This is a genomic window from Nocardia xishanensis NBRC 101358 (assembly GCF_001613365.1).
GTDB classification, from domain to species: Bacteria; Actinomycetota; Actinomycetes; order Mycobacteriales; family Mycobacteriaceae; genus Nocardia; species Nocardia xishanensis.
Window position 1 is genome coordinate 1 of sequence record NZ_BDCF01000052.1, and the last position, 55290, is coordinate 55290.

Genomic DNA, 55290 nt, shown 5'->3' on the forward strand with positions numbered 1-55290 from the left:
GTGCTCGGGCAGGGGCGCGGCCAGCAGCGCGAGCGCGGTGGCCAGGCACGCGAATACCGCGAATGCCGTCAGCCGTACCCGCGAGGACATGGGATCGAGCGTACCGGGTGCGGGCGGCGCGGCATCAGGATCCGTCGCCGAGATCCCACAGTTCGGCGCGGTGCAGCGCGGCGGGCGTCAGCCCGAAGGTCCGGCGGCAGGTGCGGGTGAGCTGGGTGCTGTCGTCGAAACCCGAGGCGTGCGCGGCGGCGGCGAGGTCGTCGCCGGAGCGGAACCGGTTGACCGCCAAGCGCAGTCGCAGCCACAGGATGTACGGGCGCAACGGCATCCCGACCTGTTCGGCGAACAGGTGCGAGAGCCGGGCGGGGGAGAGCCCGACCCGCTTGGCCACGTCGGCGCCGCGCATCGAATGGTCCGGCACCAGACTCGGCAGCAGCCGCAGCGCCTCGGTTACCGCGCCGTGCCGGTGCGATCCGTTGGCGGCCATCGGCGCGCAGCGCAATTCGCGCACGATCGCAGCCACCTGCTCGGCGATCGGCGCCGTGGCGAGCGTCGCGGGCATGACCTGCTGGTCGTCGGCCCAGCCGCCCGCGTGTGCGCGGCGATCGGCGGTGGCGCCCGCCGCGGTCTCGGGATCGAGGTAGAGCGCGGCGCCCTCGGCGGCGGTCTCGATCCGGTGCGGCGCGTCGGCGGGCACGATGATCCTGGTGCCGCGATGCCGCACACCGCCCGCGTCCATCACCGTGATCGGCGTGCGCGCGGCGAGCACCTGGACGGTGTGGTGGGCGTGCAATGCGGTGGGGCGGATCGCGCCGCCGAATGCGAGAATTCCGGGTCGCAGTAAAGCCGTTGCCCGCCAGTGGGATTCGTCGGGCGTGCGGGCCTCGCCCGGACTCGAGGGTGTCGCGGACACCCCGTCGGTGACCAGAGCCTTCTCCATCGGACGCTCCCGGCAGTGACGCAATGGCCCGGGTTTCGGACCCACCGCCGAGACTATCCGGGTCACCCCGTGGCGGTGAGCGTTTCGGTCAGTTGACCCAGGAATTCACCCAAGATCGGTCGCGCGGACACGGGCCGGGAACCGGACCGGGAATCACGGTGCGAAGGACGCTGATTCGAGGCGGCGGGCCAGCCGCGCCGCGGACAGCGTCATGGCGTCGGCGGGGCGGTGCGGATCCAGCCCGGTGAGGTCGTGCACGCGGGAGAGCCGGTAGGTCACGGTGTTGCGGTGCACCATGAGCAGCCGCGCGGTGGCCAGCTGATTGAAGCCGGTGTCCACGAACGTCTCCAGCGTCTCGGCGAGCATCGGCTGGGCGTCCAGCGGGGCGAGCAGCGCGGCCAGGCCTGGTCGCGCGGCATCGCTCACCGCCACCGTGTACTCGAAGTGCAAATCCGTTCGGCGACAGATGATCTCGCGCCGGGAAAGACAGCGACCCAGCTCGGCGAGTACCCGCGCCTCGGCGGCCATCGCGGGAATCACGGCCCTGGCGGACGCGGCCCCGACGCCCACCCAGTACGGCGGGACCCGGCCGGGTGCGTGCGCGGGCAGGCGCGCGGTGAGCCCCGCGAGCGCGGCCGTGCCGTCGTCGCCCCGCGCCATCGGGACCAGCGCGGTCCAACCGCCGGTGTCCAGTCGCAAGAACACGCCGGGGATGGCTTCGACGCGGTGCCGCAGGGCCGCGGCGGGGCCGCCGTTGCTTCCGCACAGGCGGAACACCGCGACCAGGAACGCGTCGGCCACCGGGATGACCGGGCCGTTGGCCCACTCCACTGGATCACGTCCGGTCAGCAGCGCATCGGCGATGCCGCGGCGGCGTTCGAGCAACTCCCACCGCGGATCGTGCGACCGCTGCCCGGCCGCGGTGGCGATGCGGGCACTGACCAGCGTGACGTACTCGAGCAGCGCGGGCGAGGCCTCCAGCAGCAGACTCTCGTCGCCGACCGAATCGCGCAGCCGGTGCCAGAGGAAGACGGCACCGAGCCGATACCGTTCCAGCACATCGGCCAGCGGGGTGCCGTCGCGCAGCCGGTCCATCGCCAGCTCGACCAGCTCCCTGGTGTCGGCTTCGGAGGGCTCGGCGCCGCGGCGCAGATACTCGAAGAACAGGTCGACGTTGAGCTTCGCGCCGCGGGCGAAATCGGTTTCCACCAACGAGTGCGGCAGTTGCGCGTACGGCGGCAGGTTGCCGGTGAGCTCGACGCCCTTCGGTGGTCCCATGATGCCCGAGGTGTAGACGATGGTGAGCAGGTCGTCGGGACGTACCGCTCGCCACGTCGCTTCGAAAATCGAAGCTCGCATGGGCCGTGCATGATTCGGTAACCTTCTGCTCGCGTGTGCGTCCAAGCTCAGCGCATCGCGAACCCCCTCCACCAGGGGCAAAGAACAAGACTGTGCCGCGGCGGTTTGTGCACCGGACCAAACGGCCGCCTGCCCGGCATCCCCCGGAGCATCCACCCGTGGATGGTCCAAGACCGGGTCACGAGCTGTCGGCCGGGCGCGTTACCGCACGTCGGGACGGTGCAGCTCCCTTGCCAGCGTGAGGAGTTCGGGCAGGTGGGCGCCGTCCGTCGCGGCGTGCTCCAGCGCGTCCTCGAACGGGAAGGCGCGGACCTCGAGGATCTGTTCGGCGTCGGCGGGGTTGCCGGGGGAGCGGTCGAGGACGACGTCGGCGGCGCACCACAGCCACGCCTTGTGCGGGTGCGGCTGCCAGGGCCGGTATGGTTCCGGCGCGTCGCTGGTCGCGTGATGCGCGCCCAGCCACCGCACCGGGCCGACCGGGCGGGCACCCGCCTCTTCGCGCAGCTCGCGGCGCAGGCACCGATCGACGGATTCGCCCGCCTCGCGGGTGCCGCCCGGCAGGAGCCAGACGTCGCGGTCGTCGCGGCACAGCACGATCCGCTCGCCGACGAAGCAGACGGCGTGCACGTTCGTCACCAGCTCGTCAGGTGGCAGTTCGGTGGAGAAGCGGACGTCGAGGCCGCCCCATTCCCAGCGCGCGGGGGTGTGCAGCAGCGGATAGCGCTCGGCGAGACTCACTTGCCCGACGGTAGTTCAGGAAGGCGGAACAGCAGGACCTCCGGATCGAGGTTCTCCTCCTCGACGCGGAAAGCGTTGCGGAACAACTCCTGATCGCGATCGTTGCGCCGGATCACGGTGCCGATCTCGGGGTTGACCCTGCACGCGGCCGCGCAGCGCAACCAGTCGCGGGCGAAGGCGGCGTCCTGGAAGGTGGGGAAGCTGAAGCGCGGCCCCATCGCCCAGCACATGCTGAGCGCGGCGAGTTGCGCGTCGGCGGGCCAGGAGTCGAAGGCGGCGAACGGCATGACCACCGAGCCGCTGCGGTGTCGCACCATGCGGCCGCGCAGCAGGGTCTCCAGCTCGTCGAGCCGGGCGAAGACGGTGCGGTCGATGTCCTCGTCGGTCAACCGAAGCGCGGTGACGTCCGCGAACGCGCGATTGCCGCCCGCGACGAGGTCCATCCGGCTCTTCACGGCGTCCCAGGCCGCGTTGATCTCCAGGTCGGTGGCGGCCGAGCCGTCCGGGCGGCGCCACGGCAGCCTGCGGGTCGCGATGAGCGAGGCGGCTCGCTCGGCCGGAGTCGGAGCGGCGCGCACTCGTGCGGTGTCGTCGAGCTTGTTGCCGACACCGGTGCTCACGAACCCCTCGGAATCCAGGTACATCCAAGGCACCCGGCCTTCCAAGGGCACATTGAACGCCAGCCACACGCGGCGCACCGCGGCCTTCATGGACGATTCCCCTCGTCGTTGGTGCGGAAAGGTTTCGTTTCAGCATGGGACGGGGCTGGGCGGTCAACACGAGTAGCGGGCTACTCGTGTTGACCGCCCTGGTTCGGTGCAAGGGCGCGGACCGGGGGCGGTTTCAGCGCTCGCGGGTCAGTGCCCGGTAGCAAGTGTGCCACGCCCACTCGACCGGGCCGCGCTCGAATCGCCGCAGCCACGCATGGGCGCCCGCCGTGATGATCAGCACGACCACCAGGTAGATCGCGATCGTGAACGGGACACGCGCCTCGGGCGAGACGCGCGCGGCCAGGCCGAGCCCCCAGCCGTAGCACAGCGCCGAGGCGACCAGGTTCTGCAGGATGTAGCAAGACAGCGCGGTGCGGCCGATCTCGGTGAGCCGACGGCCCGCGAAACCCAGCCGCGGGCGGCGCAGAAAGAACTCGGCGACCACCGCGAGGATGCCCAAGGCGACGAACGGCGCGGTGCCGTACCGGGTGAACAGCACCAGATCGCCGCCGACGAACACGCCGGCGACGACATCGATCGGTGCGGCGATCGCGCCGATCAGCATGAGGCGTCGACGGATTCGCGCGCCCTCCGGTGCGAACACGCCCGCCCGGTACAGGCGCGCTCCCGCGAGGAACAGCGCCACCGACATGGCGAACACGAAGACGGCCTCGACGCGGAACGCGAGCGCGTTCTCCAGGCGGAAGACCACCAGATCCCAGAACGAGCCGTCCGCATAGGGATTGGGGTCGAGCGGCTCGCGCGCGGCCGAATCCCGCTGCGGGGCAAAAGCCATCGCGAGCGCGATGAGCGTCAGCATGGCGAGGTGGACGCTCGCCGCGATCACGAGCCAGCGGCGTTGCGCGCGCTCACCGGTGGCGAGCACGAACGCGACAACCAATCCGGTCACCGCGTAACCCATCAGCACGTCGAACTCGGCGACGAGCACGAAGTTGAGCACGCCGTCCAGAAAGAGCAGCCCGGCCCGCCACGGATAGCCGCCCGGCCACGGGCGTCCGCGGCGCACCGCCGAGGCCTGTTGGATGGCGAGGCCGATACCGAACATGATCGTCAGCAGGCCGAGGAACTTGCCTTGGGCCAGCTGTTGCAGCACCCGCTCGGTCCACATCCAGCCGCCGTCGGTCGCGGCGCCGAGTTCGGCGATGTAGCCGACCAGACCCTCGGGGTTGGTCAGGATCCAGATATTGGTGCCGAGCGTGCCGAGGATCGCGATGCCGCGCAGCACGTCGAGCGCTACGAGCCGCGCGGGGCGCTCGTCCGCAATGCGGGGCGGCTGGACGGTGCCCGCCCCGGTTTCGGCGATGGATTCGGTCATGTGTCGACTATCCGGCCCGCGCACCGGGGCCGCGATCCTCCGGAAGTACCACCCTGGGTATGACATTGGCCGGTGTCGCCTAGGCTCGAGGTATGCAGCGCATTATCGGTATCGAGGTCGAATACGGCATTTCCACCCCCGCCGAGCCGTCGGCCAACCCGATCCTCACCTCCACCCAGGCGGTCCTCGCGTACGCGGCCGCGGAAGGCGTGCCGCGGGCCAAGCGCACGCGCTGGGATTACGAGGTGGAGTCGCCGCTGCGCGACGCGCGCGGTTTCGACCTGAGCCGGATGAACGGACCGGCGCCGGTGATCGACGCCGACGAGGTCGGCGCGGCCAACATGATCCTCACCAACGGCGCCCGCCTGTACGTCGATCACGCGCACCCCGAGTACTCCGCGCCCGAGGTCACCGACCCGCTGGACGCGGTGATCTGGGACAAGGCGGGCGAACGGGTGATGGAGGCCGCCGCGCGGCACGCCTCGAGCGTGCCGGGAGCGCCCCGGCTGCAGCTGTACAAGAACAACGTCGACGGCAAGGGCGCCTCGTACGGCACCCACGAGAACTACCTGATGAACCGGGACACCCCGTTCAACCAGATCATCGTCGGGCTGACGCCGTTCTTCGTCTCCCGGCAGGTGATCTGCGGTTCCGGCCGGGTCGGCATCGGCCAGTCCGGCGACCACGCCGGATTCCAGCTGTCCCAGCGTTCCGACTACATCGAGGTCGAGGTCGGCCTGGAGACCACGCTGAAGCGCGGCATCATCAACACCCGCGACGAGCCGCACGCCGACGCCGACAAGTACCGCAGGCTGCACGTCATCATCGGTGACGCCAACCTCGCCGAGATGTCGACCTACTTGAAGGTCGGCACCACCGCGCTGGTGCTCGACCTCATCGAGGCGGGCGAGGACCTCTCCGACCTGCAGCTGGCCCGCCCGGTCACGGCCGTGCACCAGATCAGCCACGACCCGAGCCTGCGCGCCACCGTGGCCCTGGCCGACGGCCGTGAGCTGACGGGCCTGGCCCTGCAGCGGCTCTACCATGAGCGAGTCGCCAAGTTCATGGACCGCGAGGGCAACGACGACGCTCGCGTCCAGGACATCCTCGACAACTGGGCGATGGTGCTCGACCTGCTCGAGCGCGACCCGATGGAATGCGCGAACCTGCTCGACTGGCCTGCCAAACTGCGCCTGCTCGAAGGCATGCGCCAGCGCGAGGGCCTGAGCTGGGCCGCGCCGAAACTGCACCTGATGGACCTGCAGTATTCCGACGTACGCTTGGACAAGGGCCTGTACAACCGCCTGGTGGCGCGTGGCTCGATGAAGCGGCTCGTCTCCGAACAGCAGGTGCTCGACGCGATGACCAAGCCGCCCACCGATACCCGCGCCTACTTCCGCGGCGAGTGCCTGCGCCGCTTCGGCGCGGATATCGCGGCCGCGAGCTGGGATTCGGTGATCTTCGATCTCGGCGGCGACTCGCTCGTGCGCATTCCGACCCTGGAACCGCGCCGCGGCACCAAATCGCATGTCGGCAAGCTGCTCGACGGCGTGGACACCGCCGCCCAGCTGGTCCAGCAGCTCACCACGTAGCGGCGTCCGTCCGCGCGGGCCCGGTCGCGAATCGGGCGCTGTCCGCGCGGCGAATTGGGCACAGATCCGACATCGTGTCGGCTCGGCTGGGTAGTGTTGTTGTACGAGCACGCACATTGCTCATGATCGGAACCGTGCTCATACCTTTGGCTCCGGTCATGATGAGGACAGAGGAGGTCGGCTGCCATGGCACAAGAGCAGACCAAGCGCACCGGGGGCGGCGACGAGGACGAGGGTCCCGACGGCGTCGATGCCGCCGGTCAGGAGCGCCGCGAGAAGCTGGCGGAGGACACCGACGACCTGCTCGACGAGATCGATGACGTGCTCGAGGAGAACGCGGAGGACTTCGTCCGCGCCTATGTGCAGAAGGGCGGCCAGTGACAGCAGGTGACCCCATGCGTCTCCACCCGGGGTACGCCCTCTCCTCGTTCACCGAACACCTGCGCGCACACGCACCGGAACTGTTGCCGGGCAACAGGTTCGCTGCGATCGACGGCGCCACCGGAAACTCCGGTGGCGCTGTCGCGAAGGACGTCGCGCCGCACGGCACCACCATCGTCGCGGTCACCTACCGCGGCGGCGTGCTGATCGCAGGCGACCGCCGCGCCACCCAGGGAAACCTGGTGGCGAGCAGGGACATGGAGAAGGTGTACATCACCGACACCTACTCGGCGGCCGGCATCGCGGGCACCGCGGGTATGGCCGTCGAGATGGTTCGCCTCTTCGCGGTGGAGCTGGAGTACTACGAGAAGATCGAGGGTGTTCCGCTCACCTTCGACGGCAAGGCCAACAAGCTGTCGAAGATGGTGCGCGACAACCTCCCCGCCGCGCTGCAGGGCCTGGCCGTCGTGCCGGTGCTCGTCGGCTTCGACCAACAGGTCACCGATCCCGACCGGGTCGGTCGCATCGTGTCCTACGACGTGGTCGGCGGTCGCAGCGAGGAGCGATTCGGTTACACCGCAGTCGGTTCCGGTTCGATGTTCGCCAAGACGTCGCTGAAGAAGTTGTACGCCAAGGGAATCGACGCGAACCGGGCGATGCGCATCGCGGTCGAGGCGCTGTTCGACGCCTCGGACGACGACACCGCGACCGGTGGACCGGATCTCGCTCGCGGCATCTACCCGACGATCGTCACGATCGACGAGGACGGTGCGGTGGAGGTCCCTGAGGAGCGCATCGAGGAGATCGCCCGCGGCATCGTCGCCGACCGCGCGGCGGCGGAGGAAGGGAGCGCCAACGCATGACACTGCCGTACTACGCGTCGGCCGAGCAGATCATGCGCGACAAGACCGAGCTCGCGCGCAAAGGCATCGCTCGTGGTCGCAGTGTCATCGTTCTGGCGTACGACAAGGGAGTGCTGTTCGTCGCGGAGAACCCCTCCGCGACGCTGCACAAGGTGAGTGAGCTGTACGACCGCATCGGGTTCGCGGCCGTCGGCAAATACAACGAGTTCGAGAATCTGCGCCGCGGCGGCATCCTGCAGGCCGACCTGCGCGGTTACCAGTTCGACCGGCGGGACGTGACCGGCAGGGCGCTGGCCAACGCCTACGCGCAGACTCTCGGCACGATCTTCACCGACCAGCTCAAGCCGTACGAGGTGGAGATCTGCGTGGCCGAGGTGGGGTATCCGGAGCAGACGCCGCAGTCGGTGCTGTACCGGATCACCTTCGACGGCTCGATCGTGGACGAGCGCGAGTTCGTGGTGATGGGCGGCACGACCGAGCCCATCGTCTCCGCGCTGAAGGGGTCCTACCGGCCGGGGCTGGACCTGGCGGGTGCGATCGGCGTCGCGGTCAAAGCGTTGCAGGCCGGGATTCCCGAGGGCGCCGACAAGGACAAGCGGGTGCTCGGCGTGAGCTCGCTCGAGGTGGCCACGCTCGAGCAGGCGCGGCCGCGCAGGGCGTTCCGCAGGATCTCCGACGGCGCGCTGGAGAAGCTGCTGCAGGCGGGCAAGCCGGGGGCGAAGACCACCGTGGTCGAGCTTCCCGAGGAGTCGCCGGACTCGGAGTAGTCGAAGACGAAGGCCCGCGCCAGGACCGCCTCGAGGCGATCCTGGCGCGGGCCTTTCGCGTGCGTGCCGGGCGAACCTTCTGCACGCCGGTAGCTGGTGCGCGCGTCGGAAGATCTGTCGCGAGAAGTCGATGTGGCCGATGATTCTGTTCGCTTCCATACGCTCGGCGCACGGGTTTCCACTCTGCCCCGCGGGTCGAAATCCGCGTCTGACCGGCCGAGTGCACCGGGCATACGGTGCCGAATCGTTGTGAACCCGTATGCGTCCGTGTTGTCCGCAGCGCCACGCGAGTGCATGACATGGCTGTAATGTCGATGGTGTGCAGCGACGAATCATGGGGATCGAGACCGAGTTCGGTGTGACATGCACCTTCCACGGTCACCGTCGGCTGTCCCCCGACGAGGTAGCCCGGTACCTTTTCCGCCGGGTCGTGTCCTGGGGCCGTAGCTCTAACGTGTTCCTTCGCAACGGCGCTCGGCTGTATCTCGACGTCGGTTCGCATCCGGAGTACGCCACGGCCGAATGCGACAGTCTGCATCAGTTGGTCACCCATGACAGGGCGGGCGAGCGGGTGCTCGAGGAGTTGCTGATCGATGCCGAGCAACGCTTGGCCGAAGAAGGCATCGGCGGCGACATCTATCTGTTCAAGAACAACACCGACTCGGCGGGCAACTCCTACGGCTGTCACGAGAATTTCCTCGTGGTGCGCGCCGGCGAGTTCTCCCGGATCTCCGACGTGCTGCTGCCGTTCCTGGTGACCAGGCAGCTGATCTGCGGAGCGGGCAAGGTGCTGCAGACCCCGAAGGCGGCCACCTTCTGCCTGTCGCAGCGCGCCGAGCACATCTGGGAGGGCGTCTCCTCGGCGACCACCCGATCGCGCCCGATCATCAACACCCGCGACGAGCCGCACGCCGACGCCGAGAAGTACCGGCGCCTGCACGTGATCGTCGGCGACTCGAACATGTCCGAGACCACCACCATGCTGAAGGTCGGTACGGCCGCGCTGGTGCTGGAGATGATCGAGGCGGGCGTCTCGTTCCGCGACTTCGCGCTGGACAATCCCATCCGCGCCATCCGCGAGGTCAGCCACGATCTCACCGGACGCCGTCCGGTGCGACTGGCGGGCGGCAGGCAGGCCAGTGCCCTCGACATCCAGCGCGAGTACTACGCCCGTGCCGTCGAGCACCTACGCAACCGGGACCGCGATCCGCAGATCGACCAGGTCGTCGACCTGTGGGGCCGCACACTGGACGCGGTGGAGGCGCAGGACTTCGCCAAGGTCGACACCGAGATCGACTGGGTGATCAAGCGCAAGCTGTTCCAGCGCTACCAGGACCGCTACAACATGGAGCTCTCCGATCCCAAGATCGCCCAGCTCGATCTGGCCTACCACGACATCAAGCGCGGCCGCGGCGTCTTCGACCTGCTGCAGCGCAAGGGTCTGGCCAAGCGCATCACCGAGGACGAGGCGGTGGACGCGGCGGTCGACACCCCGCCGCAGACCACGCGCGCCAAGCTGCGCGGCGATTTCATCACCGCCGCCCAGGAGGCGGGCCGCGACTTCACCGTCGACTGGGTGCACCTCAAGCTGAACGACCAGGCGCAGCGGACCGTGCTGTGCAAGGATCCGTTCCGCTCGGTCGACGAGCGCGTCGACCGGCTGATCGCCTCGATGTAGCCGAAAACGCTGGTCCTCGACCTCAGGGTCGGGGACCAGCGGCTCGAAATCCCTCGACACCTCGGCGTCGAAGCGGCGTCGCCGCGCCCAGCCTGCCTAGGGTGGGACGCATGACCGACACGGATGTGCTCGACGAGCTGCTCGATCTCGAAGGCCGCGGCTGGGACGCGCTGTGTGCGAGCTCGGGCGCGGACTTCTACGGCGCCCTCATGACCGACGATGCCCTGATGGTCCTCGCCAACGGCATGGTGCTCGACCGCTCGGCCGTCGTCGACTCCCTGCGCCACGCGCCCCCGTGGCGCACCTACGAGATCCAGGACCCGCGACTGGTACACGTCGGCCCCGACGCCGCGGCCCTGGTCTATGTCGCCGTCGCCTACCGCGAAGGCACCACCCCCGCATTCCGCGGCGTGATGTCGAGCGTCTACCTCCGCACCCCCGACGGCTGGCGCCTGACCTGCTACCAACAAACCCGCTTCCCGGAGGAGTAGTCCGCGCTGATACGGCGTCCGGGGCTCGGCCGTCCCGGCAGGCTCAGCTTCCGGCGAGGTAGCGCTCGACCGACTCCACCTTGGCGGTCATCGCGTCGGTGACGCCGGGGCGGATATCGGCCTTCAGGACGAGGCTGCAGCGAGGGGCGATGGCGAGGACGGCCTCGGTGGCGTCCTTCACGACGCGCATCACCTCGTCCCACTCGCCCTCGAGCGTGGTGAACATGGCGTCGGTGCGGTTGGGCAGTCCGCTGGCCCGGACGATCCGCACCGCTTCGGCCACGGCGGGGCCGACGTCGACGCCCGTGCCGAGCGGAGTCACTGAGAAGGCAACGATCACCGCATCATTGTCCACGGGCGTCGGCGATCGCGCGGCCGCGAAACGCGCGCCGCCGCGCGGTGACGACGAGGTGGCGATTACCCTCTATCGGGTGGCGATATCCAAGGTCGAGCGGCTGATGAATCTGGTCATCGCGCTGCTGTCGACCCGGCAGTTCTTGAGCGCGGAGCGGATCAGGGAGAGCGTCGCGGGCTACGAGGACTCGGCCAGCGACGAGGCGTTCAGCCGCATGTTCGAACGGGACAAGAACGAGCTGCGCGACCTGGGCATTCCGCTGGAAGTCGGACCGGTGAACCGGTATTCGACGCTGGAGGGATACCGGATCAATCGCGACGCCTACGAGCTACCCGACATCGATCTGAGCGACGAGGAGGCCGCGGCGGTCGCGGTCGCGGTACAGATGTGGGAGTCGCCCGAGCTGGCGGCCGCCGCCGAAGGCGCCCTGTTGAAGCTGCGCGCCGCGGGCATCCACGTCGAAACCGACGCGGCCGTGGCGTCCGTGCCGGCCGTGCCCGCCCGCACCCGCGGATCGGAGCCGGTGCTCGGCAAGCTGCTCGCGGCCGTCGACGCCGGGCAGGCCGTTCGCTTCGAGCACCGCGGCGCGGTCAACGCGCCGTATCTGATGCGCGACGTGGAGCCGTGGGGCGTGGTGACCCATCACGGTCGCTGGTACCTGGTCGGCCACGACCGCGACCGGGACGCGGTGCGCAGCTTCCGCCTCTCCCGCATCGGCGACGACGTGACGCCGTACGGCCCCGTCAACGCGGTACACAAACCGGACGACGTCGACCTGCGCGCGATCGTCGCGCGGGTGACCAGCAGCGCGCCGGTCAGCGGCTCGGCCACGGTGTGGGTCGCCGACGGACGCGGCCAGGAGATCCGCAGGCTCGGCCAGGTGATCGAGGAACGCACCGTCGGCGGACGCGGCGGCATGGTGGTCGAGGTGCCCGTCCGCTCGCGCGACTGGCTGGCCAGGCTCATCACCGGCCTCGGACCGGACGCCCTCGTGCTCGCCCCGGACGATCTGCGCGCCGACGTGGTCGCCCGGCTGCGCTCGGTGTTCGATACGACGGAGGTGCGGGCGTGACCACCAGCCGGCTCTCGGTGCGGCTTTCCCGGCTGCTCAACATGATTCCGTACTTCATCGCCAACCCCGGCATCAGCGCGGCGGACGCCGCCGCCGACCTGGGCGTGACCACCAAGCAGCTGATGAGCGACTTGAACCAGCTGTGGATGTGCGGCCTGCCCGGCTACGGCCCCGGCGATCTCATCGACCTCTCGTTCTCGGAGGAGAGCATCGAGGTCACCTTCTCCGCCGGTATCGACCGGCCGCTGCGGCTGACCTCCACCGAGGCCACCGCGCTGCTGGTGGCGCTGCGATCGATCGTGGAGATGCCGGGCATGGTCGACCCGACCGCGGCGCATGCGGCCATCGCCAAGATCGAATCGGCCATATCGGGCGGCGTGCGCAGGGCCGCCGACGACGCTCCCGCGACGCCGGTGGAGGCGCCCGGCGTGGCGACCGTGCGCTCGGCGCTCGCCCGTCAGCACGCGCTGCGCATCATCTACTACTCGGCCAGCCGCGATGTGGTCTCCGAGCGGGTCGTCGATCCGATCCGGACCGTGCTCGTCGACGACAACAGCTATCTGCAGGGGTGGTGCCGGGAGGCCGAGGGCGTGCGGCTGTTCCGCTTCGACCGGATCGAGGCCGCCACCGAACTCGCCGAGGCCGCCCGCCCGCCGAGCCACGCCGCCACCGAGGCGGCCGCCTCGCTCGACCTGTTCCAGGACGACCCCGCGGTCCCGCTGGCGCGGCTGCGCATCCGTGGCGACTACGGCTGGGTGCTCGACCAGTACCCGATGCACCGGCTGGCCGTGCACCCGGACGGTAGCTTGGAGGCGACCATGCGCTTCGCCACCTTGGACTGGATGGCGCGCCTGCTGCTCGGCTTCGGCTCGGGCGTGACCGTGCTCGGCCCGCCGGAGCTGATCGCCGCCGTGCGCGAGCGATCCAACGCGGCCCTCGCCGCCTACCGGGACGCCGGACTAGAGGAATTGGAGTGAGGTGACCGAGCTCGGCAACTCGCCGCGGCGAGTCATGGTGCTCGGCGCGGGCAGCATCGGCGTCTTCGTCGGCGGGAAACTGGCGGCGGCCGGTGCGGACGTCACGTTCGTCGGCAGGCAGTGGTTGCTCGACGAGGTCGGCGCCTCGGGCCTGCGCCTGACCGACCTCGAGGGCGGTGAGGTGCTCGTCGCACCGGACCGGCTCACGCTCGCGACCGGTCCGGAGGACGTCGGCTCGGCCGATCTGGTGCTGGTCGCGGTGAAATCGGGGGCGACCGCGGGCGCGGTGCGCGAGCTGGCGGGCAAGATCCGGCCGGGCACCGTGGTGCTGAGCTTGCAGAACGGCATCGGCAACGACACGGTGATCCGGGAGATCCTGCCCACCTGCGTGGTGCTGGCGGGCATGGTGATGTTCAACGTCGTGCACCATCCGGAGGGTCGTTTCCATCGCGGCACCGAGGGCGGGCTCGCGGTGCAGGACGATCCGGCGCTGGCCGAGTACGTCGAGGTTTTCGAACGGGCCGGGCTGCCGCTGCGCCGCTACCCGGATCTGCGGCCCGTGCAGTGGGCCAAGCTGCTGCTCAACCTGAACAACCCGATCAACGCCCTGTCCGGACGCCCGCTGCGCGAGGAGCTGGCCGACCGCGACTACCGCCGATGCCTGGCGCTGGCGCAGCGCGAGGCGCTGGCCGCGATGAGCAAGGCGCGCATTCGCCCGGCCCGGCTCACCCCGCTGCCGCCGGAGCTGATGACCCGGCTGCTCACCGTGCCCGACGGAGTGTTCCGGCGGGTCGCGGGGCAGGTGCTCGCCATCGATCCGGTGGCCCGATCGTCGATGGCCGACGACCTCGCCGCCGGACGCAAGACCGAAATCACTTGGCTCTGCGGCGAAATCGTCGGGCTGGGCGCGATGGTCGGCTCGCCGACCCCGGTGAACGAGCGGCTCATCGAGCTCATCGTCGCGGCCGAGCAGGGCGACGGGCGAAGCTGGACGGGGCCGGAGTTGCTCGCGCAACTGCGCGCCGCCGCCGAGGCCGAGCCGCCCCGATAGCGGCGTCCTAGCCGACCGTATAGCAAAAGTCGAGGTTGAACGCCCGGTGAACGAGCGAACTGGGGAAGTTCGGGCATCAGGTGGTCCGGTAGCATCGGAGCTACCACAGTCTTGGGAGGTAACAGATGTCAGGCACGTTCAGCTGGTCGCACCTGCTGATCATCGCGCTGCTGTTCGTGGTGTTGTTCGGCGCGAAGCGGCTGCCGGACGCTGCGCGCGGCCTCGGGCGATCCTTGCGCATCTTCAAGAGCGAGGTCAGCCAGATGCAGAACGAAGCGACCCCCGCCGCAGGCACCGCGCCCGCACAGCAACCCGCGCAGCAGCTGCCGCCCGCGCAGCCCGTGAACCAGCCGACTACGCCGCACACCGAGACGAAGTCGGCCTGAGTCGAATGCTCCCGCAGGGGTGAGCCGGACTCACCCCGATCAGTGCTGTTCGGCGGTCCGTGAAGGCTTCGGTCCCTGAACCCACGGGACGCGATACCGCCGCGCCAGGCGCGGCACTCGAGCACAGGGGCAATCCACAGATATGCGAATTCCGTTCGATCCCCGGCGCAGCAGGCGCAGGACGAATCCCGACGGCACCATGTCGTTGGTCGAGCACCTGCAGGAACTGCGCAGCCGGTTGCTGAAGTCGCTGTTCGCGGTACTGCTGACCACCGTGCTCGGCTTCCTCTGGTACGCGCATTCGTTCCTCGGCATCGAGAGCCTCGGCGAGATCCTGCGCGGACCCTACTGTTCGCTGCCGCCCGAGGCCAGGGCCTCGCTGACCGCCGACGGGGCATGCCGTCTGCTGGCGACCGCGCCGTTCGAGCAGTTCATGCTCCGGTTGAAGGTCGGTTTCACCGCGGGCGTCGTGCTCGCCGCGCCGATCTGGCTCTACCAGATCTGGGCGTTCATCACGCCCGGCCTGTACGCGAAGGAACGCAAGGTCGCGGTCGGCTTCGTCACCTCGGGCACCGCGCTGTTCGCGGTGGGCGCCGTGCTCGCCTATGTCGTGGTGGCGCACGCGTTGAGCTTCCTGCTCACCATCGGCGACAACGTGCAGATCACCGCGTTGAGCGGTTCGCAATACTTCGGCTTCATCATCAATCTGCTGATCATCTTCGGCTTCAGCTTCGAGACCCCGTTGCTGATCATCGGGTTGAACCTGGTCGGCGTGCTGACCTACGAGCGGCTCAAGGCGTGGCGGCGCGGCATCATCTTCGGCCTGTTCGTCTTCGCCGCCGTGGTCACCCCGCAGGACCCGTTCTCGATGCTGGCGCTCGCCGGCGCGCTGACGGTGCTGTTCGAGGTGGCGGTGCAGATCGCCAGGATCAACGACAAGCGCACGGCACGCAGGGAGGCGCTGGCCGCGCTGGCCGACGACGAGGCCTCGCCGATCGCCGCGCCTGAGCCGATCGCGGGGGCGGAGTCGATCATGGATCCGGCGGCAAAATCCACGCGACCGGTGTCGGACTACTCCGATACTCTCTGAACGGTGACAGATCACCGGTCCCGCACCAGCGAGCTGGACAGTTTCTCCGCCGAGCTGAAATTCACTCTCGATCCCTTCCAGCGTGACGCCTGTCGTGCCCTCGAAGACGGTCACGGCGTGCTGGTGTGCGCGCCGACCGGCGCGGGCAAGACCGTGGTCGGCGAGTTCGCGGTCCACTTGGCGCTGGCCTCCGGCGGCAAATGCTTCTACACCACACCGATCAAGGCGCTGTCGAACCAGAAGTTCGCCGATCTCACCGAGCGGTACGGACGCGACAGCGTCGGCCTGCTCACCGGCGATCAGTCGATCAACCCCGACGCGCCCGTCGTGGTGATGACGACCGAGGTGCTGCGCAACATGCTCTACGCGTCCTCGGAGGCGCTGCGCGGGCTGTCGTACGTGGTGATGGACGAGGTGCACTACCTGGCCGACCGGTTCCGCGGCGCCGTGTGGGAAGAGGTCATCCTGCACCTGCCCTCGGACGTCCGGCTGGTCAGCCTGTCGGCCACGGTCAGTAATGCCGAGGAGTTCGGCGCCTGGATGGAGACCGTGCGCGGCGACACCACCGTGGTGGTCGACGAGACGCGGCCGGTGCCGCTGTGGCAGCACGTGATGGTCGGCAAGCGGATGTTCGACCTGTTCGACACCAAGTCCAGCGACCAGAAGGTGCTAGTCGACGAGGACCTCGTCCGCTACATCCGGCATCGCGAGTCCGCGGACCGGATGAACAACTGGGGCGTGCCGCGCGGTCGTGGCGGCATGCGCCGCGACTTCCGTCCGCTGCCCCGTCCCGAGGTGCTGGCCCGCCTCGACGAAGAGGGACTGCTGCCCGCGATCACCTTCATCTTCAGCCGCGCTGGATGCGACGGCGCGCTGGCCCAGTGCCTGCGGTCGCGGCTCGACCTGAGCAGGGAGGGCGAGACCGCCGAGATCGACGCGATCATCGAGAAGCACACCGGCGATCTGCCGAAGTCCGATCTCGAGGTGCTCGGTTACTGGGAGTGGCGCGAGGCGCTGCACCGCGGGCTGGCCGCTCATCACGCGGGCATGCTGCCCGCGTTCCGGCACACGGTGGAAGACCTGTTCGTCCGCGGGCTCGTGCGCGCGGTCTTCGCCACCGAGACGCTCGCCCTCGGCATCAACATGCCCGCGCGCACCGTGGTGCTGGAGCGACTGGTCAAGTTCAACGGTGAGACGCACGCCGAGCTCACCCCGGGCGAGTACACGCAGCTGACCGGTCGTGCGGGCCGCCGCGGCATCGATATCGAGGGCCACGCGGTGGTGCTCTGGCAGCCGGAGGTCGACACCAGCGCGGTGGCGGGCCTGGCGTCCACCCGCACCTATCCGCTGCGCAGCTCGTTCCGGCCCGGCTACAACATGTCGATCAACCTGATCGATCGGATGGGCGCCGCGGAATCGCGCGCCCTGCTGGAGCGGTCCTTCGCGCAGTTCCAGGCCGACCGTTCGGTCGTCGGACTGGTGCGCGGCATCGAACGCAACGAGGGCGCGCTGCGCAAGCTGCGCGGCCAGCTCGGCGACGCGGAAGGCGGCTTCCTGGAATACATTTCGCTGCGCGAGCGGATCAAGCAGCGGGAGCGTCAGCTGGCCCAGCAGAGCCGCACCGACCGGCGCGGGGCGGCGGTGAGCGCGCTGACGGCGCTGCGTCGCGGCGACGTGGTGGCGATTCCGTCCGGCCGCCGCGCCGGACTCGCGGTGATCCTGGAACCGGATACGACGCCCAACGATCCGCGACCGCTGGTGCTCACCGCGGACAAGTGGGCGGGCAGGGTATCGGTGGCCGACTTCCCGGTGCCCGCGGAGCCGCTGGGTCACATGCGGCTGCCCCGGCGCGTCGACCATCGCACCGCTCGCGCCCGCAGCGATCTCGCGTCCGCGCTGCGTAGCACCGGCATCAGCGCGCCGGGCCGCGCGCGCCGCGGCAAGCGGTCCGAGGCCGCTGACGACCGCGAACTGGCCACCCTGCGCAGGAGCTTGCGCGCGCATCCGGCGCACACCCGGCCGGACCGCGAGCAGATGAGCCGGATCGGTGAGCGCTACAACCGGCTGCTTCGCGAGACCGAGAGCATGCGCCAGAAGGTTGCCGCCACGACCAACTCGCTGGCCCGCACCTTCGACCGCATCGTGGGGCTCTTGGAGGAACGCGGTTTCGTGCACGACGGCGAGGTCACCGCGGACGGGCGCAGGCTGGCCCGCATCTACGCCGAGAGCGATTTGCTGGTCGCCGAATGCCTGCGACACGGCCTCTGGCGCGGCCTCGGCCCCGCCGAACTGGCAGGCGTCGTGTCCGCTCTGGTCTACGAATCCCGCCAGGAGGGCAGCATTCTCGGCGCCGCCGGTCCCACGGCGCCGATCCGGCGCGCGGTCGCCTCGACCATCGGCGTGTGGAGCGAACTGCGCTCCGACGAGGCGCGGCACAAGCTGCCGCCGACCAGGGAGCCCGATCTCGGATTCGTCACCGGCGTCTACAAATGGGCGCGCGGCGACGGATTGGCCGAGTCGTTGCTGGCCAGCGGCGATCAGGGTGCGCCGCTGTCGGCGGGCGATTTCGTCCGGTGGTGCAGGCAGGTGATCGACCTGCTCGATCAGATCCACAGCACGGCCGACGATCCGGAGATCGCTGGGACCGCGGCGAAGGCGGTCCGGGCCATCAGGCGGGGTGTCGTGGCGGTGGACGCCGCGTAGCGGATTCGGTTGTGATTTGATTTCTTTCGCGTACCGACCGTGGCGGAGGAGTCGTGTTCAGCACTGACGAGTCGCCGGCGGGGGGCTACCGTGTGAGTAACTATGCGAGTGGAGGCAACCAGATGAGCGGCCCGTACGGACCGAACGACCCCGGGGAGGGACGCAACGATCCCACCCAGCAGTGGGGCGGACAGCAGGCGCCCGGTGGCGCCGGACCGACCCAGCACTGGGGTGGCCAGCAGACTCCGTCGCAGGCTCAGCCCACCCAGCATTGGGGTGACCAGAACCAGCCCCAGCAGCAGTGGGGCCAGACCCCCGGCCAGCCGCAGCCGCAGTGGGGGCAGCCGCAGCAACCTCAGCAGCCGCAGCAGCAGCAGTGGGGCCAGACTCCGGGCCAGCCGCAGCCGCAGTGGGGGCAGCCGCAGCCGCAGGATTGGGGCCAGCAACAGCAGCCGCAGCAGCAGTGGGGTCAGCAGCCCCAGCAGCAGTGGAGCCAAGGCCAGCAGCAGCCGCAGCAGAGCGGAGGCGGTGGTAAGAAGGGCCTGATCATCGGCCTGGCCGCGCTCGGCGTGCTGGTGATCGGCGCCGTGGTCGCCCTGGTGGTGGTGCTGACCTCCAAGGACAAACTGGACCAGGCCGCCGTTCAGGACGGCGTCAAGAAGGTGCTCACGGATTCCTATGGCATCCAGGACGTCACCGACGTCTCCTGCCCCTCGGGCCAGGAGGTGAAGGTGGACGCCACCTTCGAGTGCACCCTGAAGGTCAGCGGCGAGCAGAAGAAGGTCAACATCAAGATCACCAGGGACGACGGCACTTACGAGGTCGGTCGACCGAACTGAGTGTGATCCGGTCCGGGTAGCCCGTGCTGCGGCGCGGGCGTCCGGAGGGGGTAGGGAACCAGCGAGCCCACGAACGGGTTCGGCGGCGCACCGCGATCGTGGTGTCGGCGTAGTCGTTCGTGGGCTCGTCGCGTTTCACTGACACATCGCCGGGTCGCCACAGAAGGCGCGTGTATGCGTGGGATGTGAAATTGCATCCCATGTAAAGGTGCGGCGAATGTCTTCGCGGGGAGTTCGCGCCTCAGGACCGCGGTGCTGCCAGCGCGGCGGTGAGCCGGGTGATCGGGCTTTCCGCGTTGTAGGCCACCGCCAATTTCCGCAGGCGGTCGGGGTCGGCGGGAGCGGTGGGCAGTGTGTCAGGGCGGGAGAGATCGACCTCGGCGTCGCACACCACGCGCACCACCGGAGCCGCCGCCTTCAGGTAATCCTCTGCCGCGCGCAGTTTTCCGCGAACTCCCGGCGCCAGATCGGAGTCCGGATCGTCCACCGCGGCCACCAGCGCGTCCAGCGAACCGAAGCGGGAAATGAGTGTGGCCGCGGACTTCTCACCGATGCCCGAGACCCCGGGCAAGCCGTCGGAGGCGTCACCGCGCAACGTCGCCAGGTCGGCATAGGCGGGTCCGGCGTTGCGCACCGGCACGCCGTACTTCGCGGAAACCTCCGCGGGACCGAAGAGTTCGGCCTTGGCCAGACCGCGCCCCGCGTACAGCACCCGCACGGTCGGCGCCGGCTCGTCGCGCACTAGTTGCAGCAGGTCGCGATCGCCGCTGACCACGATCACCTCGTCGGTGCGCTCGCGTGTCGCCAGCGTGCCGAGCACGTCGTCGGCCTCCAGGCCCTCCGCGCCGCCGGTCGCGATCCCGGCGGCTTCGAGCACCTCGAGAATCATGTCCACCTGCGGGGTGAGCCGGTCGGGCACTTCCTCCGCGCCCTCCGCCGCGTCGGCCGAGGTGTCGAGGCGGTGCGCCTTGTAGGAGGGCACGAGATCCACCCGGAAGCGCGGCCGCCAATCCAGGTCGAGGCAGACGACCAGCCTGCTCGGCGCGTGCTTGGTGATCAGCGAGGCGACCATGTCGGTGAAGCCGCGCAGCGCGTTCACCGAACGCCCGTCCGGCGCGGTGAGCTTGTCCGGAATCGCGTAGTACGCCCGGAACCACAGGCTGGCCCCGTCGAGCAGCAACAGCGGGCCGGAAGTCGCAGCAGAGGTCACGCGCTGAGGCTACCCGCAGCCTCCGACAGGCCGTATCCAATCCGGCCCGGCGCTCGCCGGTTCCTCGGCGCCACCCGATGGGTCACCCGTCTGGTGGCTCGGTGCTATCCGATGGATCGCCCGCATAGTGACTGCGTGCTCGCCTGGTGGCTCGGGTTCGTTCGATGGTTCACCCGCTTGGCGGGTGGGCTTCGCTCGGTGGCTCGCCCGTCCGGTGGCTCGGCAGCTTGCCCGGTCGCTCGGCGCTGTCCGACGGCTCGCTCGCCTGCGGCTCGGCTTCGCTGGGTGGTTCGCCCGTTTGGTGGCTCGGCGCTTGCCTGGTGGCTCGGCGCTGTCCGACGACTCGCCCGCCTGGTGGCTCGGCGCCACGCGATGGGTCGCCCGCCTGATGACGTCGAGCCCAACCGGTGTTCAGGTTCACCGCCGAGCGTCGACGGGTAACGTCGATGGGTATGAGTGGGCACACGGAGTCCAGGTTCGCGGCGGATGTCTACGGAGACCGGCTCGAGCGGGCGGTGGAGGCGATGCGCGCGGCGCACCTCGACGCCCTGCTCATCACCCCCGGTCCCGACCTGCGCTATCTGATCGGTTCGGCGGCCGAATCCTTCGAGCGGTTGACCTGCCTGGTGATCCCGGCCGACGGCGCGACGCCGTCGGTGATCATTCCCAAACTCGAACTTGCGTCGCTGTCCGCCTCGGCGGCGGGTGAGCTCGGCCTGCAGGTGCTGGACTGGGTGGACGGCGTCGATCCGTACCAGGTGGTGAAGTCGACGCTGCACGTCGGTTCCCGTGTCGCGGTCGCCGACGCCATGCCTGCCTTGCACCTGCTGCCGCTGGCGGCCTCGTTCAGCGGCCTGCCGGTCTCGGCCACGCCCGTGCTGCGCGAGCTGCGCATGCTCAAGGACGCCGCCGAGGTCGACGCGCTGCGCCGGGCGGGTGCGGCCATCGATCGGGTACACGCGCGGATGGGTGAGTTCCTCCAGGCCGGACGCACCGAGGCCGAGGTCGGCGCCGATATCGCGGCGGCGATCGTGGCCGAAGGCCACACCGAGGCGGCGTTCGTGATCGTCGGCAGCGGTCCGCACGGCGCCGACCCGCACCACGGCGTGTCCGATCGGCGCATCGAGAACGGCGACGTGGTGGTGATCGATATCGGCGGGCCCGTCGATCCCGGTTACTACTCCGACTCCACCCGCACCTATGTTCTCGGCGAGCCGAGTCCCGAGATCGCGGCGCGCTACGCCGAGCTCGAACGCGCCCAGGCCGCGGCCGTCGCCGCCGTCCGTCCCGGCGTCACCGCCGCTTCGGTGGACGCGGCCGCCCGGAATCCATTGACCGAGGCCGGTTTCGGCGCGCAGTTCGTGCATCGGACCGGGCACGGCATCGGCCTGTCGGTGCACGAGGAGCCCTACATCGTCGCGGGCAACGACCTGGTGCTGCAGCCGGGCATGGCGTTCAGCGTCGAGCCGGGCATCTACTTCGGCGGTGAGTGGGGCGCCCGCATCGAGGACATCGTCGTGGTCACGCCGGAGGGCTGCGAATCCATGAACGCGCGCCCGCACGGCCTGACCGTGCTGTGACCTCCGAAATGCGAAGTCAGCGCAGCGTGCTCGACGACAGGACGCGGCGCACCTCGATCGCGATCACCACTCGGGTCGGGTTCTCGCGCGGTACCCGGTAGCGGCCCGCGTACCGCTCGACGGCGTCGGCGACACTGTCCGGGTCGTCGAGCACCGTCGCGGGTCCCTCCAGGGTCAGCCACCGGATGCCGTCGACCTGGCTCACCGCCGCGTATCCGGAGCGGCGCACGTTGCGCACCTTCACCGATCCGTCGTTGGTGATGATGCGCGCGATCCCGGCGTCGGCGTCCCAGGTGAACCCCACGGCCACGACGTGCGGCGTCCCATCGGCGCGCAGGGTGGTCAGGGTCGCGAGATGACGCTCGGCGACGAACTCGAGTGCGGCGGGGGAGAGCTGTGCGGTGGTGGTCGGCATCCCTCGACGGTAGCCGGTGGGTGCGACGGTGGCCGCCACGACGTGGGCGTTCGGCCGGTCGTGAGGGGATCGAGGGGTACGCGACCCGGGATGACACACTGAGCGCATGGGAATGCGAGGGATCGCCGGCGGCTCGGTACTGGTACTCGGCGGACGCAGCGAAATGGGCCTGGAGATCGCCCGGCGGCTGGCGCCCGGCCGCACGGTGATCCTCGCGGCGCGGCGCAGCGACGACCTGGCGGGGCCGATCGCGACCGTCGAACAGGCCGGTGCGGCCGTGGTGCATCCGGTCGAGTTCGACGCCGACGACACCGGCAGCCACCCGGCTTTGCTGGAGAAGATCGCCGCCGAGCACGGGCCCATCGGCGTCGCCGTGCTGGCCTTCGGCATCCTCGGTGATCAGGCCCGCGCCGAGCGGGAACCCGAGCACGCCCTCGCGGTGGTGCGCACCGACTACGTGGCCCAGGTCAGCGTGCTCACCACCCTCGCGAATCTGCTTCGCGCGCAAGGGCACGGCCAGCTCGTCGTCTTCAGCTCCGTCGCGGGCGCGCGGGTGCGCCGCGCCAACTACGTCTACGGCTCGGCCAAAGCCGGTCTGGACGGTTTCGCCAGTGGTCTCGCCGACGCATTGCACGGCAGCGGAGTCGACCTGCTGCTGGTGCGCCCCGGTTTCGTGATCGGCAGGATGACCGAGGGCATGGACCCCGCTCCGCTGTCCAGCACGCCGGATCAGGTAGCGGACGCCGTCGTCCGCGGGTTGCGCCGCCGCGCAGGCAAGATTTGGGTGCCGCGTGCCCTCGGCCCTGCCGTCGTCGTCGCGCGCCTGGTTCCGCAATTCCTCTGGCGCCGGATGCCTCGATGACCTGGCGGGGCCCCGCGATCGCGGTGGTCGGTATCGGGGCCGACGGGTGGGACGGTCTCGGCGCCGCGGCGCGCGACGCCGTCGCCACGGCCGAGATCCTCTTCGGGTCGGCGCGTCAGTTGGCACTCGTGCCAACGGATCTCGGCGGGGAGCGCCGCGCGTGGCCGTCGCCGCTGCTGCCCGCGCTGCCCGGATTGTTCGCCGAGTACGGTTCCCGGCGGATCTGCGTGCTCGCCAGCGGCGACCCGATGTTCTACGGCATCGGCGTCACGCTGGCCCGGTTGTTCGGACCCGCCGCGCTGCGCGTGCTACCGCAGCCCTCATCGGCGTCGTTGGCGTGCGCGCGGCTCGGCTGGGCGCTGGCGGACACGCCGGTCGTCAGCGCGGTGGGCCGTCCCGTCGCCGCGGTGCTGCCCGACCTCGTCGACGGGCGGCGGCTGCTGGTGCTCAGCGGCGACGAACACACCCCGGCGGATATCGCGAAACTGCTGCGGGACAACGGATTCAGCGAATCGACTGTTACGGTGCTCGAGCAGCTCGGCGGTCCAGCGGAACGCGTGCGGTCCTGCGCCGCGGCGTCCTGGGAACTCGACCCGGGCGATCCGCTCAACATCGTCGCCATCGACTGCGTCGCCGATGCCGGGCACCTTCGCCGCACTCGCGTGCCCGGTCTGCCCGACGCCGTCTACGGCGGCGACGGACAGCTCACCAAGGCCGAGGTGCGGACGCTGACCCTGTCCGCGCTGGCTCCCGCGCCGGGCGAACTGCTGTGGGACGTCGGCGGCGGCTCGGGCAGCATCGCCATCGAGTGGTGCCGCACGCATCCCGCATGCCGGGCGGTGACTTTCGAGCGGCTGGAGCGGCGCAGGCAGCAGATCGCCGCCAACGCCGCCGCGTTGGGCGTCCCGCAGGTCGAGGTGCGCGGGGAGGTGCTCGCCGAACTGGCCGCCATGCACGAAATGGGGGCGCCCGACGCGATTTTCGTCGGCGGCGGGGTGACTCGGGCTGGCCTGCTCGAGACATGTCTTGCCCATCTGCGCCATGGCGGCAGGCTGGTCGCGAACGCCGTCACGGCGGAATCGGAATCGTTGCTGGTCACGATGGCCGCCGAGTGGGGCGGTGAACTGCGGAAGTTCCAGATCTACCGCGCCGAACCGCTGGGCGGGTTCACCGCGTGGCGTCCCCAGCTGCCGGTCGCCCAGTGGTCGGTCGTCAAATCGGCCTAGGGGTTCACCCTGAAATCGGTGCTGCGAGGGTGAATCACGCGTGTGCCGGCAGGTAGGGTCGGTCGCGACGTCCGCCCGTTGTCGGACAACCGATTCCTGATGGGGAGATAGATGAAATACAAGAAGTTCGCCGCCACCGCTCTGCTGGCCGTCGCCGCCACCGGTGTCACCGCGGGCACCAGCTACGCCGCCCCCGCCGACGCGCCTGCCGCGCAGGAGCAGGCCGCGCTGTCGGCGCAGGGCGTCGACCAGGGCGTCGGCTACACCGCGGCGCTCGCCGACGCGGGCAAGTCCATCATCACCACGGTGACGGGCGGCGCGTTCTCCTTGGACGCGGACGGCAAGGCCGTCACGCTGAAGAACGACGCGGGCGAGGTCGTCACCACGATCCCGCTCGCCGCGCGCGAGGCGAGCAACGGCGCCGCGGTGGAGATCGCCGCCGCGCTCGACGCCAGCGGCCAAACCCTTACGCTGACCCCGAAGGCCGACGTGATCGCCGTGCAGGACATCAGCGCGCAGGAGTGGTTCTTCGCCGAACTGCAGCGCGCCTCGCTCGGCGCTGCCGTCGGCGCCGTGATCGGCGGTCTGATCGGCCTGCTCGGTCTGGTCGTCGGCGTCATCCCCGGCGCCGTGATCGGTGGCGTGATCGGTCTGCTGGTCGCGGGCGGTCCGTCGCTGCTGAACGCGGGCATGGCCTACTTCAGCGGTCAGCCCTGAGAACTCTGATTCTGGGCGGCACCGGCGAAGCGCGGCAGCTGGCCCACATCGCTTCCGGCGAGCGAGGATTCGACATCGTCTCCTCGCTCGCCGGTCGTGTTCGCGACCCGCTGCTGCCGGAGGGCGAGGTCAGGATCGGCGGCTTCGGCGGCGCTGCTGGGCTGCGAGAGTGGCTGGCGGCCAACAGGATCGAGACCGCCGTCGATGCCACCCATCCCTTCGCCGCCACCATCACCGCGAACGCGGCGGCCGCGGCGCGTGACGCGGGCGTGCCGTTGCTTCACCTCCGGCGGCCCGGCTGGTCGGAAGGCCCGGGGGACCGGTGGATTCGCGTCCCCGATTCGGCCGCCGCCGCCCGCGCGCTTCCGGAATTGGGCGAGCGCGTGTTTCTCACCATCGGCAGGCAGGGCGTCGGCGCGTTCGCCGGTCTCGCCGGGCAGTGGTTTCTCATCCGCGCCATCGATCCGCCCGAGACGGAGCTGCCGCCGCGGCACGAAGTGTTCCTGGCCCGAGGGCCTTTCACGGTCGAGGAGGAATCCCGGCTGCTGGCGAGCCGCCGCATCGATGTGCTCGTGACCAAGGACAGCGGCGGCGATCGGACCGAGGCCAAACTGGCCGCGGCCCGCGCGGCGCATCTTCCGGTCGTCGTGATCGATCGGCCGCCGCTGCCCGTGGGAGCCGAGGTCGTCGAAACGGTGGCGGATGCCTGGGAATGGTTGCGTGCCAAGGCATCCGGCGCTCGATGATCAGCGCCCGAGCAGCGCGGGCAGCCGATCGAACCAGGCGAGTACCGCACGCTCGTAACCTATGCCGAACTCCAGGGTGGCCCGCTGGTGTGGCAAGAGGGGATCGCAGTCCTGCTTCAGGTAGCGGTCGAGGCGGCTTTGGTGCACCTCCCGGTTGGCCGCGATGAGCCGGTCGAGGTGCTCGGCATCGAGGTGGTCACCGAAGGACATGGTGAGCAACAGCGGCACCCGGATGGTCTCGGCGCCGGGATCGCGGGTGATCCACTCGAGAAACGCCTCCCGGCCCGCGTCGGTGATCCGGTAGGGCGTGCGCTCGCGCGCGCCGGTCTCACCCTTCACCACCAGTCCCGCCGCATCCATGGCCGCGAGCTCTCGATACACCTGGCTCTGCGTGATCGTCCAGAAGTCGCCGATACGGTCCTGCGCGATCGTCACCAGGTCCCAGCCGGACATCGGCCCCTCGTGCAGGAAACCGAGCAGCGACGCGGCCGTCGAATTCAACGGCTTCCGCCGGATCGTCGTCACCGAACGCTCCCTTCATCGACGTTCCATAGTGGAATGTTAGCGGAACGATCCTCTTGCCGGCCTCAGGGTGTGTCGTTTGCTCTTGCGTGTTGCGTCCGGGCCAGGGATGCGCCCGAGCAGTTCGGTCGCCGCCTGGTTGGTGTGAACCCCGGCGAGTGCTGGTATAGGCATACCAGGTGGGGATCACCCGGATGTCACGCCCGGTGGTACCGCCGCGAGGTGTAGACCCGCGTGCCGTGCGCGGTGTCGACTACGGCGGTGGTGGAGGCGCCGATGATGAGAAGGGTGCGCATGTCCACGTCGGCCGGATCGAGATCGATGAGCGACACCACCCGCACCGACTCGGTGGGTCCGCCGACGTCGCGGCCGAGCACCACCGGGGTGTCGGGCTTGCGATGTTCCAGCAGTAGATCGCGCATCGCGCCGACCTGCCAGGTGCGCTGCGAGGACGCCGGGTTGTAGATCGCGATCGCCATATCGGCCGCGGCGACCGCCGAAAGACGTTGCGCGACAACCTCCCACGGCTTGAGCCGGTCGGAGAGCGAGATCATCGCGTAGTCGTGTCCGAGCGGCGCGCCCACCCGGCTGGCCACGGCATTGGCCGCGGTGAGGCCGGGCAGCACTCGCACCGGCACGTCCCGCCACTGCGGATCGGCGGATTCCTCCAGCACCGCGGCCGCCATCGCGAACACGCCGGGATCGCCCGAGGAGACCACCGCGACCTTGGCGCCGTGCTTGGCCAGATCCAAGGCCATGGCGGCGCGCTCGGATTCGACGCGGTTGTCGCTGGCGTGCCTGCGCTGGCCGGGACGGTGCGGAACGCGATCGATATAGGTGGTGTAGCCGACCAGATCGGTCGCGGCGGCCAGCGCCTCGCGCACCTCGGGCGTCGTCCAGCTTTCCGCGCCGGGGCCGAGGCCGACGACGACCACCTCGCCGGGCGAATTCGCTTCCGCCGGAACGGTTGTCGAGTCGAAGTCCGCTGCTTTCGCCGCCACCGCGGCGATGCGAGGCAGCGGCGTGGTCGGTCGAGGGCCGGGCACCAGCGTGATCGAGAAGTACGGCACGTCGGCGTCGTTCACCTCGGCGGCGGTGCGCACCTGCTCGCGGTCGGTGCTCGCCCGCTCCACGTAGTAGGCGTCGTCGAGCCGCCCGGCGTCCGAGAGAGCCTGCCGCACACCGGGATACGTGCGGCCGAGCTTCATGATGGCGGCGGCGTCGGTGTCGCGCAGACGGCGGGTGAGCTCCTCGGTCGGCATGGTGCCGGGAAGCACGGTCAGCACCTGTTCGCCCTCCACCAGCGGGGTGCCGAGCGCCGCCGACGCCGCGCTCACCGAGGTGATGCCCGGAACGATCTCGGCTTCGAAGCGGTCGGCCAACCTGCGGTGCATGTGCATGTAGGAGCTGTAGAACAGCGGATCCCCGGCCGCGAGCAGGGCGACGGAACGTCCCGCGGAAAGGTGCGCGGCCAGCCGTTCGGCGGCCTGTTCGTAGAACTCGTCGATCGCGCCCTGGTACCCGCCCGGATGATCGGTGGTCTCCGTCGTCACCGGGTAGACGAGGTGCTCCTCGAGCTGGCCCGGCCGCATGTAGGGCGCGGCGATGCCGCGGGAGATGCTGCGACCGTGCCGCGCGGAGTGAAAGGCGATCACGTCGGCGGCCGCGATGACGCGCGCCGCCTTGACCGTCACCAGTTCCGGGTCGCCAGGCCCGAGACCGACGCCCCACAGTTTGCCCGCTGTGCTCATTCCGCTTCGCTCGCAATCGCATTCAGTGCCGACGCGGTGATGGCGCTGCCGCCGCGCCTGCCACGCACCGTCAGGTATTCGACGCCGCCGTAGGCGGCCAGCGCGTCCTTGGACTCGGCGGCGCCGACGAAGCCGACCGGAATGCCGAGGATCGCGGCCGGGCGCGGGGCGCCTGCGTCGAGCATGTCCAGCAAATGGAAGAGCGCGGTCGGCGCGTTGCCGATGGCGACCACCGCGCCCTCCAGCCGGTCGCGCCACAGCTCGAGCGCCGCGGCCGAACGGGTATTACCCAGCGCCGCGGCGAGTTCCGGCACGCGCGGGTCGGCGAGGGTGCAGATCACCTCGTTGTCGGCGGGCAGCCTTTTGCGCGTCACGCCGGAGGCGACCATGGTGGCGTCGCAGAGGATCGGCGCGCCCGCGTGCAGCGCCGCCCGCGCGGCCGCGACGACGCCGGGGGAGAAGGCGATGTCCTCGGTCAGATCCACCTGCCCACAGCCGTGGATCATGCGGACGACCACCCGCGCCACGTCCGCCGGGAACGCGCTCAGGTCCGCTTCCGCGCGGATCGTCGCGAACGATTGCCGATAGATCTCGGCCCCGTCGGTGAGGTAGCTGGTGCGCACGTCGGACATGGGGACACCCTAACGGGGCGTCCGAACGGAGCTCGCCGACAGCCCGCGCACGGCGGTGCGGCCGATCCTCGGCACGCGCCCCGCCGGTCGCGGGTCAGGTGCGCGGGCGTTCGAGGATGCGGGACATGACGATCGCGCTGCGGGTGCGCCCGACGCGCGCGTTCTCCCTGATGCGTTCCACGGTCGACTCGATCTCGGCCATGTCGGTCGCCATCACGTGCACCAGCGCGTCGGCCTCACCCGCGATCGTCCAGACGCCGACGACCTGCGGGATGGGCTCCAGGCTCCGGCGCAGCTCGGCCGGGGTGATGTTGTCGCGGTAGTACACCTCGACATAGGCCTCGGTGGTCCAGCCGAGCGCCGCCGGATTCACCAGCGCCGTGAAGCCGGTGATCTGCCCGCTGGCGACCATGCGGTCCACCCGGCGCTTGACCGCGGGCGCGGAGAGGCCGACCGCGGAGCCGATCTCCTGGAAGGACGCGCGGGCCGAGCGCAGTAGATGGCCCAGTATTCGGCGGTCGGTATCGTCCACGTCACATCACCTTCCGCTCGACGCAACGATCCGCCGTATGTACGGCGATCTGCGCAACGATTCGGCGTTCCTGACGCAATGGTAGGCCGTTTACCTTCGGATCAGCCGAATCCGCGCCTGACCTCGGGAGCCACGATGACCTCAGTAGCTACCCTCCAGACCACCGAGCCCGCCCCCGCACGCCGACCCGTGCCGCGCCGGTTCGTGATGTGTCGCCCCGACCATTTCGACGTCCGGTACTCCATCAACCCATGGATGAATCCGGACGCGCCGGTGAACCGTGCGCTGGCGCTCGCCCAGTGGGACGCCTTGCGCGAGACCTTCGAGCGTCACGGTCACCGGGTGGACGTGGTCCCCGGTGAGCCGGGGCTTCCCGACATGGTGTTCGCGGCCAACAGCGGCCTCGCCGTCGGCGACCGGATCATGTCGGCGCGCTTCACCCATCCCGAACGCGCCGCCGAGGGCCCCGCCTTCCACCGCTGGTTCACCGGACGCGGCGGCGTCGAGGTGGTGGCGGCGGTGGAACTCAACGAGGGCGAGGGCGATTTCGCCTTGATCGGCGGACGCTTCCTGGCGGGCACCGGTTTCCGCAGCTCCGCCGCGGCCCACCGCGAGGTCGAGTTGCACTTCGAAATGCCGGTGATCTCACTGGAATTGGTGGACCCGCGCTTCTACCACCTGGACACCGTGCTGATGGTCCTCGACGACGCCACCATCGCCTACTACCCGCCCGCCTTCGACGAAACCAGCCGCACCCTGCTCACCGGCCTGTTTCCCGATGCCATCGAGGCGACCGACGCCGACGCCGCGGTCCTCGGCTTGAACGGCGTCTCCGACGGCTACCACGTCTTCCTCAGTCCGCAAGCCACCGACCTCGCCGCCGCCCTCCGCGCCCGTGGCTATCTCCCGGTCCCGGTGGACGTGTCGGAGCTGTTGAAGGCGGGCGGCGGGATCAAATGCTGCACTCTGGAGCTGCATTGACCTCGGGCGGCGGAGCGGCCATCGCCTCGGCCGAGGATGCGGGAGCTGGTCTCGGTCGTCACAGGTGGAGTCGGCCGCCACGTATTGCTCGAACGTGGCGGTACGTCGCAGGCGTGGCAACCCCCCGCTGTAGCCGCGCGTGATCAGTCGACGCGATAGCCGTCCGGAGTCGCCACCACGTCGGTGACATCCCCGCGCGTGCGGCCGCAGCGGCGGTCGCAGCCGGACCAGTGCTGGCGGCCCGCGACCGTGACGTCCTCGGCGGGGACGATCTGCTCGCGCGAGGTCTCGGCCGCCGCCGCGGGCAGGACGCGGCCGGATTCGACGGCGGCGGTGACGTCGGCGCGCACGTCCGTGAGCGACTTCGCGCAGCCGGGCTGTCCGGCGCAGGCGCTGACGTGCAGCCAGGGAGACGCGGCGTCGAAGATCAACCCCATCGGGGCCAGCACGCGCACCACCTGTTCGGCGGCCCACTCGTCGAGGTCGGCGATGACCAGGCTGCGCCACGGCGTGACGATCACCGGACGTTCGACGGCCGCGACGAACTCGGCGACCCTCGCGTCGAGCGCGCCGAGCCGCACGCCCGCGCCGAGCGCGACCAGACCGTCGTCCTGGTTCAGCCAGCCGATCGGAATATCCTGAGCGGCAACGATTTCGACGCGCTCCGGGCCGGGAGTCAGGCCGAGCGATTCGACGATGCGGGCCGGGCCGTCGGCGATCTCACGCAGCCGCCACTGTCCCGAGCTCACCTCGAGGAAACCCGCCGCGGCGGCCAGCGCGATATCGACGGCCTCGGCCCCCGTGACGCGGACGCCGGTATCGGTCCCCGCGAGCAGCAGCGCGAACTCGTCGGGACCGACCGCGTGCACGCCGATGTCGCCGCCGAGCGCGCTGACATCGCCGCGCCCGTCGTCGAGCGTGAACAGCACCCGGCCCGGCAGTTCCGCCAACCGGGGCGCCGCGCACAGCCCGGCATCGAGATCGCCGATCAGCCCCCGCACGTCGGCGAGGCCGCCGACCCGTCCGGACAGCGGCGAGGCCACGATATTGCGCACCCGCTCGTGCGTCCGGCTCGGCAGCAGTCCGGCCGCGGTCACGCGCGCCGTCAGCTCCGCGGCGTCGCGCACCCGCCGCAGCTGGAGATTGCCGCGCGAGGTGAGTTCGATCGCGCCGTCGCCGAATTCGCTCGCCGCGGTGGCCAAGGCCAGCACCTGTTCCGGCGTGAGATATCCGCCGGGCACGCGGATGCGGGCGAGCGGTCCGTCGGCGGCCTGATGGAGCCGGAGCACGCCGGGGCAGGAATCGGGGGCGGTTCGGGTCATAGCTCCTTCAGCCTACGTGCGCGATCGGGCCGCGAGACCGCGCGTCGTGCGCTGGTCCACCGAGCGCGGTGACCCCCGTGATCGATAGGGTGGCGCGCATGACCGATTTCTCCGATGTCGCAGACCGTTTTGCGATCATCGATCTCGCCACCCGCATGTTCGTCTACTGCGACCAGAAGCGCTGGGACGATCTGCTCGAAGTGTTCACCCCGAAGGTCGATTTCGACGGCGGTTTCGGCGACCCCGCCGCGTCGCGCCCGGCCGCCGACATCGTCGCCGACTGGCGCGCCGGCCTCGGCGACCTCGACGCGATCCACCATCAGGCGGGCAACTACCTGATCGACCGCGACGGCGACACCGCGGCCGTGCACGCGGACTCCATCGCCGTGCACGTCAAGAACGACGCCGCCAACGGCAAGACCCGTACCTTCGTCGGCAGCTACGACCTCGGCGTCGAGCGCACGCCCTCGGGCTGGCGCGTCAGCAAGTTCCACTACCTGCTGAAGGTCGTCGACGGCAACGCCGACCTGTCCTGAACCGGGGGTGCGGCGGCCCGCACCGGGCCGGGTAGCATCGGCGTGCTCGGCGGGCGACGAGGAAACCGGTGCAATTCCGGTGCGGTCGCGCCACTGTGAACAGCCAGACCCTCTCCGGCGAGCACCACACCCGATGGGCGCGTCACCCGAGGAAGGTCACCTGTGATCCTGCTGCTGTCCACGTCCGACACCGATCTGCTCAGCGCGCGCGCCAGCGGCGCGGACTACCGGCTCGGCAATCCCGCCCGCCTGCTGGTCGACGACCTGCCCGGGCTGCTGGACGGGGCGGATCTCGTTGTCGTCCGCATCCTCGGCGGCAAGCGGGCCTGGGAGGACGGGCTCGCCGCGCTACGCGACAGCGGGGTTCCGATCGTGGCCCTCGGCGGCGAGATCGCGCCGGACGCCGAGCTGATGGAATGCTCGACGGTGCCCGGCGGCGTCGCCGCCGACGCGCACAACTACCTGGCCGCGGGCGGTCAGGAGAACCTGCGGCAGCTGCACAATTTCCTGTCCGACACGGTCTTGCTCACCGGTCACGGCTTCGCGCCGCCGGTGCAGCTGCCCAGCTGGGGCGAGCTGGAGCGCGGGGCAAGGCACCCGGCGCCGGTGGCGGGTGTGCCGACCGTCGCGGTGATCTACTACCGCGCCCAGCATCTGGCGGGCAACACCGGCTACGTCGACGCCCTGTGCACCGCGATCGAGGACGCGGGCGCGCGGCCGCTGCCGCTGTACTGCGCATCGCTGCGCACCGCGGAACCCGAACTGCTGGCCACGCTGCGTCAGGCCGACGCGCTGGTGGTCACCGTGCTCGCCGCGGGCGGCACCAAACCGGCGACCGCGTCGGCGGGCGGCGACGACGAGGCGTGGGACGTCGGCGCGCTCGCCGACCTGGACGTGCCGATTCTGCAGGGCCTGTGCCTGACCAGCGGCCGCGCCCAGTGGGAGGACAACGACGACGGCCTCTCGCCGCTCGACGTCGCGACCCAGGTGGCCGTGCCGGAATTCGACGGCCGCATCATCACGGTGCCGTTCTCGTTCAAGGAGTTCGACGCCGACGGCCTGTCCACCTACGTCCCCGATCCGGAGCGGGCCGCGCGGGTCGCGGGCATCGCGACGCGCTATGCGCGGCTGCGCCACATTCCGCCCGCCGAGAAGCGGCTGGCCGTCGTGCTCTCCGCCTATCCCACCAAGCACGCCCGCATCGGCAACGCCGTCGGCCTCGACACGCCCGCGAGCGCCATCCGGCTGCTCACCGAATTGCGTTCCGCCGGTTACGATCTCGGTGAACCGGGTGAGGTTCCCGGCCTGGAAGAACGTGACGGCGACGTCCTCGTCCACGCGCTCATCGCGGCGGGCGGCCAGGACCCGGACTGGCTCACCGCCGAACAGCTGGAGGGCAACCCGATTCGTATCGGGGCCGCCACCTACACCGCGTGGTTCGACACCCTGCCCGAGGACCTGCGCGAGGCCGTCGTCGAGGCGTGGGGCCCGCCGCCCGGCGAGCTGTACGTCGACCGTTCGGCCGACCCGAAGGGCGAAATCGTCATCGCCGCATTGCGTTTCGGCAAGGTGGTGCTGATCGTGCAGCCGCCGCGCGGCTTCGGCGAGAACCCTGTCGCGATCTATCACGATCCCGACCTGCCGCCCAGCCACCACTACCTGGCCGCCTACCGCTGGTTGGCGGCGCCCGAGGCGGCGGGCGGTTTCGGCGCGGACGCGATGGTGCATCTCGGCAAGCACGGCAACCTGGAGTGGCTGCCGGGCAAGACGCTCGGCATGTCGGCCTCCTGCGGCACCGACGCGGCGCTCGGCGATCTGCCGCTGATCTATCCGTTCCTGGTCAACGACCCCGGCGAGGGCACCCAGGCCAAGCGCCGTGCGCACGCGACCCTGGTCGACCACCTCATCCCGCCCATGGCGCGCGCCGAAAGCTACGGCGACATCTCGCGATTGGAGCAACTGCTCGACGAGCACGCCAACATCTCCGCGCTCGATCCGGCCAAGCTGCCCGCCATCCGGCAGCAGATCTGGACGCTGATGCGCGCGGCCAAGATGGACCACGACCTCGGGCTCACCGAACGCCCGGACGAGGAGTCCTTCGACGACATGCTGCTGCACGTCGACGGCTGGCTGTGCGAGATCAAGGACGTGCAGATCCGCGACGGACTGCACGTTCTCGGCCAGGCGCCCGCCGGCGACGGCGAACTCGACCTGGTGCTCGCCATGTTGCGCGCCCGGCAGCTGTGGGGCGGCGAGGTGTCGGTGCCCGGTCTGCGAGAGGCGTTGGGGCTGAACGAATCCGGCGGTGAGGGCCGCGAGCGGGTCGACCTGATCGAGGGCAGGGCGCGCGAGTTGCTCGGCCGGTTGCAGGCCGTCGACTGGTCGGTCGACGCGATCGACGGACTGGTCGCGGAATTCGCACAGGACCTGGTGCCCTCGGGTGCGGCGGCCGTCGGCGGCGCGGAGCCCGGTACGGCCAGCGCGGTGCGGTCCGTGCTGCGGTTCGCCGCCACCGAAGTGGTGCCGCGTCTGCGGCAGACCGGCGTCGAGATCGAGCGGGTGCTGCACGCCTTGAACGGCGGGTTCGTTCCCGCTGGCCCGAGCGGCTCGCCGCTGCGCGGCTTGATCAACGTGCTGCCCACCGGCCGCAATTTCTACTCGGTGGATCCGAAGGCGGTGCCGTCGCGGCTGGCCTGGGAGACCGGTCAGGCCATGGCCGACTCGCTGGTCGAACGCTATCGGGCCGACCACGGCGAATACCCTCGCTCGGTGGGTCTTTCGGTGTGGGGCACCTCGGCCATGCGCACCTCCGGCGACGACATCGCCGAGGTGCTCGCGCTGCTCGGCGTGCGCCCGGTGTGGGACGAGGCCAGTCGTCGCGTCACCACACTCGAGGTGATCCCGCTGTCCGAACTCGGCAGGCCGCGCATCGACGTGACCGTGCGCATCAGCGGATTCTTCCGCGACGCCTTCCCGCACGTGCTCGCCCTGCTCGACGACGCGGTCCGGCTGGTGGCCGATCTCGACGAGCCAGCGGAATCGAATTACGTTCGCGCGCACGCCCAGTCGGACCTCGCCGAGCACGGCGACGCCCGCCGCGCCACCACCCGCATCTTCGGCTCCAAGCCCGGCACCTACGGCGCCGGCCTGCTTCAGCTGATCGATTCCAAGAGCTGGCGCACCGACGACGATCTCGCGCAGGTCTACACCGCGTGGGGCGGTTACGCCTACGGCCGCGATCTCGACGGAGCTCCCGCCGCCGACGACATGCGCTCGGCCTATCGGCGAATCACGGTGGCAGCCAAGAACACCGACACTCGCGAGCACGACATCGCCGACTCCGACGACTACTTCCAGTACCACGGTGGCATGGTCGCCACCGTGCGCGCGCTCACCGGCAAGAATCCGGAGGCCTACATCGGCGACAGCACCCGGCCCGATGCCGTGCGCACCAGGACGCTGTCCGAGGAGACCTCGCGCGTGTTCCGCGCGCGCGTGGTCAACCCGCGCTGGCTGGAGGCGATGCGCAGGCACGGTTACAAGGGCGCGTTCGAGATGGCGGCCACCGTCGACTACCTGTTCGGCTACGACGCCACGACCGACGTCGTCGCCGACTGGATGTACGAAAAGCTCACCGAGAGCTACGTTTTCGACGACGTGAACCGCAAGTTCATGGAGCAGTCCAACCCGTGGGCGCTGCACGGCATCACCGAACGGCTGCTCGAGGCGGCCGAGCGCGGCATGTGGGCCGCGCCCGAGCAGGAGACGCTGGACCGGTTGCGCCAGGTGTACCTGGAGACCGAAGGCGAGCTCGAGTAGCCAGTCCCCGCGCGGGCGGGTCCCGGTTATGATCGGGTCCGCCCGCCGCCCATTCCGCGGTATTCCGTCGCAAAACGACGCCTCGGTTTTTATTGTGCCGCATGTCGTTTCGTTGCTGTTATCGGTGAGCGAGGGCGCGCAAATACCATCGACCCGAATTGGCAACCCCCCAATTCCATGGCCGATTCGCTGATCTTGCAACACAATTCGGTCTCGTCATTCTATCGACATCGAGAGCGCCAATGGCGCATCATTATCCATGTCCTGGAAGCCGATTCTCGGGGCACACAATATTCGGATCGGCCGATGATGGAGACCAATCATGATCAAAAAGTTGATAGCGGCCGCGGTGCTGACTGTCGCCGCGACCACCGGCATCGCCACCGCGACCGCCAACGGCTCGCCCGGCGGTGTGGTGGCGGGGGTGGACCGGGGGGTCGAATACAGCGCCTCGGTGGCGCCGGATCGCTCCGGCGCGACGCTCACGCTCGCGTCCGGGACCTTCGAGATCGCGCCGGACGCGGTGCTGGTGCACGCGCCCGACGGCACGGTGATCGGCAGTCTGCCGACCACTCTGCACACCGTCGCGGGGCAGCAGGTGCAAGTGGCCCCGGTAATCGACGAGAGCGCGACGGAATTGACACTCACACCGGTGAGCGGACCCGTCCAGCCCGAACTGGCATTCATCGGCGATGCGGGAACGACGATCGGCGGTATCGCGATCGGCTGTGTGATCGGCGCTTTGATCGGCGCGATCTTCCTCATCCTGCCCGCCATTCCCGGCTGCATCATCGGCGCCGTGATCGGCGGGATCATCGGCGCGAACGCCTGAGCCGAGCAATAGCGGGGTGAACGACCCCGCGACCACCCGCGGCCCGTTCCGGATGAATTCCGGAACGGGCCGCTCCCGCGCCCGCGCAATTTCCGGACACCCGATATTTCATTCCTCTGTAATCGCTCCTCGTGGTCCTTCCGCACGCTTCGCAGGCGATGCGACGTCTGCGAAGCGTATGAAGTCGCTGCGGGAGCCCGGCCGAGGAGCGGAGCCGGGTGGGGGTGTCTGCCCCGGGTTCGCGGGGAGTGTGCGGCGGGGCGTCGATGGCGGCGATGACCGGCGGAAATACGTCGAAAATTCGGGGTGTCCAGCTATTGACTAGCCGGAAAAACCGAGGACTATAGGTTGTACACCGGAAACACCGAAGAAGAGTCGTACAAACGGCGGAGACGTCCAAAGAATGTAGTGACAAATCTTCAAGATCCGGCTAGGCCCCCGGCAAGCCAGTCGAAGACCGGAGAGTCGTTCAGCGACGACTGACGCTCACGGAATCGATGGAGACTACCGGGGACTGTTCTGTTCGGGGGTTGTTCGCCCCCGGCTCCTCAACCGGCCTTCGGTACGAGCGTGTTGTGCCGCGCCGCCGTCCACCACCGGCCGTTCTCCTTGACCAGGACGTACAGCGCGACCATCGCCGGGTCCTCGTCGATCGACTCGCCCTCCGTCGTGATGGCCCGCGCCGCCTTGTGCGCGACCGCGACGTCCGGGCGCAGGAAGACGATGTCGGTCACCTCGTACCGCGCGTACTCGTCCTTCAAGAAACCCGCCAGTCCCGTGCGGGCCGCCTCCAGCAGCGCCTCCCGCCCGGTGATCACCATGCCCACCGCGTTGCCCGCCGCCGCGTTGGCCGTGAAGCCGCTGACCATCAGCTCCGCGTCCTTGTTGTTGAAGCCCTCCTCGACATCGGCCACCAACCGCTTGATCGCGGCGATGTCCTCGGTGTGATCCACGGTCGTGTCCTCGACCACCGGCGATTCGTATGTCGTTGCGTCCATGGCCGTCAGCTTGGTACCTGAACAAAGGTTCAGGTCAAATCGGCGGACGGGTCTGCCGCGCCGGGGCGCTAGCGCCCGGTGTTTCCGCGGTCGCGTAGGCGCGGACGAATGTGTCCGCTCGCGCAGCAGACGGTGAGCCGATCGGTCAGCGCGGCAGGGAGATCCGCCCCTGGGTCGCGCCGTTCCGGACGTGACGAATGCGCGGTCGAGCGGCTCGAGCCGGTCGACGTTCCCCGGTGAGCTCTCGATCGGACGCGCCGGTTCGATGTGGTGGACTGGAGCGGTGCGGGAGGACCACGAACAGGTGGACGTGCAGGCACGGGTGCGGGAGCGGCTGCGCCCGGTGGCCGAGGCGCTCGGGCGCCGGGGATTGGTGCTGCTGTGCGGCTTCCCCGCGTCCGGGAAGTCCACGGCCGCGACGTACCTGAGCGACCTGTGCGGCGCGGTGGTGCTGGACAAGGATCGTTTCGTGCCGCTGCTCGAGGAGACGGTCCTCGAGGCGTTGACCGGCGACCGTGACGACCGCGATTCCGAGACCTATCGGACGCTGATCTCGCCCGGCCTGTACGAGGGACTCATCCGGACCGGATTGACCGTCGCCGCCGCGGCGCCGGTGGTGCTCGACGCGCCGTTCCTCTCGACGATTCGCAACGCGCATGCCGCGGGACGCACGCTGAGCGACTATGTGCGCGGCTATCCGGAGGCCGCGCCGTCGATACCGATCGTGACGGTGTGGCTGGACACGCCCGCGGAGGGGATCAAAGCGCGAATGATCGCGCGAGGCGCCGACCGCGACGCGTCCAAGCTGGCCGAATGGGAGGCATACCGGTCCTCGGTGCTCGAGTCGGGGACCCGCGAAAAGGCTTACGCCGCTTGCGATGTCGTGGTTCCCAGCTGACGCCGTGGTGTGCCGCCCTGCGACTCAGGCGGATGCGGCCAGCCCGGCAGAGCGCCACGTGTCGGCGAGTTCCTGGAGCGGAATGTCGAGTGCTTGGCTCAGCGCGACAACGGTGCCGAACGCGGGCGACGGGAGCCGGCCCGTCTCGATCTTGCGCAGCGTCTCCGGCGAAATCCCGGCGGCGGTGGCCACGTCGGTGAGGTCGCGCGCGCCGCGCGCCGCGCGCAGGCGAGCGCCCAAGCGGCGGCCCGCCTCGATCTGGGCGGGCGTCAACGGCAAACGAACCATGCGCCCCAGGGTAGATGCGGTATTTAAATACCGCAATATCCAGCGCGGCCGGACCGCCGACGCGCCTCGGTCACGACGGCTGCGTCAGAACGAGCAGCGCCACCAGGCCCCAGCCGAGCATCGGGATCGGAAGATCCGCCCGCCCGCGGCGCGTCAGGCCTCGAACAGCAGGTACAGGCCGGTGAAGGTGAAGCCGACCATGGTCAGCATCAGCGCCAGCTGGCCGGTGAGCCGGTGTGCGGGCGGCAGCAGCCGCAGGCAGCGATCGTGGGCGGCGGCGACGCCGAGGATGTGGCCGGTGAGGACGGCCAGCACCTCGAGACCGGCCAGCACGGCGGGATGCGTGGACAGGACGTAATGCACGTCGAAGTCGGCCAGCCCGAGGATGTTCCAGCCGCGCTGGAACGGATCGGCGCACAGGATCAGCGTCGCCTGACCCTTCTCCACGAGGAAGCTGAGGTAGTGCGCTATCAGGTAGCCCGCCACGATCGGGGTGAGGCTGTGTGCGAGCCGCCTCGGCAGCAGCGCCCGCTCCGGTTTCGTGAGGCCGCCGGTCGCGCGGGCGGCCGAAGTGAAGACGCCGCCGACCACGGCGATGAACCCGAGCAGGCCCGCGGTGCGCAGTAGCGTGGTCACCAAGGTGGAGTCGTCACCCACCCGATCGAGGAAGTCACGCCAACTGGCGAACATCGAAAAGCTGTCGAAGGCAGTGGATCCCAAGAGCGTCGCCGCCACCGCGACCGAACCGGCCAGTGCGGGTGTGCCCGCGAGATTGTTCAGCGGCCACCGCAACACCGGGACGCCGGTGGCGCGGCGGGCGAAGGGACTCAGCCGCGCCAGCAGACTGCTGTACGCCTCGAGCGGATCGCCGCGCTCGGCCCACACCGTGCCGAACACGACGAGGCCCGCGGTACCGACGATCAGGTAGCCCAGAAACCAGATCGTCACGGCGAGTACCGAACCCGGTTCGGGGAAAGCCAATTCCAGCCACACGAAAGAGAACAGACCGAGCGCCGCGGGACGGTTGCCCCATGCTTCCGGATAGGGCAGCGCCCCGCGCTCCGGCGGTCGCCCGGTCGTCCGGCAGATCACGCGGTGCAGTGCGCGCGTGGGGGAGAGGGTCTTCCACACAGGCCCCAGCGCCAGCGAGGCCACCATCACCCCGACCCACACGAAGATGTAGACGATCCCCGGCACCGGATTGCGGGCCGAGTCGGATGAGCCGAAGAACCCGACCGTGAGGACGGCGAGCGCGCCGAGCAGTCCGAGCCCGCCCAGCAACGCGCGCATCGCCGCGGAATCCACCACGGTGCGCGCGAACGCGGGCAGCGGCGCACCGGGCGAATCCGGATCGAGTCGCGGCTCGCGCCACGCGAAGGCCAGCACGGCGAAGGAGAACGTCAGCGCCCATGCCGCACCGATCAGCGCGTAGGACAACGGAATCGGCAGATCGGTCGCACCGGAGATCCCGTGCGCGCTGACTTCTGTCACGGGCGCACGACCACCGTGGCGACGGTCTTGTGCGCGTGGTGCAGCTCGATCTCTACCCGGCCAGGCACCTCCACCGTGAATCGGAAGCGCTGGCCTGCCTCCGGGCGGACCGCGAAGGTGTACTCCGGCGTGGCGTGCACATGGAGCTCGTCGTCGGCGTCGCTGTCGACCACCAGGTCGATCGGCTGTCCGGCTTCGGCCTCCCTGCGCTCGTTCACCGGGCTCACCGTCCCGTTCGCGATCCGGAATGCCACGACAAGGGCCTCGGCGGTCGAACTCGCGCCGGGCTGCTTCGTGCCCGGGCTCTCCTCCGTGGAGCAGCCCAGCGCGGCGGCCGCCACCGCGAGCGCGACCGCCGCGTATCGCCAGGTGCGGGTCATCGGGTCTCCTCGTCGCCGCTCGCGGGGGATGCCGGGTTCTGTTCGCCCTCGCGCCGCTCGGCGCGGCGGTCGCGCACCGCGACGAGCACGATGATGCCCACCACGGCGAGCGCGGGAAGGAAGGCGGGGATCGCCAGCAGGAGGGAATGGTCCGCCAGCAGATCCACGCCGTCGGCGTGCGCGGTCATCCCGCCGTCACCGGCGCGGCCGCGTCGGTCCCGACGGTGGCCGGATAGCGGTCGTTGATCCTGGCCGCGCCCCAAGACAGCGCGCCGATGAGGACCAGGCTGCACACCAGCACGATCAGCGAGGCCGCGCCGAACAGCCATTCCGGGTGATCGAACGAGCGCTCCCGCTGGAGCACCGTGATCTCGGCGACGAAGGGGCGGGTGAACTCCGGCGGCGCTGCGACCTCCGCCGCGCCGATACCGGCGTCGTAAGGCATGAAGATCGGCAGCGCGGTCAGCGTGCGGCCATCTTGCAGGCGCAGCACGGTCTTCCAGGAGCCGTGCGCCGGAACGGGTTTCGTCGAGACATAGTGGCCGTCGCCGACTCGCCGCAGCTGGTCGACGACCAGGCCGCGGCCCGGGCTGTCCGACCCGACCCCGCCCTGCCAGGCCAGGATCTGGAGCCATTCGGGGTCGGCGCCGACCAGGTCGGCCGGGTCGAGCCGTACGTCGGCGGTCACCATGCGGCCGCCGTCGACGGGCTCGGCATCGCGCAGCGCGACGGTGGCGCTCGCCTGATCGGGAACGCGAATGAGCAGGCCGTTGGTGGTGGCGGCGCCGACGATCAGCACCGCGGCGACCATCATGGCGCGGCGCACCGGCGGGCGCGGCAGCGGCTCCCCGCGCAGCGCCGTGCCCAGCAGCGCGCCGACGACGCCGCCCGCGATACCGGTCGGCACGGTCATCGCCAGCAGCTCGGGCCACATCGCCGCGGGCCACGGATCGACGAACATGGCGTCGACCCAGCGAGATTCGAGCCAGACGCCGACGGTGGCGACCGCGAAGCCCGCCGCCGCGCCCCACCAGAGCGGCTTGCGCGCCAACGGCAGCAGGGCGAGTAGTTCCACGACCACGGCGGCGCCGAGGTAGAGCGGGAAGACGTTGCGCGGGGCGTCGATGATCGGCCCGCCGACCAGGAACGCCACCACCCCGCGCACGACGGCGGCGAAGCCGACCACCACGAAGGTGCTGAACGCGCCGAGCGTCGCCCGGGCGGCGACCAGCGTCACGCTGGCGGCCGCGACGATCAGCATCGGCTGCAGCACCAGCCGGAACTGTTCGACGCCGAAATCGAACTCCACCTGGAACACCGACAGGCCGATGATGAGGCCGCCGAACGCGAACGCGCGCAGTGTCCAGATCAGGCGGCCGTCGGCGCGGTCCGGGTCCGGCCGGTTGCGGCCGCCCTCGAATTCCAGGAGCAGCACGCCGACCAGGGACAGGCCGGCGCCGCCGATCAGCATGAGGTGCGTGGGTCCCCACAGCGTGACGTCCTGGCCGAACATCCGATGCCAGATGTCGTCGAGCGGAAAGCCGATGAGCGCGTAGAGGCCCGCGCCGGCGATGAGAATGCCGCCGACGGGCGCGTACCAGGTGCGGGTGATCCGCACCGCCGCCGCGCCCGGCTTCTCGTCCAAGGGCAGCACGATCGCCAGCATCCCGGCCGTGAACAGGAAGAACAGGCCGGCGAGGATGAAGTAGTGCGCCGGGTTGGCCAGCGGCCCCGCGTCGCGGCCGTTGCCGACGTGCAGGCTGACGTCCCAGATGAAGCCGAGCAGCGCGGTGAGGATGGTGGCCAGGAAGATCACGATGGGCAGGGCCACCCAGCCGGGCCGGTTGAAGACCGCGCCGATGCGATCGGCGAGGTCGCCGAGCCAAGTGATGCGCCGGGTCCGGTGCAGGTACCCGACCCAGAGCAACGCCACCGCGATCAGGCCCGCCGAGCCGGTCATGATCGCCACCTGATCCAGCGCCGCGCCACCGCCTTCGGTACCGGGCGCGGCGAGCCGCCCTATCGCTTCGTGCATCGTGCCGGACACGGGAACCTCCAACCGCACTGAGTTTACACTCGTCGCCTTATTGATGTTACGAAAGGTAGCACACACTTGGCGAGATGTGGCCCCTTTGCATAGTCACACCACGAACGAGCAGCTCAGGTCCCTTTCAATCGGTGTTGGAACGGCCTTCGCGCGCGTCGTGAGGGGTGGCGCGCGGAACGCCCCGGTTCCGATTCGGGAGCACGACTGTTCACTCGTTCGGCGTGCTGTCGTCCACGGGCTGGATACCCGGTCGCGCCGGGAAATCTCGTCCTCGGCTGCCGGTGTTTCCGCGCCGGGAAACCGGACACACCCCGAATGGAACGACAACGCCGCGAGAGCGAGAGGGAGGATTCATGGTTTCCCGTGACACGATCGCCCAGCTTCGTCAGGACATCACCACGGCCGAGGATTGCAACGATCGCCAGGCGGCCGAACGGTTGCGTGCGGAGCTGGCCGAGGCCTTGCGCGCCCAGGAGCAAGGCGAGGACGACGCGGAGTAAGGCCGCCCGTCGATGAGCGCGCCCGGGGATCGCCGGGCGCGACGAGTTCTCGTGCGCGGTTGGTATTCGAATACCGGCACCGCTACGCTGGTATAAAAATACCGGTCGACCGTCGGCGCGCTCCGTCGGCGATGGTCCGGCAGTGGAATCGGTGCGGTGGAGGTCGGAAATGGTGGAGTTGAAGTCGCCCGGGGAGATCGCCCGGATGCGGGTGGCCGGTGAGTTCGTCGCGGACGTGCTCGCCGAGCTGCGCACGCGGGCGCGGGTCGGGGTCAACCTGCTGGACCTGGAAACCTATGTGCGCGAACGCATCCGGGACCGGGGGGCAGTCTCGTGCTACTGGGATTACGCGCCCTCCTTCGGGCGTGGGCCGTTCCGGAACACGGTGTGCTTGTCCGTGAACGACGCCGTGCTGCACGGACTTCCGTTCGACTACGTGCTGCGCGACGGCGATGTGCTGAGCATCGACCTCGCGGTCGGCGTCGACGGGTGGGTGGCGGATTCGGCGATCACGGTGATCGTCGGTACCGCGGCGGAGGCGGACCTGCGGCTGGTGCGCGCCACCGAGGAGGCGCTCGCCGCGGCCATCGCGGTGGCGTTGCCCGGCAACCGCATCGGCGACCTCTCCGCGGCCATCGAAGGGGTGGCGCGCGCCTACGGCTATCCGGTCAACACCGAATTCGGCGGGCACGGCCTCGGGCGCACCATGCACGAGGACCCGCACGTGCCGAACGCGGGCCGGGCCGGTCGCGGCTATTCGCTGCGGCCGGGCCTGACCATCGCCATCGAACCCTGGTTCGCCCGCACCACCGACCGCATCTACACCGACGCCGACGGCTGGACCATTCGCTCCGCCGATGGTTCGCGCACCGCGCACTCCGAGCACACCGTCGCCATCACGGCCGACGGGCCGCAGGTGCTGACCCGCGCAGCCTGACGAAACCCGTTTCGGTTCAATACTCCTCGGCTCAGCGCGTTTCGGTCAGCCAGCGCTCCAGTTCGGCGCCCGCGCCGAGCTCGGCGGACACCGTCTCGCGGTCCTCGGCCGAAAGGGGCAGCGCGCGCACCTCGTCGCGGTACCGCGCGGCGCGTTCGGGATCCTCCATGGCGACCGCGATCTCGGCGAGCATGGCCAGCGCCCGCGCGCGCTCCACCGGCGCTGCCGTCGCGGCGAAGCGGCCGAGGCCGACTTCGAGCACTCGCGCGGCGGCTTTGTCGTCGGTTTTGAAATCGCGCAGAATTCGCGCGTTGTCGATGACCTTCGCCAGATCCTCCATGTCGCGTGAGCCGCCGTACTCGACGTCCTCGGGCTCGTCGCGCTGGATGAACAACAGGGTGTTGCCGTCCGGATCGACGAGGGTGAAGCGGCTCTGCCCGGGTCGGAAGCGAGTGATGCGCGGGCGGCCCTTGGCGGGCACCTTGCCGTAGGCGGCGCGCAGTGCGGCGGTGAACTCGCGGTGGCGCGCGGCCACGTCGTCGACCATCACCAGGCAGCCGACAAGCTCCGGCGGCAGCTCGAAACCTTTGGGCGGCGAGCTGAAATGCACCGGGCAGCCGTGGAATTCCAGCGCGAGGTAGACGTAGGGGCGGGTCTGTTCATGGGTCACCGTGTAGCCGATGGTCTGGTAGAAGTCGAGGGTGGTGGCCGGTGACGTGGTCCACAGCATCGGGACCGGGGAGTCGTCCATGAGTCGTTCCTCCGACACTAGTCAAATTTGATTACCGCCAGGCTAGGCGCGCGCGCTCGAGGAAGTCAAATTTGAGTAGCATGGGTCGTTCATCGCGTCAGAAGGAAAGGAACCGTCCGTGGCGGCCGTGCGTCTGCTCGTCCTCGGGGTGATCCGCACCCGCCAACCGGCACACGGTTACGCCGTTCGGCGCGAGCTGCTGTCGTGGCGAGCCGAAACGTGGACCAACGTCAAACCCGGCTCGATCTACCACGCGCTCAAACAGCTGGCACAGGAAGGGAAACTGCGCGCCCTCGGCACCGAGGACAGCGACCAGGGGCCGGGCCGGACGCTGTTCGAGCTCACCGAGGCGGGGGAGGCCGAGTTCCGCAGGCTCATGGACGCCGCGCTGGTGAGTATCGACATGGAAGAGCTCGGCGCCGCCATCGCTTTCATGGACGCTCTGCCCCGCGCGCACGTCATCGCCAAATTGACCGAGCAGCGGCGCAATGCGGCCGCGGTGCGCGACGACCTGCTGGCCATGATCCCGACCTTTCCCGGTCGTTACGAGGCGCCGCACATGCCCGATCTGCTCGATCTGTGGAGCGGCGTGTTCGACAACCTGACCCGATGGACCGACGGGCTGCTCGCCCGGCTGGAGTCGGGCGAATACCGCATGCCGGAGTGATCCGTTCGCGCTGCTCTCGCAGGCCAGCCGCGCCCGCGGATACGCTGTGATCATGACGAACTCGCTCGGTGAGGCAGGCTCCGCCGACTACGTGCAACTGACCACCTTCCGCAAGGACGGCACGCCTGTCGGCACGCCGGTGTGGGCGGTCGCCGACGGCGGCAAGCTGTACATCTGGACGGAGACCCACAGCTGGAAGGTCAAGCGACTGCGCCGGAATCCCACCTGCACCGTGCAGGCGTGCGACGCCAGGGGCAGAAAAATGCGCGGGTCCGTCGTCGCGGGCACGGGGCGCGTGCTGGACGCCGACGGCACCGAACGGGTGCGCGCGTTGCTGCGCAAGAAGTACTGGCTGCTGGGACGGCTGCTCATCCTGGGCAGCAACATCCGCAGGGGCAAGGCGGGCACGATCGGCATCGAGTTCACGCCCGACGCCTGACCGGTGTAGCCCGGCGAGATCCGGCACCGGTCCGCGCGCCCACGGAGGAGAAGCGGAGCGCGCGGACACGGCCGAATGCCCGGAAGGTCCGGAATAAGCAAGGCGGACACGGAGATTCCGGGGGTACCGGCGGACGCGGTGATCACGGCTCGGCTATCCTTCGTCGGGCATACCGGGGTAGTCCCCAGGCGGACACGATGTCTCGACCCTGCCCCGGGGGGAGGGATCGTTCATGACAGCACCGACTCGGCCGCCGAGGGCCCCGCAGCCCTACCCGGTCGCCGAACACCGGGACGCCGAAACCACAGACGGCGGTTGGCTTCCCGTGCTCGTCGCCGCTCTGGTCGGCGCCGTCGCCATCGCGATCGCGGGCGTGATCGCCGGACTCGTGATTGTCAACATCCGCGAGAGCGCGGTGGCCGACAACCCGGCGCGGACAACGGGCGCCTCGGCGCCGCTCGCGCAGACCTCGGCTCCCGCCGCACCGGTCCGCGCGGTCGACCTTCCGACGAAACAGCTGGACCAGGCGGACCTACAGCGCGGCGTGCAGCTGGTGCTCATCGACTCCTACGGGATCGACGACGTCCGCGACGTCCGTTGCCCGGCGGGTCAGACCGTCGTTCTCGGCGCGACCTTCGAATGCCTCGTGAAGGTCGGCAGCACGCAGAAGTCCGTGTCGGTCACCATCACCGACAGCGACGGCGCCTACGAGGTCGGCCGACCGCACTGAGGCCGGTCGCCGCCACGATTCCATCTGTGAGGGCCGCTCCGAGCGCGGAGCGGCCCTTCATCGTGTCTTGGGTCGCCTAGTGCCTCAGGCGCGCTCGCGCCTCAGGTGGCCTGGCTCACCGAGGACATGTGGAAGTCGGGAATCCGCAAGGGCGGCATGGCGGTTCGGGTGAACCAGTCCTTCCACTCGCGGGGGAGCGTGGTCTTGGTCGCGCCGGCCTCGGTGACCCTGCGCAGCAGATCGATCGGGCTCTCGTTGAAACGGAAGTTGTTCACCGCCGCGCTGACTTCGCCGTTCTCCACCAGATAGACGCCGTCCCTGGTGAGCCCGGTCAGCAGGAGGCTGGCCGGATCGACCTCGCGGATGTACCAGAGTGTGGTGAGCAGCAGGCCGCGCTCGGTGCGCGCGATCATCTCGTCGAGGCTCGCACCGGAACCGCCGGTGAGCAACAGGTTCTCGCCCGGCACCGTCGCGGTAGCGCCGAATTCCGCTGCCGTGGAGCGCGGATAGACCAGCGATTCGACGACGCCATCGCGCAACCAGTCCACCCGCGTGGCGGTCAGGCCGTTGTCGAAGACCGAAAGCGCCTCCGACGAGGCGGACGTCGCGACGAACGGCCGGTACTCCAGCCCGGCCGCGCTCGGATCGGAGTACAGCGTGAGCGGAATGCCGGTGAGCCGCTCGCCGATTCGGGTACCGCCCGCGCGGGCGAAGGCGTTGTGCCCTTCCTGCGCGCCGCGGCCCTCCATCGACCACGCCAGGTAGATCATCAGGTCGGCGACCGCGGACGGCGGCAGCAGCGTCTCGTAGCGGCCCGCCGGCAGCTCGACGCGGCGTCTCGCCCAGTCCAGGCGGCGGTTCAGCTCGGCGAGCAGACCGGGGGTGTCGACATCGGTGAAATCGGCCGTGCCTACGCCGACCCAGGCGCTGGCCAGCTCCGCGCCCGCGCCGCGTTTGCCGTTGATCTCCACCGAACCGGTCGGTTGTACGAAGCGGCGTCGGATGCCGGTGGACGTACCGAGCCAGGTGGTGTGCATCTGGTGGTGAGCGAAGCCGTAGAGCAGGTCGGCGCCGTCGAAACCGGTCGACAGGTCGCGGGCCAGATCGGCGAAGACCTCGATGCCCGTGCTGCCCGGCGCGGCCGCCCAGTCCTCGGCGGCGGCGTCCGATTCCAGCAGCGGCATGGCGTCTTTGGCGGGTTCGGCGGTGCGCGCCGCGGCCTCGCTGGCCCGCACGACCGCCTCGATCTCGGCGAGATCGACGCTCGTCGAACCGACGCTGCCGACCCTGGCCGCGTGCGGTCCGTCGCGGAAGATCGACACCACCGCCCAGTCACGGGACACCGAAGAGCCGTTGGTCGTCATCGAATTTCCCGCCCAGCGCAGCGAGGCCTCGTGCGCGTCGGTGACGATCACCATCGCCTCGTCGGCGCGGGAGAGCGCCAGCGCCCGCTCCACCACTTCGCCCGCGGGCGCCACGCCGCGCGTGTGCACCGTGTCGCTGCCCGGCTCGCTCACTGACCGGCCTCCGTCCTGGTGTTGAGAACGTTGATGCCGCGCACCAGGATCGATGGGCAGCCGTGGCTGACGGCGGCGACCTGACCCGGCTGGGCCTTGCCGCAGTTGAAGGCGCCGCCGAGCCGCCACGTCGACGGACCGCCGACCGCCTCCATCGCGCCCCAGAAATCGGTCGTGGTGGCCTGGTAGGCGACATCGCGCACCTGGCCATCGAGCGCGCCGTTGCGGATACGGAAGAAGCGTTGCCCGGTGAACTGGAAGTTGTAGCGCTGCATGTCGATCGACCAGGACTTGTCGCCGACGATGTACAGGCCGTCCTCGACCCGGGAGATCAGCTCCTCGGTGCTCGTGTCGCGATCCGGGTCGGGTTGCAGTGAGACGTTGGCCATCCGCTGGATCGGCACATGATGCGCGGAGTCGGCGTAGGAGCAGCCGTTGGAGCGCGGCAGACCGAGGCGCGGGGCGAACGCGCGGTCCAGCTGGTAGCCGACGAGCACGCCGTCGCGCACCAGATCCCAGCGCTGCCCGGCAACGCCCTCGTCGTCGTAGCCGACGCTGGCCAAGCCGTGGCGCTCGGTGCGATCGCCGGTGACGTGCATGATCGGCGTGCCGTAGCGCAGCGTGCCCAGCTTGTCGGGTGTGGCGAAGGAGGTGCCGGCGTAGGCGGATTCGTAGCCGATGGCGCGATCGTATTCGGTGGCGTGACCGATGGACTCGTGGATGGTCAGCCACAGATTGCTGGGATCGATCACCAGATCGGTTGGGCCGGCCGTGACGCTGGGCGCCTTCACCTTCTCGGCGAGCCAGCCGGGGATCCGCGCGAGTTCGTCGTTCCAGTCCCAGATTCCGTCGGCGCCGGTGACGTACTCCCAGCCGCGCCCCGCGGGGGCGGCGAGGGTGCGCATGGTCTCGAAGACGCCCGCGGCGGAGTCGACGGTAACGGCCTCGAGCTGCGGGTGCAGCCGGACCCGCTGCTGGGCGATCGACGAGCCGGCGGTGTCGGCGTAGAAGGTCTGCTCCTTGACCTGCAACACCGAAGCGGTCACGTGATCGACGCCGTCGGCCGCGGCCAGCCTGCCCGAATAGTCTTGCAGCAGAGCGACCTTGTCGGCGGTGGGCACGGTGAACGGGTCGACGTCGTAGGCCGAGACCCAGCGCGCGTCGGCGTAGCGTGGCTCGTCGGCCAGTTCGACGCGCTCCCGGTTCAGATCGCGCAACGCGGTCGCCACGGTGACCGCGCGGCGCGCCACCTCGGCGGCGGTGTCGGCCGTGAGCGCGGCGTGCGAGGCGAAACCCCAGGTGCCGTCGACGATCACGCGCACGGCGAACCCGAGATCGGTGGCATTGCTGATCGCCTCGACGCGGCCGTCGCGCAGCCGGATGGACTGCGTGACCAACCGGTGCACGCGCAGATCGGCATGTTCGGCCCCCGCCGCGGTGGCCGCCGCGAGCGCGGCGTCGGCCAGCGCGGACAGTGGTAGCGCGAGGAATTCGGCGTCGATCACCGAGCCGTCCCCGGAAGTCGCGATGCTCACCCCGTTTACGCTACCGGTGCCCGCCGACACCGGCATCGGCCGGACGCGCCGCGCACACCGCTCCGGCGGTGACCCGCGTGAAATGCCAAGCGGCGCAGAAAGGCATCGGCGGGAAGCCGGTCCGGCACGCCCGGTCGGTTCGGCGCGAACGGCACGCGCGAGACGCGGGTTACCGCATCGGCGCTGCGAAATGCCGTACTGTGCCCGCGTGCCGCCATCCGCCCTCCGTGACCGCAAACGTGAACGTACCCGCCGCGCGCTGCTCGAGGCCGCCGTCGAACTCTTCGAGACCAGAGGCTACGACGAGACCACGGTGGCCGACATCGCCGCCGCGGCGGAGGTGGGCACGCGAACCTTTTTCAATTACTTCGCCAGCAAGGAAGAACTGCTCTTCCCCGAACCCGACGAGCGAGTGCGAATGGCCGTCGCGGCCATCGCGAGCCGACGCGTCGGCGAGCCTCCGTTCGAGGTGCTGCTGCGCGCGCTGCGAGCCGCGGGTGACAACCCTGGCGAACATCTCATCGACGATCTAGGCGCCCGCATCGCCGCGGTGCGCGCCCAGGTCTCGCGGACGGTGCCCGCGGTGAGCGGCCGCGCCGCGCACGCTCAGCTGGTGGCGCAGCGCGAGATCGGTAGGCAGCTGCACGCTGCCTTCCCCGACGAACTAGACGAGGTCGGCGCCGCGGCCCTGGTCGGCGCGGTGGTCGGTGCTGTGTCCGGCGCGCTCACCGTGCTCTTCCAGCAACCGCATGCCGGGGCCGAGGACGATGAGCGGCTGCACCGAGACATTCACGAAACCGCCTCCCGTGTCTTGCGGCCGTGGCTTACCGCCAGCTGCGCGGCACACGCCGAACCGGTGGGCTGAGCGCTTCGAACGGCTCAGCGCTTCGAAACGACCGATCACTTCGGATGACCTCGAACGTCGAATGGCAGAGCATGACCGAGCAGTTCGGATGACAGCGCGCGCCGCTCAGGCGAACTGCTGCCACCCGAGGCGGAGCACCATCGCCACCACGACCACGAGCAGCACCACGCGGACGAATTCGGCGCCGCGGCTCAGCGCCATCCGCGACCCGGCGATCGCGCCGGCGATATTGGCGACCGCCATCGTCGCGCCGAGCGCGAACATGATGTGACCGGTGAGGCCGAAGAAGATCAGCGCGCCGACGTTGGACCCGCAGTTGATCACCTTCGCCATGGCCGCGGCCCGCACGAACTCGGTGCCGAGCAATGTGGCGAAGGTGATGATGAGGAAGGTGCCGGTACCCGGCCCGAGCAAGCCGTCGTAGAACCCGATGAGCCCGGCGGCCAGCGCGACGACGAGCACCACCTTGCGGCGGGTCGGCGGATGGGTTGCCATGGTGACGCCGATCGACGGGCGCAGGGTAACGACGATCGCTACCGACACCAGGACCACCATGACGATCGGGATGAAAAGGTCGCGATCGATCAGCGAGACCGCCGCCGCGCCCACCGCCGCCGCAACGGCCGCGAGGCCCGCCGCGGGCAGCAGCACCCGCCACTCCATCGGCACCTTCCTGGCGAAAGTCAGAACCGAGGCGGTGGTGCCCGCGACCGCGGCCAGCTTGTTGGTGCCCAGCGCGGTCTGCGGCGCGATGCCGGGGGCCACCAGGAACAACGTCGGCAAGACGATCAGTCCACCGCCGCCGACCACCGCGTCGACCCACCCGGCGGCGGTCGCGGCCGCCACCAGGGCCGCCCAATCTGCAAGATTCACGGTGCAACCCAACCAGACGTCCCATGTTTTCGCGCTGCCTGGGACGGTGCCTTCCCGGGTGGGCTTAGTCTTGCCCGCATGCGCCGGTTCAGTCTCTGGCTTCGTGGCAAGCCCCTGGTCGCGGATTCCATCCTCGCCTTCGGCTTGCTGCTGCTCGACCTCACGGCCATCGGCGATTCCGACCAGAAGGCCGTGTACCTGGTGGTCGGCGGCCTGCTGCCGATCCCGGTCGCCTTCCGCCGCGTCTACCCGAGGGCCACCGCGGCCACCATGCTCGGCCTCGCCATCTGCACCACCCTGCTGAGTTATGTGCTCGATGACAACGCCGTGCATCCGGCGCTGCTCGCGCTCGGGATCATGCTGTACACGCTGGTCGCCTACGTCGGCAGGCGCGAGGGTTTGCTTCTGCTGGCGGGTCTTGTCGTCGACACCACGCTGTCCACCGTGCTGCTCGACCAGCCGGTGTGGACGACGATCGCGTTCATCGCGTTGTACTACGCGCTGTGCTGGACGCTGGCGGAGTTCAACGGCGCGCGGCACGCCTACGACGCCGAGGTGGCCGCGCGGCTCGCCGTCGCCGACTACGACCGGGAGCGGCGCACCCACGAGGCGGTCGCGCTGGAACGCACCCGCATCGCGCGCGAGCTGCACGACGTCGTCGCGCACGCGGTGAGCGTCATCATCGTGCAGGCCGACGGTGCGAAGTACGCGCTGCGGCGCGACCCGGACAGCGCCGAACAGGCCATCACCACCATCGCGAGCACCGGGCGCGACGCGCTGCGCGAGCTGCGCCGCACGGTCGCGCTGCTGCGCACCGAGCACGCGCCGGATCAGCTGCCCCAGCACGGCACGGCCGGTATCGCCAGGGTGGTCGAGATGATGCGCGGCACCGGTCTCGCCGTCGAACTCGAGCTGACCGGCGACATCGACGACATCGCCCCCGAGGTAAGCCTCGGCGTGCACCGGATCGTGCAGGAGTCGCTGACGAACACGTTGCGCCACGCGGGCGCGCACCCCAAGGCGTGGGTCAGGGTGCACCGGCGCGACAGCGACGTCTTGGTCGAGGTCACCGATTCCGGCGGCGTTCCGATGCGTGGGCCCGAGGCGAACCCGATCAAAGGCAGCGGCCTCGGGCTGGTCGGCATGCGCGAACGCATCGCGGTCCTGGGCGGCGCCATGGACGTGGGCCGCGCAGGCGACGGCGCCTGGCGGGTGCGCGCGACCATTCCGCTCGTTCCGGAACCGTGGGACTGCTAGGGGTGCGGTCCCGCTGTCGCGGCCCCGGGGGATTGAGGCGGTCCCGCTGTCGCGGCCCCGGGGGATGGAGGGGCGGTCTCGCTGCCGCGGCCTCGGGAGTGATCAGTTACGCCCGGGTCACTCGAAGATCGCCGCCAGCTCGCGCAGCACTTCGCTCGCGGTGATCGGGTTCAGCGCGCCGAAGGCGGTGTCGCCGCACCGGCGCCACCACGGCGACGCGGGCCGCGAGCTGAGCTCGACCGCCTCGATGACCCGCTCGCCCTCCGGCTCGGACTCCTCGACCGCGATGCCGTCGTCCAGGTGCAGCAGCACTTGCAGGTCGCCGTCGATCGGGCGGTAGAGGTGATCGTGCACTCCGTCGATCGGCGCGCCGCGGCGCCAGCCGAATCCCTCCAGGCGCAGCAGCGCGGAGGTGGGCACCATGCGGTGCGCGAAGCGTTCCAGCGAGGTCGCCGTCCGCTCCCGCTCGGTCAGCGCGTGCACCTCCCTGGCCAGTTGCGGAAAGGGTTGGCGCAGTTCGTGATTCGTGAAATGGCTGACCCAGTGCGGTAGTTCGCCCGCGAGCTGGAGCGGATGGGCCACCGCGATGCGAGCCGAGTCGACGCCGATCGTCCGGCCGTCGCGGTCGGTCGCGGTGCCGTCCGCCGCGACACGGAAGGACACCTCCGGGTTGGCCCGCTCGTCGAATCCGAGCCAGACCAGTCGTCGCGCCGGATGGCGCAGGAACGGATGGTCGAGGACAGCAACCCGATGCTGACCGCCGGTCCAGGTGCGTTGCTGGATCATCGCCGTTTCCAGAAGCCGAATCTGTTCGCACATCTCCCCACCAAGAGAGTCGATTACCGAGAATCGTCAGAGCCTATCGGCGCGCGCCGACAACTCCGCGTGACGCGCGGAAGCGGTAACCGAATTGTCGCCGGGCACCGCTAGATTGGACCAGTGCCGATCACTGTTCTCGTAGTCGACGACCAAGAATTGATGCGCATGGGGCTGAAGATGGTACTCGGCGCGCACCCGGACATCGAGGTGATAGGGGAGGCGGAGAACGGCGCGTCGGCCGTCGGCAAGGCCAAGGAACTGCGGCCCGACGTGGTGCTGATGGACGTCCGCATGCCGGTGGTCGACGGCGTGACCGCCACCGGCCGCATCGTGGAGGCGGGCGACGGCTGCCGCGTCCTCGTGATGACCACCTTCGACCTGGACGAGCACGCGCTCGGCGCGCTGCGCGCGGGAGCCAGCGGCTTCCTGCTCAAGGACACCCCGCCGGAGGACCTGGTCTCGGCCATCCGCAGTGTGGCCGCCGGCGACGCGGTGGTCTCGCCGAAGGTCACCAAGCGGCTGCTGGATCGGCTCATCGCCGACGATCCCGCGGGCATGCGCGATCCCTCGGTGCTCGACGTGCTCACCGCGCGCGAACGCGAGGTGCTCGAACATATCGCCGCGGGCCGTTCCAACGCCGAGATCGCCGGACAGCTCTATCTCTCGGAAGCCACCGTGAAGACGCACGTCGGCCGGGTGCTGACCAAGCTGGGCCTGCGCGACCGGGTGCAGGCCGTGGTGCTGGCCTACGAGACCGGGCTGGTGCGGCCCGGCGGCTGAATCTCAGCGAGCTATCAGCCGAGCACGGGAGAAAAACTCCACCCGCGAGCGTTGGTAGGGATAGATCGTCCGGAAGGAACGCCATGCCCGCCCTGCTGTTCGTGCTCTACGTGGTCGTCGAGATCGCCGCGCTGTTCGCCGTCGGTCAGCTGATCGGCGCGATGCCCACCATCCTGCTGCTCATCGCGGGCTCCGCGGCGGGCATGCTGCTGATCGGCTCCCAGGGGCGGCGGGTGTTCGACCAGTTCCGCCGCGCCGGACGCGGCGAGATCACCCCGGGCACCGCCGTCGCCGACGGCGCGCTGGTCGCGACCGGCGGAGTGCTGATGTTCGTCCCGGGCCTGGTGACCTCCGTGGTCGGGCTGCTGTTGCTGCTGCCGCCGACCAGGATGCTGGTGCGTCCCCTCGTCACCACGCTGGCCGCGCGTCGCTTCGGCCGCCTGCTGAGCCGCGCGCAGTACCGCGGCGTCGTCATCGACGGCGACGAGGTCATCGACGGCGTGGTCG

The 55290-nt window shown here is 69.9% G+C and carries 57 protein-coding genes (1 of these 57 only partly in view); 32 read left to right on the forward strand and 25 right to left on the reverse strand.

From position 1 onward, the window contains the following. Positions 1–124: 124 nt before the first annotated feature. From NX1_RS28975 to NX1_RS28995, 5 genes are all read right to left on the reverse strand, one after another. On the reverse strand, positions 125–940 hold the full coding sequence (locus NX1_RS28975; protein ID WP_068066229.1) for a helix-turn-helix transcriptional regulator: 816 nt from the start codon (positions 938–940) through the stop codon (positions 125–127). A 153-nt stretch (positions 941–1093) separates the two neighbouring features. Further along, positions 1094–2182: a PucR family transcriptional regulator gene (locus NX1_RS28980; RefSeq protein WP_507762105.1), complete on the reverse strand. Its 1089-nt coding sequence runs from the start codon at positions 2180–2182 to the stop codon at positions 1094–1096. Positions 2183–2500: 318 nt separating this feature from the next. Further along, positions 2501–3037 (reverse strand): NUDIX hydrolase, encoded by a 537-nt coding sequence (locus NX1_RS28985; protein ID WP_068066235.1) that lies wholly within the window; start codon positions 3035–3037, stop codon positions 2501–2503. After that, complete coding sequence (locus NX1_RS28990) at positions 3034–3747, reverse strand: hypothetical protein (RefSeq protein ID WP_068066238.1); 714 nt, start codon at positions 3745–3747, stop codon at positions 3034–3036. The genes NX1_RS28985 and NX1_RS28990 overlap by 4 nt, the downstream gene beginning before the upstream one ends. A gap of 133 nt (positions 3748–3880) precedes the next feature. Continuing rightward, complete coding sequence (locus tag NX1_RS28995) at positions 3881–5083, reverse strand: DUF418 domain-containing protein (RefSeq protein ID WP_157120170.1); 1203 nt, start codon at positions 5081–5083, stop codon at positions 3881–3883. Positions 5084–5175: 92 nt separating this feature from the next. On the opposite strand from NX1_RS28995, the gene dop reads away from it, so the two are divergent. From dop to NX1_RS29025, 6 genes are all read left to right on the forward strand, one after another. Continuing rightward, positions 5176–6675, forward strand: coding sequence for a depupylase/deamidase Dop (gene dop / locus NX1_RS29000; RefSeq protein WP_068066241.1), 1500 nt, complete (start codon positions 5176–5178; stop codon positions 6673–6675). A 186-nt stretch (positions 6676–6861) separates the two neighbouring features. After that, positions 6862–7056 (forward strand): ubiquitin-like protein Pup, encoded by a 195-nt coding sequence (locus NX1_RS29005; protein WP_067781199.1) that lies wholly within the window; start codon positions 6862–6864, stop codon positions 7054–7056. Between the two features lie 14 nt (positions 7057–7070). Beyond that, on the forward strand, positions 7071–7919 hold the full coding sequence (prcB, locus tag NX1_RS29010) for a proteasome subunit beta (RefSeq protein ID WP_068066245.1): 849 nt from the start codon (positions 7071–7073) through the stop codon (positions 7917–7919). After that, positions 7916–8686 (forward strand): proteasome subunit alpha, encoded by a 771-nt coding sequence (gene prcA, locus NX1_RS29015; protein ID WP_068066248.1) that lies wholly within the window; start codon positions 7916–7918, stop codon positions 8684–8686. Before prcB ends, prcA begins: the two co-directional genes overlap by 4 nt. 319 nt (positions 8687–9005) lie before the next feature. Next, a complete protein-coding gene (pafA, locus tag NX1_RS29020; RefSeq protein ID WP_218024195.1) occupies positions 9006–10364 on the forward strand; it encodes a Pup--protein ligase in 1359 nt (452 codons plus the stop codon). A 110-nt stretch (positions 10365–10474) separates the two neighbouring features. Then, positions 10475–10855, forward strand: a complete 381-nt coding sequence (locus NX1_RS29025; protein ID WP_068066347.1) for a nuclear transport factor 2 family protein — start codon at positions 10475–10477, stop codon at positions 10853–10855. Positions 10856–10898: 43 nt separating this feature from the next. On the opposite strand, the gene NX1_RS29030 is transcribed toward NX1_RS29025, so the two are convergent. Continuing rightward, entirely contained in the window at positions 10899–11195 is a 297-nt protein-coding gene (locus NX1_RS29030) for an MTH1187 family thiamine-binding protein (protein ID WP_068066350.1), read from the reverse strand. A 91-nt stretch (positions 11196–11286) separates the two neighbouring features. Between NX1_RS29030 and NX1_RS29035 the strand changes: the two genes are divergently transcribed. From NX1_RS29035 to NX1_RS29065, 7 genes are all read left to right on the forward strand, one after another. After that, positions 11287–12282 carry a helix-turn-helix transcriptional regulator gene (locus tag NX1_RS29035; protein ID WP_174555539.1) on the forward strand — a complete coding sequence of 332 codons (996 nt, stop codon included), beginning with the start codon at positions 11287–11289 and terminating at the stop codon, positions 12280–12282. After that, on the forward strand, positions 12279–13259 hold the full coding sequence (locus NX1_RS29040; RefSeq protein WP_281217347.1) for a helix-turn-helix transcriptional regulator: 981 nt from the start codon (positions 12279–12281) through the stop codon (positions 13257–13259). The genes NX1_RS29035 and NX1_RS29040 overlap by 4 nt, the downstream gene beginning before the upstream one ends. Positions 13260–13293: 34 nt before the next feature. Then, complete coding sequence (locus NX1_RS29045) at positions 13294–14310, forward strand: 2-dehydropantoate 2-reductase (RefSeq protein ID WP_068066359.1); 1017 nt, start codon at positions 13294–13296, stop codon at positions 14308–14310. 125 nt (positions 14311–14435) lie between these two features. After that, positions 14436–14696, forward strand: a complete 261-nt coding sequence (gene tatA / locus NX1_RS29050; protein WP_068066254.1) for a Sec-independent protein translocase subunit TatA — start codon at positions 14436–14438, stop codon at positions 14694–14696. 142 nt (positions 14697–14838) lie between these two features. Continuing rightward, a complete protein-coding gene (tatC, locus tag NX1_RS29055) occupies positions 14839–15786 on the forward strand; it encodes a twin-arginine translocase subunit TatC (RefSeq protein WP_068066256.1) in 948 nt (315 codons plus the stop codon). A gap of 3 nt (positions 15787–15789) precedes the next feature. Continuing rightward, the gene (locus NX1_RS29060; RefSeq protein ID WP_068066259.1) at positions 15790–18489 is read left to right on the forward strand and encodes a DEAD/DEAH box helicase; all 2700 of its coding nucleotides are present in this window, start codon (positions 15790–15792) and stop codon (positions 18487–18489) included. 122 nt (positions 18490–18611) lie between these two features. Then, a complete protein-coding gene (locus NX1_RS29065; protein WP_068066362.1) occupies positions 18612–19328 on the forward strand; it encodes a DUF4333 domain-containing protein in 717 nt (238 codons plus the stop codon). 241 nt (positions 19329–19569) lie between these two features. Here NX1_RS29065 and NX1_RS29070 read toward each other — a convergent pair whose 3' ends face one another. Beyond that, the gene (locus NX1_RS29070) at positions 19570–20538 is read right to left on the reverse strand and encodes a 5'-3' exonuclease (protein ID WP_068066262.1); all 969 of its coding nucleotides are present in this window, start codon (positions 20536–20538) and stop codon (positions 19570–19572) included. A gap of 452 nt (positions 20539–20990) precedes the next feature. Between NX1_RS29070 and NX1_RS29075 the strand changes: the two genes are divergently transcribed. After that, a complete protein-coding gene (locus NX1_RS29075; protein WP_373864926.1) occupies positions 20991–22118 on the forward strand; it encodes a M24 family metallopeptidase in 1128 nt (375 codons plus the stop codon). A 16-nt stretch (positions 22119–22134) separates the two neighbouring features. Here the strand turns inward: NX1_RS29075 and NX1_RS29080 are convergent, their stop codons facing one another. Next, a complete protein-coding gene (locus NX1_RS29080; protein ID WP_068066365.1) occupies positions 22135–22533 on the reverse strand; it encodes a PPOX class F420-dependent oxidoreductase in 399 nt (132 codons plus the stop codon). Between the two features lie 106 nt (positions 22534–22639). Here NX1_RS29080 and dprE2 point away from each other — a divergent pair, with 106 nt between their 5' ends. From dprE2 to NX1_RS29100, 4 genes are all read left to right on the forward strand, one after another. Next, positions 22640–23395: a decaprenylphospho-beta-D-erythro-pentofuranosid-2-ulose 2-reductase gene (gene dprE2, locus NX1_RS29085; RefSeq protein WP_157120172.1), complete on the forward strand. Its 756-nt coding sequence runs from the start codon at positions 22640–22642 to the stop codon at positions 23393–23395. Further along, on the forward strand, positions 23392–24621 hold the full coding sequence (locus NX1_RS29090) for a bifunctional cobalt-precorrin-7 (C(5))-methyltransferase/cobalt-precorrin-6B (C(15))-methyltransferase (RefSeq protein WP_068066268.1): 1230 nt from the start codon (positions 23392–23394) through the stop codon (positions 24619–24621). Before dprE2 ends, NX1_RS29090 begins: the two co-directional genes overlap by 4 nt. 111 nt (positions 24622–24732) lie before the next feature. Further along, positions 24733–25338 (forward strand): DUF8020 domain-containing protein, encoded by a 606-nt coding sequence (locus tag NX1_RS29095; protein ID WP_068066271.1) that lies wholly within the window; start codon positions 24733–24735, stop codon positions 25336–25338. Continuing rightward, a complete protein-coding gene (locus NX1_RS29100; protein WP_068066372.1) occupies positions 25335–26084 on the forward strand; it encodes a cobalt-precorrin-6A reductase in 750 nt (249 codons plus the stop codon). The genes NX1_RS29095 and NX1_RS29100 overlap by 4 nt, the downstream gene beginning before the upstream one ends. Here NX1_RS29100 and NX1_RS29105 read toward each other — a convergent pair whose 3' ends face one another. The 4 genes from NX1_RS29105 to NX1_RS29120 form a co-directional block, all read right to left on the reverse strand. Further along, positions 26085–26609 carry a PadR family transcriptional regulator gene (locus NX1_RS29105; protein ID WP_068066274.1) on the reverse strand — a complete coding sequence of 175 codons (525 nt, stop codon included), beginning with the start codon at positions 26607–26609 and terminating at the stop codon, positions 26085–26087. Positions 26610–26803: 194 nt separating this feature from the next. After that, the gene (gene cobJ / locus NX1_RS29110; RefSeq protein WP_068066277.1) at positions 26804–28357 is read right to left on the reverse strand and encodes a precorrin-3B C(17)-methyltransferase; all 1554 of its coding nucleotides are present in this window, start codon (positions 28355–28357) and stop codon (positions 26804–26806) included. After that, positions 28354–28989 (reverse strand): precorrin-8X methylmutase, encoded by a 636-nt coding sequence (locus NX1_RS29115; RefSeq protein WP_068066280.1) that lies wholly within the window; start codon positions 28987–28989, stop codon positions 28354–28356. The genes cobJ and NX1_RS29115 overlap by 4 nt, the downstream gene beginning before the upstream one ends. A gap of 94 nt (positions 28990–29083) precedes the next feature. After that, the gene (locus tag NX1_RS29120; RefSeq protein ID WP_068066283.1) at positions 29084–29521 is read right to left on the reverse strand and encodes an Lrp/AsnC family transcriptional regulator; all 438 of its coding nucleotides are present in this window, start codon (positions 29519–29521) and stop codon (positions 29084–29086) included. 135 nt (positions 29522–29656) lie between these two features. Here NX1_RS29120 and ddaH point away from each other — a divergent pair, with 135 nt between their 5' ends. Then, positions 29657–30502, forward strand: coding sequence for a dimethylargininase (ddaH, locus tag NX1_RS29125; protein ID WP_218024196.1), 846 nt, complete (start codon positions 29657–29659; stop codon positions 30500–30502). A 143-nt stretch (positions 30503–30645) separates the two neighbouring features. Here the strand turns inward: ddaH and cobG are convergent, their stop codons facing one another. After that, on the reverse strand, positions 30646–31824 hold the full coding sequence (gene cobG, locus NX1_RS29130) for a precorrin-3B synthase (RefSeq protein WP_068066285.1): 1179 nt from the start codon (positions 31822–31824) through the stop codon (positions 30646–30648). A gap of 98 nt (positions 31825–31922) precedes the next feature. Here cobG and NX1_RS29135 point away from each other — a divergent pair, with 98 nt between their 5' ends. The 3 genes from NX1_RS29135 to NX1_RS29145 all read left to right on the forward strand — a co-directional run bounded on the left by NX1_RS29135 (position 31923) and on the right by NX1_RS29145 (position 37011). Further along, complete coding sequence (locus NX1_RS29135; protein ID WP_068066288.1) at positions 31923–32360, forward strand: nuclear transport factor 2 family protein; 438 nt, start codon at positions 31923–31925, stop codon at positions 32358–32360. 162 nt (positions 32361–32522) lie between these two features. Then, positions 32523–36179: a cobaltochelatase subunit CobN gene (gene cobN, locus NX1_RS29140; protein WP_068066291.1), complete on the forward strand. Its 3657-nt coding sequence runs from the start codon at positions 32523–32525 to the stop codon at positions 36177–36179. A gap of 322 nt (positions 36180–36501) precedes the next feature. After that, the gene (locus NX1_RS29145; protein ID WP_068066294.1) at positions 36502–37011 is read left to right on the forward strand and encodes a DUF8020 domain-containing protein; all 510 of its coding nucleotides are present in this window, start codon (positions 36502–36504) and stop codon (positions 37009–37011) included. A gap of 548 nt (positions 37012–37559) precedes the next feature. Here the strand turns inward: NX1_RS29145 and NX1_RS29150 are convergent. Then, positions 37560–38009, reverse strand: coding sequence for an SgcJ/EcaC family oxidoreductase (locus NX1_RS29150; protein WP_068066297.1), 450 nt, complete (start codon positions 38007–38009; stop codon positions 37560–37562). Positions 38010–38292: 283 nt separating this feature from the next. Between NX1_RS29150 and NX1_RS29155 the strand changes: the two genes are divergently transcribed. After that, entirely contained in the window at positions 38293–38907 is a 615-nt protein-coding gene (locus NX1_RS29155; protein ID WP_068066301.1) for an ATP-binding protein, read from the forward strand. A gap of 24 nt (positions 38908–38931) precedes the next feature. On the opposite strand, the gene NX1_RS29160 is transcribed toward NX1_RS29155, so the two are convergent. The 5 genes from NX1_RS29160 to NX1_RS29180 all read right to left on the reverse strand — a co-directional run bounded on the left by NX1_RS29160 (position 38932) and on the right by NX1_RS29180 (position 43101). Next, a complete protein-coding gene (locus NX1_RS29160; protein WP_068066304.1) occupies positions 38932–39195 on the reverse strand; it encodes a helix-turn-helix domain-containing protein in 264 nt (87 codons plus the stop codon). A 153-nt stretch (positions 39196–39348) separates the two neighbouring features. Next, entirely contained in the window at positions 39349–40686 is a 1338-nt protein-coding gene (locus NX1_RS29165) for a hypothetical protein (protein WP_068066306.1), read from the reverse strand. Further along, a complete protein-coding gene (locus tag NX1_RS29170; protein ID WP_068066309.1) occupies positions 40683–41066 on the reverse strand; it encodes a hypothetical protein in 384 nt (127 codons plus the stop codon). Before NX1_RS29170 ends, NX1_RS29165 begins: the two co-directional genes overlap by 4 nt. Next, complete coding sequence (locus tag NX1_RS29175) at positions 41063–41254, reverse strand: hypothetical protein (RefSeq protein WP_068066312.1); 192 nt, start codon at positions 41252–41254, stop codon at positions 41063–41065. The genes NX1_RS29170 and NX1_RS29175 overlap by 4 nt, the downstream gene beginning before the upstream one ends. Continuing rightward, positions 41251–43101, reverse strand: a complete 1851-nt coding sequence (locus tag NX1_RS29180) for a hypothetical protein (RefSeq protein WP_068066378.1) — start codon at positions 43099–43101, stop codon at positions 41251–41253. Before NX1_RS29180 ends, NX1_RS29175 begins: the two co-directional genes overlap by 4 nt. 365 nt (positions 43102–43466) lie before the next feature. Between NX1_RS29180 and NX1_RS36610 the strand changes: the two genes are divergently transcribed. Together NX1_RS36610 and map are read left to right on the forward strand one after the other, a co-directional pair. Continuing rightward, positions 43467–43613: a hypothetical protein gene (locus NX1_RS36610; protein WP_157120176.1), complete on the forward strand. Its 147-nt coding sequence runs from the start codon at positions 43467–43469 to the stop codon at positions 43611–43613. A 169-nt stretch (positions 43614–43782) separates the two neighbouring features. After that, positions 43783–44550 carry a type I methionyl aminopeptidase gene (gene map, locus NX1_RS29185; RefSeq protein ID WP_068066315.1) on the forward strand — a complete coding sequence of 256 codons (768 nt, stop codon included), beginning with the start codon at positions 43783–43785 and terminating at the stop codon, positions 44548–44550. A gap of 31 nt (positions 44551–44581) precedes the next feature. Here the strand turns inward: map and NX1_RS29190 are convergent, their stop codons facing one another. Then, positions 44582–45301 carry a DUF8817 family protein gene (locus NX1_RS29190; protein WP_068066318.1) on the reverse strand — a complete coding sequence of 240 codons (720 nt, stop codon included), beginning with the start codon at positions 45299–45301 and terminating at the stop codon, positions 44582–44584. Positions 45302–45419: 118 nt separating this feature from the next. Here NX1_RS29190 and NX1_RS29195 point away from each other — a divergent pair, with 118 nt between their 5' ends. The 3 genes from NX1_RS29195 to NX1_RS29205 all read left to right on the forward strand — a co-directional run bounded on the left by NX1_RS29195 (position 45420) and on the right by NX1_RS29205 (position 47137). After that, entirely contained in the window at positions 45420–45968 is a 549-nt protein-coding gene (locus NX1_RS29195) for a PadR family transcriptional regulator (RefSeq protein ID WP_068066321.1), read from the forward strand. A 52-nt stretch (positions 45969–46020) separates the two neighbouring features. Further along, on the forward strand, positions 46021–46407 hold the full coding sequence (locus NX1_RS29200) for a PPOX class F420-dependent oxidoreductase (RefSeq protein WP_068066381.1): 387 nt from the start codon (positions 46021–46023) through the stop codon (positions 46405–46407). Between the two features lie 232 nt (positions 46408–46639). Then, entirely contained in the window at positions 46640–47137 is a 498-nt protein-coding gene (locus tag NX1_RS29205; RefSeq protein WP_068066326.1) for a DUF4333 domain-containing protein, read from the forward strand. 101 nt (positions 47138–47238) lie between these two features. On the opposite strand, the gene NX1_RS29210 is transcribed toward NX1_RS29205, so the two are convergent. Further along, positions 47239–48555: a metallopeptidase TldD-related protein gene (locus NX1_RS29210; RefSeq protein WP_084501837.1), complete on the reverse strand. Its 1317-nt coding sequence runs from the start codon at positions 48553–48555 to the stop codon at positions 47239–47241. Positions 48556–48650: 95 nt separating this feature from the next. After that, a complete protein-coding gene (locus NX1_RS29215) occupies positions 48651–50189 on the reverse strand; it encodes a TldD/PmbA family protein (protein WP_068066328.1) in 1539 nt (512 codons plus the stop codon). A 208-nt stretch (positions 50190–50397) separates the two neighbouring features. On the opposite strand from NX1_RS29215, the gene NX1_RS29220 reads away from it, so the two are divergent. Continuing rightward, a complete protein-coding gene (locus NX1_RS29220; protein WP_245668721.1) occupies positions 50398–51054 on the forward strand; it encodes a TetR/AcrR family transcriptional regulator in 657 nt (218 codons plus the stop codon). A 105-nt stretch (positions 51055–51159) separates the two neighbouring features. Here the strand turns inward: NX1_RS29220 and NX1_RS29225 are convergent, their stop codons facing one another. Next, positions 51160–51927 (reverse strand): TSUP family transporter, encoded by a 768-nt coding sequence (locus tag NX1_RS29225; RefSeq protein WP_068066330.1) that lies wholly within the window; start codon positions 51925–51927, stop codon positions 51160–51162. Between the two features lie 78 nt (positions 51928–52005). Between NX1_RS29225 and NX1_RS29230 the strand changes: the two genes are divergently transcribed. Further along, a complete protein-coding gene (locus NX1_RS29230) occupies positions 52006–53184 on the forward strand; it encodes a sensor histidine kinase (RefSeq protein ID WP_068066333.1) in 1179 nt (392 codons plus the stop codon). 117 nt (positions 53185–53301) lie between these two features. Here the strand turns inward: NX1_RS29230 and NX1_RS29235 are convergent, their stop codons facing one another. After that, entirely contained in the window at positions 53302–54003 is a 702-nt protein-coding gene (locus NX1_RS29235) for a DUF4132 domain-containing protein (protein ID WP_068066336.1), read from the reverse strand. Between the two features lie 33 nt (positions 54004–54036). Continuing rightward, on the reverse strand, positions 54037–54198 hold the full coding sequence (locus tag NX1_RS38875) for a hypothetical protein (RefSeq protein WP_507762104.1): 162 nt from the start codon (positions 54196–54198) through the stop codon (positions 54037–54039). Between NX1_RS38875 and NX1_RS29240 the strand changes: the two genes are divergently transcribed. Together NX1_RS29240 and NX1_RS29245 are read left to right on the forward strand one after the other, a co-directional pair. After that, entirely contained in the window at positions 54124–54783 is a 660-nt protein-coding gene (locus tag NX1_RS29240; RefSeq protein ID WP_068066339.1) for a response regulator, read from the forward strand. The genes NX1_RS38875 and NX1_RS29240 overlap by 75 nt on opposite strands. Before the next feature lie 83 nt (positions 54784–54866). Beyond that, positions 54867–55290 carry the 5' portion of an FxsA family protein gene (locus NX1_RS29245; RefSeq protein ID WP_068066341.1) on the forward strand. 101 nt of this gene lie beyond the right edge of the window, so only the first 424 of its 525 coding nucleotides appear in the window; the start codon lies at positions 54867–54869; its stop codon lies off the right edge, out of view.

What these genes read in the sequence shown, in the direction of transcription:
- NX1_RS28975 (WP_068066229.1), bottom strand. Translation starts at nt 940, where the DNA reads ATGGAGAAGGCTCTGGTCACCGACGGGGTGTCCGCGACACCCTCGAGT.
- NX1_RS28990 (WP_068066238.1), bottom strand. Translation starts at nt 3,747, where the DNA reads ATGAAGGCCGCGGTGCGCCGCGTGTGGCTGGCGTTCAATGTGCCCTTG.
- NX1_RS28995 (WP_157120170.1), bottom strand. Translation starts at nt 5,083, where the DNA reads ATGACCGAATCCATCGCCGAAACCGGGGCGGGCACCGTCCAGCCGCCC.
- dop (WP_068066241.1), top strand. Translation starts at nt 5,176, where the DNA reads ATGCAGCGCATTATCGGTATCGAGGTCGAATACGGCATTTCCACCCCC.
- NX1_RS29005 (WP_067781199.1), top strand. Translation starts at nt 6,862, where the DNA reads ATGGCACAAGAGCAGACCAAGCGCACCGGGGGCGGCGACGAGGACGAG.
- prcB (WP_068066245.1), top strand. Translation starts at nt 7,071, where the DNA reads ATGCGTCTCCACCCGGGGTACGCCCTCTCCTCGTTCACCGAACACCTG.
- prcA (WP_068066248.1), top strand. Translation starts at nt 7,916, where the DNA reads ATGACACTGCCGTACTACGCGTCGGCCGAGCAGATCATGCGCGACAAG.
- NX1_RS29025 (WP_068066347.1), top strand. Translation starts at nt 10,475, where the DNA reads ATGACCGACACGGATGTGCTCGACGAGCTGCTCGATCTCGAAGGCCGC.
- NX1_RS29045 (WP_068066359.1), top strand. Translation starts at nt 13,294, where the DNA reads ATGGTGCTCGGCGCGGGCAGCATCGGCGTCTTCGTCGGCGGGAAACTG.
- tatA (WP_068066254.1), top strand. Translation starts at nt 14,436, where the DNA reads ATGTCAGGCACGTTCAGCTGGTCGCACCTGCTGATCATCGCGCTGCTG.
- tatC (WP_068066256.1), top strand. Translation starts at nt 14,839, where the DNA reads ATGCGAATTCCGTTCGATCCCCGGCGCAGCAGGCGCAGGACGAATCCC.
- NX1_RS29065 (WP_068066362.1), top strand. Translation starts at nt 18,612, where the DNA reads ATGAGCGGCCCGTACGGACCGAACGACCCCGGGGAGGGACGCAACGAT.
- NX1_RS29075 (WP_373864926.1), top strand. Translation starts at nt 20,991, where the DNA reads ATGAGTGGGCACACGGAGTCCAGGTTCGCGGCGGATGTCTACGGAGAC.
- NX1_RS29080 (WP_068066365.1), bottom strand. Translation starts at nt 22,533, where the DNA reads ATGCCGACCACCACCGCACAGCTCTCCCCCGCCGCACTCGAGTTCGTC.
- dprE2 (WP_157120172.1), top strand. Translation starts at nt 22,640, where the DNA reads ATGGGAATGCGAGGGATCGCCGGCGGCTCGGTACTGGTACTCGGCGGA.
- NX1_RS29090 (WP_068066268.1), top strand. Translation starts at nt 23,392, where the DNA reads ATGACCTGGCGGGGCCCCGCGATCGCGGTGGTCGGTATCGGGGCCGAC.
- NX1_RS29095 (WP_068066271.1), top strand. Translation starts at nt 24,733, where the DNA reads ATGAAATACAAGAAGTTCGCCGCCACCGCTCTGCTGGCCGTCGCCGCC.
- cobJ (WP_068066277.1), bottom strand. Translation starts at nt 28,357, where the DNA reads ATGAGCACAGCGGGCAAACTGTGGGGCGTCGGTCTCGGGCCTGGCGAC.
- NX1_RS29115 (WP_068066280.1), bottom strand. Translation starts at nt 28,989, where the DNA reads ATGTCCGACGTGCGCACCAGCTACCTCACCGACGGGGCCGAGATCTAT.
- ddaH (WP_218024196.1), top strand. Translation starts at nt 29,657, where the DNA reads ATGACCTCAGTAGCTACCCTCCAGACCACCGAGCCCGCCCCCGCACGC.
- cobG (WP_068066285.1), bottom strand. Translation starts at nt 31,824, where the DNA reads ATGACCCGAACCGCCCCCGATTCCTGCCCCGGCGTGCTCCGGCTCCAT.
- NX1_RS29135 (WP_068066288.1), top strand. Translation starts at nt 31,923, where the DNA reads ATGACCGATTTCTCCGATGTCGCAGACCGTTTTGCGATCATCGATCTC.
- NX1_RS29145 (WP_068066294.1), top strand. Translation starts at nt 36,502, where the DNA reads ATGATCAAAAAGTTGATAGCGGCCGCGGTGCTGACTGTCGCCGCGACC.
- NX1_RS29150 (WP_068066297.1), bottom strand. Translation starts at nt 38,009, where the DNA reads ATGGACGCAACGACATACGAATCGCCGGTGGTCGAGGACACGACCGTG.
- NX1_RS29160 (WP_068066304.1), bottom strand. Translation starts at nt 39,195, where the DNA reads ATGGTTCGTTTGCCGTTGACGCCCGCCCAGATCGAGGCGGGCCGCCGC.
- NX1_RS29170 (WP_068066309.1), bottom strand. Translation starts at nt 41,066, where the DNA reads ATGACCCGCACCTGGCGATACGCGGCGGTCGCGCTCGCGGTGGCGGCC.
- NX1_RS29175 (WP_068066312.1), bottom strand. Translation starts at nt 41,254, where the DNA reads ATGACCGCGCACGCCGACGGCGTGGATCTGCTGGCGGACCATTCCCTC.
- NX1_RS29180 (WP_068066378.1), bottom strand. Translation starts at nt 43,101, where the DNA reads ATGCACGAAGCGATAGGGCGGCTCGCCGCGCCCGGTACCGAAGGCGGT.
- NX1_RS36610 (WP_157120176.1), top strand. Translation starts at nt 43,467, where the DNA reads ATGGTTTCCCGTGACACGATCGCCCAGCTTCGTCAGGACATCACCACG.
- map (WP_068066315.1), top strand. Translation starts at nt 43,783, where the DNA reads ATGGTGGAGTTGAAGTCGCCCGGGGAGATCGCCCGGATGCGGGTGGCC.
- NX1_RS29190 (WP_068066318.1), bottom strand. Translation starts at nt 45,301, where the DNA reads ATGGACGACTCCCCGGTCCCGATGCTGTGGACCACGTCACCGGCCACC.
- NX1_RS29200 (WP_068066381.1), top strand. Translation starts at nt 46,021, where the DNA reads ATGACGAACTCGCTCGGTGAGGCAGGCTCCGCCGACTACGTGCAACTG.
- NX1_RS29205 (WP_068066326.1), top strand. Translation starts at nt 46,640, where the DNA reads ATGACAGCACCGACTCGGCCGCCGAGGGCCCCGCAGCCCTACCCGGTC.
- NX1_RS29210 (WP_084501837.1), bottom strand. Translation starts at nt 48,555, where the DNA reads ATGGTGATCGTCACCGACGCGCACGAGGCCTCGCTGCGCTGGGCGGGA.
- NX1_RS29230 (WP_068066333.1), top strand. Translation starts at nt 52,006, where the DNA reads ATGCGCCGGTTCAGTCTCTGGCTTCGTGGCAAGCCCCTGGTCGCGGAT.
- NX1_RS29235 (WP_068066336.1), bottom strand. Translation starts at nt 54,003, where the DNA reads ATGTGCGAACAGATTCGGCTTCTGGAAACGGCGATGATCCAGCAACGC.